The 57,671-nt window shown below is 59.4% G+C and carries 51 protein-coding genes and 1 pseudogene (1 of these 52 running past the window's edge); 36 read left to right on the top strand and 16 right to left on the bottom strand.

Translation table 11 applies throughout. The features are described from left to right. Both BN1128_RS03480 and BN1128_RS03485 read left to right on the top strand, forming a co-directional pair. The coding region (locus BN1128_RS03480) for a DNA polymerase III subunit gamma/tau C-terminal domain-containing protein (protein ID WP_042866339.1) at positions 1-977 on the top strand (977 nt) is incomplete at its 5' end. Between the two features lie 126 nt (positions 978-1,103). Then, complete coding sequence (locus BN1128_RS03485) at positions 1,104-1,433, top strand: YbaB/EbfC family nucleoid-associated protein (RefSeq protein WP_042037688.1); 330 nt, start codon at positions 1,104-1,106, stop codon at positions 1,431-1,433. Positions 1,434-1,740: 307 nt separating this feature from the next. Here the strand turns inward: BN1128_RS03485 and BN1128_RS03490 are convergent, their stop codons facing one another. Then, on the bottom strand, positions 1,741-3,063 hold the full coding sequence (locus BN1128_RS03490) for a YjiH family protein (RefSeq protein WP_042866340.1): 1,323 nt from the start codon (positions 3,061-3,063) through the stop codon (positions 1,741-1,743). 588 nt (positions 3,064-3,651) lie between these two features. On the opposite strand from BN1128_RS03490, the gene BN1128_RS03495 reads away from it, so the two are divergent. The 5 genes from BN1128_RS03495 (at position 3,652) to rplY (ending at position 10,723) form a co-directional block, all read left to right on the top strand. Beyond that, positions 3,652-4,722, top strand: a complete 1,071-nt coding sequence (locus tag BN1128_RS03495; protein ID WP_042866341.1) for a helix-turn-helix transcriptional regulator — start codon at positions 3,652-3,654, stop codon at positions 4,720-4,722. 85 nt (positions 4,723-4,807) lie between these two features. Further along, the gene (locus BN1128_RS03500; protein WP_042866342.1) at positions 4,808-5,230 is read left to right on the top strand and encodes a CBS domain-containing protein; all 423 of its coding nucleotides are present in this window, start codon (positions 4,808-4,810) and stop codon (positions 5,228-5,230) included. A gap of 215 nt (positions 5,231-5,445) precedes the next feature. After that, positions 5,446-9,375: an ATP-dependent RNA helicase HrpA gene (gene hrpA / locus BN1128_RS03505; protein WP_042866343.1), complete on the top strand. Its 3,930-nt coding sequence runs from the start codon at positions 5,446-5,448 to the stop codon at positions 9,373-9,375. Between the two features lie 96 nt (positions 9,376-9,471). Then, positions 9,472-10,329, top strand: a complete 858-nt coding sequence (locus BN1128_RS03510) for a hypothetical protein (protein ID WP_042866344.1) — start codon at positions 9,472-9,474, stop codon at positions 10,327-10,329. Positions 10,330-10,435: 106 nt separating this feature from the next. Continuing rightward, entirely contained in the window at positions 10,436-10,723 is a 288-nt protein-coding gene (gene rplY / locus BN1128_RS03515; RefSeq protein WP_042037696.1) for a 50S ribosomal protein L25, read from the top strand. 138 nt (positions 10,724-10,861) lie between these two features. Here the strand turns inward: rplY and BN1128_RS03520 are convergent, their stop codons facing one another. From BN1128_RS03520 to BN1128_RS03535, 4 genes and pseudogenes are all read right to left on the bottom strand, one after another. Next, the gene (locus BN1128_RS03520; protein WP_042866346.1) at positions 10,862-11,506 is read right to left on the bottom strand and encodes an MBL fold metallo-hydrolase; all 645 of its coding nucleotides are present in this window, start codon (positions 11,504-11,506) and stop codon (positions 10,862-10,864) included. Between the two features lie 28 nt (positions 11,507-11,534). Further along, on the bottom strand, positions 11,535-12,650 hold the full coding sequence (gene mnmH, locus BN1128_RS03525; RefSeq protein WP_042866347.1) for a tRNA 2-selenouridine(34) synthase MnmH: 1,116 nt from the start codon (positions 12,648-12,650) through the stop codon (positions 11,535-11,537). After that, positions 12,647-13,684 carry a selenide, water dikinase SelD gene (gene selD, locus BN1128_RS03530; protein WP_042866349.1) on the bottom strand — a complete coding sequence of 346 codons (1,038 nt, stop codon included), beginning with the start codon at positions 13,682-13,684 and terminating at the stop codon, positions 12,647-12,649. The genes mnmH and selD overlap by 4 nt, the downstream gene beginning before the upstream one ends. 399 nt (positions 13,685-14,083) lie before the next feature. Continuing rightward, a pseudogene (locus BN1128_RS03535) lies at positions 14,084-15,275 on the bottom strand (acyltransferase family protein). 265 nt (positions 15,276-15,540) lie between these two features. Between BN1128_RS03535 and BN1128_RS03540 the strand changes: the two are divergent. Continuing rightward, positions 15,541-16,185 carry a glutathione S-transferase family protein gene (locus BN1128_RS03540; protein ID WP_042866350.1) on the top strand — a complete coding sequence of 215 codons (645 nt, stop codon included), beginning with the start codon at positions 15,541-15,543 and terminating at the stop codon, positions 16,183-16,185. A 451-nt stretch (positions 16,186-16,636) separates the two neighbouring features. Here the strand turns inward: BN1128_RS03540 and BN1128_RS03545 are convergent, their stop codons facing one another. Next, a complete protein-coding gene (locus tag BN1128_RS03545) occupies positions 16,637-17,827 on the bottom strand; it encodes a class I SAM-dependent methyltransferase (protein WP_042866351.1) in 1,191 nt (396 codons plus the stop codon). Positions 17,828-17,941: 114 nt separating this feature from the next. After that, positions 17,942-19,372, bottom strand: a complete 1,431-nt coding sequence (locus BN1128_RS03550) for a methyl-accepting chemotaxis protein (protein ID WP_042866352.1) — start codon at positions 19,370-19,372, stop codon at positions 17,942-17,944. Between the two features lie 86 nt (positions 19,373-19,458). Between BN1128_RS03550 and yccX the strand changes: the two genes are divergently transcribed. Continuing rightward, positions 19,459-19,731 (top strand): acylphosphatase, encoded by a 273-nt coding sequence (yccX, locus tag BN1128_RS03555; protein ID WP_042866353.1) that lies wholly within the window; start codon positions 19,459-19,461, stop codon positions 19,729-19,731. Positions 19,732-19,800: 69 nt separating this feature from the next. On the opposite strand, the gene BN1128_RS03560 is transcribed toward yccX, so the two are convergent. After that, the gene (locus BN1128_RS03560) at positions 19,801-20,436 is read right to left on the bottom strand and encodes a glutathione S-transferase family protein (protein WP_042866354.1); all 636 of its coding nucleotides are present in this window, start codon (positions 20,434-20,436) and stop codon (positions 19,801-19,803) included. Positions 20,437-20,630: 194 nt separating this feature from the next. Then, positions 20,631-22,664 (bottom strand): methionine--tRNA ligase, encoded by a 2,034-nt coding sequence (metG, locus tag BN1128_RS03565; RefSeq protein WP_042866355.1) that lies wholly within the window; start codon positions 22,662-22,664, stop codon positions 20,631-20,633. A 186-nt stretch (positions 22,665-22,850) separates the two neighbouring features. On the opposite strand from metG, the gene apbC reads away from it, so the two are divergent. The 4 genes from apbC to BN1128_RS03585 all read left to right on the top strand — a co-directional run bounded on the left by apbC (position 22,851) and on the right by BN1128_RS03585 (position 27,248). Next, positions 22,851-23,933 carry an iron-sulfur cluster carrier protein ApbC gene (gene apbC / locus BN1128_RS03570; RefSeq protein WP_042866356.1) on the top strand — a complete coding sequence of 361 codons (1,083 nt, stop codon included), beginning with the start codon at positions 22,851-22,853 and terminating at the stop codon, positions 23,931-23,933. 109 nt (positions 23,934-24,042) lie between these two features. Further along, positions 24,043-24,687 (top strand): uridine kinase, encoded by a 645-nt coding sequence (gene udk, locus BN1128_RS03575; protein WP_042866357.1) that lies wholly within the window; start codon positions 24,043-24,045, stop codon positions 24,685-24,687. A gap of 63 nt (positions 24,688-24,750) precedes the next feature. Further along, positions 24,751-25,332 carry a dCTP deaminase gene (gene dcd / locus BN1128_RS03580; protein ID WP_042866359.1) on the top strand — a complete coding sequence of 194 codons (582 nt, stop codon included), beginning with the start codon at positions 24,751-24,753 and terminating at the stop codon, positions 25,330-25,332. Between the two features lie 443 nt (positions 25,333-25,775). Continuing rightward, a complete protein-coding gene (locus tag BN1128_RS03585; protein ID WP_042866360.1) occupies positions 25,776-27,248 on the top strand; it encodes an inorganic phosphate transporter in 1,473 nt (490 codons plus the stop codon). Positions 27,249-28,073: 825 nt separating this feature from the next. On the opposite strand, the gene rne is transcribed toward BN1128_RS03585, so the two are convergent. Next, entirely contained in the window at positions 28,074-31,223 is a 3,150-nt protein-coding gene (gene rne, locus BN1128_RS03590; RefSeq protein WP_042866364.1) for a ribonuclease E, read from the bottom strand. A 413-nt stretch (positions 31,224-31,636) separates the two neighbouring features. On the opposite strand from rne, the gene rluC reads away from it, so the two are divergent. Next, on the top strand, positions 31,637-32,581 hold the full coding sequence (gene rluC, locus BN1128_RS03595; RefSeq protein ID WP_209428540.1) for a 23S rRNA pseudouridine(955/2504/2580) synthase RluC: 945 nt from the start codon (positions 31,637-31,639) through the stop codon (positions 32,579-32,581). After that, positions 32,581-33,228, top strand: coding sequence for an HAD-IA family hydrolase (locus BN1128_RS03600; protein ID WP_042866367.1), 648 nt, complete (start codon positions 32,581-32,583; stop codon positions 33,226-33,228). The genes rluC and BN1128_RS03600 overlap by 1 nt, the downstream gene beginning before the upstream one ends. Before the next feature lie 87 nt (positions 33,229-33,315). Here the strand turns inward: BN1128_RS03600 and BN1128_RS03605 are convergent, their stop codons facing one another. Beyond that, positions 33,316-33,897 (bottom strand): Maf family protein, encoded by a 582-nt coding sequence (locus BN1128_RS03605; RefSeq protein WP_042866368.1) that lies wholly within the window; start codon positions 33,895-33,897, stop codon positions 33,316-33,318. A 360-nt stretch (positions 33,898-34,257) separates the two neighbouring features. Here BN1128_RS03605 and BN1128_RS03610 point away from each other — a divergent pair, with 360 nt between their 5' ends. Then, entirely contained in the window at positions 34,258-34,509 is a 252-nt protein-coding gene (locus BN1128_RS03610) for a hypothetical protein (protein ID WP_042866369.1), read from the top strand. A 99-nt stretch (positions 34,510-34,608) separates the two neighbouring features. Beyond that, a complete protein-coding gene (locus BN1128_RS03615; RefSeq protein WP_042866370.1) occupies positions 34,609-35,274 on the top strand; it encodes an START domain-containing protein in 666 nt (221 codons plus the stop codon). A gap of 79 nt (positions 35,275-35,353) precedes the next feature. On the opposite strand, the gene BN1128_RS03620 is transcribed toward BN1128_RS03615, so the two are convergent. Continuing rightward, positions 35,354-35,689: a hypothetical protein gene (locus BN1128_RS03620; RefSeq protein WP_042866371.1), complete on the bottom strand. Its 336-nt coding sequence runs from the start codon at positions 35,687-35,689 to the stop codon at positions 35,354-35,356. Positions 35,690-35,744: 55 nt separating this feature from the next. Between BN1128_RS03620 and BN1128_RS03625 the strand changes: the two genes are divergently transcribed. The 16 genes from BN1128_RS03625 to BN1128_RS03695 all read left to right on the top strand — a co-directional run bounded on the left by BN1128_RS03625 (position 35,745) and on the right by BN1128_RS03695 (position 49,063). Next, on the top strand, positions 35,745-36,143 hold the full coding sequence (locus BN1128_RS03625; RefSeq protein ID WP_042866372.1) for a hypothetical protein: 399 nt from the start codon (positions 35,745-35,747) through the stop codon (positions 36,141-36,143). Positions 36,144-36,881: 738 nt separating this feature from the next. Next, positions 36,882-37,403, top strand: coding sequence for a 23S rRNA accumulation protein YceD (gene yceD, locus BN1128_RS03630; RefSeq protein WP_042866373.1), 522 nt, complete (start codon positions 36,882-36,884; stop codon positions 37,401-37,403). A 19-nt stretch (positions 37,404-37,422) separates the two neighbouring features. Further along, entirely contained in the window at positions 37,423-37,590 is a 168-nt protein-coding gene (rpmF, locus tag BN1128_RS24415) for a 50S ribosomal protein L32 (RefSeq protein WP_005311492.1), read from the top strand. Between the two features lie 9 nt (positions 37,591-37,599). After that, positions 37,600-38,619, top strand: a complete 1,020-nt coding sequence (gene plsX / locus BN1128_RS03635; RefSeq protein WP_042866375.1) for a phosphate acyltransferase PlsX — start codon at positions 37,600-37,602, stop codon at positions 38,617-38,619. Between the two features lie 7 nt (positions 38,620-38,626). Further along, positions 38,627-39,586, top strand: coding sequence for a beta-ketoacyl-ACP synthase III (locus BN1128_RS03640; RefSeq protein WP_042866376.1), 960 nt, complete (start codon positions 38,627-38,629; stop codon positions 39,584-39,586). Positions 39,587-39,658: 72 nt separating this feature from the next. After that, a complete protein-coding gene (gene fabD / locus BN1128_RS03645) occupies positions 39,659-40,594 on the top strand; it encodes an ACP S-malonyltransferase (RefSeq protein WP_042866378.1) in 936 nt (311 codons plus the stop codon). A gap of 13 nt (positions 40,595-40,607) precedes the next feature. Next, positions 40,608-41,342 carry a 3-oxoacyl-ACP reductase FabG gene (gene fabG, locus BN1128_RS03650; RefSeq protein WP_042866380.1) on the top strand — a complete coding sequence of 245 codons (735 nt, stop codon included), beginning with the start codon at positions 40,608-40,610 and terminating at the stop codon, positions 41,340-41,342. 157 nt (positions 41,343-41,499) lie between these two features. Beyond that, positions 41,500-41,736: an acyl carrier protein gene (acpP, locus tag BN1128_RS03655; protein ID WP_005300909.1), complete on the top strand. Its 237-nt coding sequence runs from the start codon at positions 41,500-41,502 to the stop codon at positions 41,734-41,736. 81 nt (positions 41,737-41,817) lie between these two features. Then, complete coding sequence (fabF, locus tag BN1128_RS03660; RefSeq protein ID WP_042866382.1) at positions 41,818-43,059, top strand: beta-ketoacyl-ACP synthase II; 1,242 nt, start codon at positions 41,818-41,820, stop codon at positions 43,057-43,059. Positions 43,060-43,079: 20 nt separating this feature from the next. Beyond that, on the top strand, positions 43,080-43,934 hold the full coding sequence (gene pabC / locus BN1128_RS03665) for an aminodeoxychorismate lyase (protein WP_042866385.1): 855 nt from the start codon (positions 43,080-43,082) through the stop codon (positions 43,932-43,934). Continuing rightward, positions 43,924-44,925, top strand: coding sequence for an endolytic transglycosylase MltG (gene mltG, locus BN1128_RS03670; protein ID WP_042866388.1), 1,002 nt, complete (start codon positions 43,924-43,926; stop codon positions 44,923-44,925). Before pabC ends, mltG begins: the two co-directional genes overlap by 11 nt. After that, on the top strand, positions 44,925-45,566 hold the full coding sequence (tmk, locus tag BN1128_RS03675) for a dTMP kinase (RefSeq protein ID WP_042866390.1): 642 nt from the start codon (positions 44,925-44,927) through the stop codon (positions 45,564-45,566). Before mltG ends, tmk begins: the two co-directional genes overlap by 1 nt. Further along, positions 45,551-46,498 (top strand): DNA polymerase III subunit delta', encoded by a 948-nt coding sequence (gene holB / locus BN1128_RS03680; protein WP_042866391.1) that lies wholly within the window; start codon positions 45,551-45,553, stop codon positions 46,496-46,498. The genes tmk and holB overlap by 16 nt, the downstream gene beginning before the upstream one ends. A 25-nt stretch (positions 46,499-46,523) precedes the next feature. After that, positions 46,524-47,303 (top strand): TatD family hydrolase, encoded by a 780-nt coding sequence (locus tag BN1128_RS03685; protein ID WP_042866392.1) that lies wholly within the window; start codon positions 46,524-46,526, stop codon positions 47,301-47,303. Positions 47,304-47,679: 376 nt separating this feature from the next. Continuing rightward, on the top strand, positions 47,680-48,621 hold the full coding sequence (locus BN1128_RS03690; protein WP_244464555.1) for a site-specific integrase: 942 nt from the start codon (positions 47,680-47,682) through the stop codon (positions 48,619-48,621). A gap of 169 nt (positions 48,622-48,790) precedes the next feature. Next, positions 48,791-49,063 (top strand): RepB family protein, encoded by a 273-nt coding sequence (locus tag BN1128_RS03695; protein ID WP_042866394.1) that lies wholly within the window; start codon positions 48,791-48,793, stop codon positions 49,061-49,063. Between the two features lie 212 nt (positions 49,064-49,275). Here the strand turns inward: BN1128_RS03695 and rsmF are convergent, their stop codons facing one another. The 4 genes from rsmF to BN1128_RS03715 form a co-directional block, all read right to left on the bottom strand. Then, positions 49,276-50,706 carry a 16S rRNA (cytosine(1407)-C(5))-methyltransferase RsmF gene (gene rsmF / locus BN1128_RS03700; protein ID WP_042866492.1) on the bottom strand — a complete coding sequence of 477 codons (1,431 nt, stop codon included), beginning with the start codon at positions 50,704-50,706 and terminating at the stop codon, positions 49,276-49,278. A 130-nt stretch (positions 50,707-50,836) separates the two neighbouring features. Continuing rightward, a complete protein-coding gene (locus BN1128_RS03705; RefSeq protein WP_042866395.1) occupies positions 50,837-53,389 on the bottom strand; it encodes an MlaD family protein in 2,553 nt (850 codons plus the stop codon). A gap of 133 nt (positions 53,390-53,522) precedes the next feature. Beyond that, positions 53,523-54,131, bottom strand: a complete 609-nt coding sequence (locus BN1128_RS03710) for a paraquat-inducible protein A (RefSeq protein WP_042866396.1) — start codon at positions 54,129-54,131, stop codon at positions 53,523-53,525. After that, positions 54,109-54,741, bottom strand: a complete 633-nt coding sequence (locus tag BN1128_RS03715) for a paraquat-inducible protein A (protein ID WP_042866397.1) — start codon at positions 54,739-54,741, stop codon at positions 54,109-54,111. Before BN1128_RS03715 ends, BN1128_RS03710 begins: the two co-directional genes overlap by 23 nt. A 148-nt stretch (positions 54,742-54,889) precedes the next feature. Here BN1128_RS03715 and prpB point away from each other — a divergent pair, with 148 nt between their 5' ends. From prpB to BN1128_RS03730, 3 genes are all read left to right on the top strand, one after another. Further along, positions 54,890-55,777, top strand: a complete 888-nt coding sequence (prpB, locus tag BN1128_RS03720; RefSeq protein ID WP_042866398.1) for a methylisocitrate lyase — start codon at positions 54,890-54,892, stop codon at positions 55,775-55,777. Positions 55,778-55,788: 11 nt separating this feature from the next. Beyond that, positions 55,789-56,916, top strand: a complete 1,128-nt coding sequence (prpC, locus tag BN1128_RS03725) for a bifunctional 2-methylcitrate synthase/citrate synthase (RefSeq protein ID WP_042866399.1) — start codon at positions 55,789-55,791, stop codon at positions 56,914-56,916. A 137-nt stretch (positions 56,917-57,053) separates the two neighbouring features. Beyond that, a protein-coding gene (locus BN1128_RS03730) for a bifunctional 2-methylcitrate dehydratase/aconitate hydratase (RefSeq protein WP_042866400.1) crosses the window boundary here: on the top strand, positions 57,054-57,671 show its 5' portion. The gene runs 828 nt beyond the window's last position; only the first 618 of its 1,446 coding nucleotides appear in the window; the start codon lies at positions 57,054-57,056; the stop codon falls past the right edge of the window.

The following is a 57,671-nucleotide window of genomic DNA, read 5'->3' on the forward strand; positions in this document are numbered from 1 at the left end:
TGCGTGGTGAGCCTGGGGCCACCGCCGTTGCGTCTGCCCCCCCTCGCGTTGCGCCCACCCGGCCGGTGGCGGCCCCCGAGGCCAGCCTTATTGCGCCGCCAGTTGCTGCACCAGCCTCTACCGGTTGGCAAGCTGCCACCGTGGCGCCGACCCAGAGTTCAGCTGTAGCGGGTTATGAGGAGCTGCCGCCGCTCGATGCCTATGACGACAGTGGCAGCGATTACGAGGAGTACCTGAGCCAGGGTTTTAGCGATGCCGCTGCCAGTGCACCCATGCCACACCGGGCTCCGGCGGCCAGCGCCGGGCCTGCCTATGGTCAGGCTGCCCCGGTTCAGGTTCCCGCCAGGGCTAGTTCCAATCCGGACGATCTGCCGCCCTGGGATCTGGACGGTACGCCGGCCGCGAGGGCGCAGGTAGCGCCTGCCGTGTCAAGTGCCGCACCCGCGATGCCCCAGATTGCTGCTGCCAGCGAACCACAGCCGATGGCGGCCTCCGTGATGGAGACCATCGACTGGGATGAGCTGGAGAGCGACAGCCAACCCGAGGAGGGGGAAGAGGTCGCCAGACTGATCCCGTCCTCCTTGCTGGCCAACTGCGGCGATCCCTGGGCTGAGTTGATTGCCCGCACCGGGATCGGCGGCCGGTTGCGTCAGCTGGCGATCAACTCTGTCATGAGCCAGCAGGGAAACACTGTACTGCTGACCCTCAAGCCCGAGCAGCGCCACCTCATCAGCGATCGGGCCCGCGCCGATCTGGCCGAGATCATAAGCCCCGAGCTGGGCCAGGCTGTGCAGGTGGAGGTGACCCTGGGTCTGGTGCCCGATAAGGAGACGCCACTGGAGATAGAACACCGCCTCTACCTGGGAGTGCGCGAGCAGGTGAGCCGGGATCTGGAGCAGGATCCCAACGTGCAGTTTTTAGTTCAGCGATTCGGCGCCGTGCTCCACCACGAGAGCATAGAGCCGCTAAGCAATTGAATTCGATGTTTAACACCTATGCCGGGCCCGGTGCCCGGTTGAAAAGGGGTTTGCCTGTCCCCATCTAGGACAGAACAAGCCCACAGCCCGGCGCTGGATGCCGGATTTCAAGACGAGAGACGACATATGTTTGGTAAAGGTGGAATGGGGAACCTGATGAAGCAGGCCCAACAGATGCAAGAGCGCATGCAGAAGATGCAAGAGCAGCTTGCCCAGATGGAAGTGGTCGGCGAAGCCGGTGCTGGCATGGTCAAGGTCACCATGGCCGGTAGCCACAGCGTGCGTCGCATCGAGATCGACCCGAGCCTGATGGAAGATGACAAAGAGATGATCGAAGATTTGGTCGCTGCCGCCGTCAACGATGCCGTTCGTCGTGTGGAAGAGCAGAACAAGACCAAGATGGGCGAACTGACCGGCGGCATGCAACTGCCCCCGGGCATGAAGCTGCCCTTCTAAGGATGTAAATCCAATGCTTCGACAGGGGCGCGGGCTAAAGACCAGATCGGTCTGATGCTTCCGCGATGTGGCGCAGGGTGGGTGTTTCATACGTTCCCCATCTGGCATGGCAAACCCCATCAAGCATGACCAGAACGCAGTTGATGCAGGCACTCTGTATCAGCTGCGTTTTTTATGGTGTGCGTGCCAATTCAGCCCCTGTTGCGGCAGGAGCCATGGCTGCTGTGCAAAAAGTGAAGGCGCCCTAGGGCGCCTTCTTGGTTTGTGTACGTGTTTGCGCTTCCTCACTAGGGCGTTGCCCCTTCGCTTAACTCAGCCAGCCTGCCGCTATGGCCAGCTTGCCGCAGAGTGCAGCCAGCACTATGCCGAGCAGGGTGCGCAGGAACCAGATCACTACCAGCTGGCTCACGCTCACCGGGATCTTGGTGGCCAGGATGCAGGGAATGGAGGCGGAGAAAAAGAGGACCGAGCTGACCGAGACCACGGCGGTGACATAGCGCACCAGCAGATCCGCATCCTTGAGCAGGATGGCGGGCAGGAACATTTCCGCCAAGCCGGCCGAGAGCGATCTGGCGGTCTCCAGTGGCTCGCCCAGATCAAGCAACCAGGTCAGGGGCCACAGCAGCCAGCCCAGCAGATCGAACAAGGGGGTGTGCTGTGCCAGCAACAGGCCGAGCAGGCCGACCGACAATATGGTGGGCACCACGGCGGCCGCCATGCTGAGGCCATCTTTGAGGTTGTCCTGCAACTGGCGCAGCACTGGGTCCGCCTGACGGGATTGAGCCAGCCCGGATGCCAGTGCGGCTTGCCAGCGGCGCATGCCGGCTGGCAGTGGCTCATCGGTCTCCCCGTGATGGGCCATGTTGGAGATGGGGGGCACACGCGCCAGAATGGCGGTGATGACAAAGGTGATCACCAGGGTGGACCAGAAATAGAAGTTCCAGTGTTCCATCAGGTTGAGGGTCTTGGCCACAATGATCATGAAGGCGGCGGACACGGTGGAAAACCCGGTGGCTATGATGACGGCTTCCCGCACCGTGTATTTGCCCGCGAGGAAGACCCGGTTGGTGATGAGCAGCCCAACCGAATAGCTACCGACGAAGGAGGCCACCGCATCGATGGCGGAGTGTCCCGGTGTGCGCCATAGCGGGCGCATCACGGGCTGCATCAGTACTCCGATCAGTTCCAGCAGACCGAAGCCGAGCAGGAAGGTGAGGGCCATGGCACCTATGGGGACGATGAGGCCGACTGACATGGCCAGCTTGTCGAACAGAAAGGGCAGGCGATCCGGCGTCATCAGCCAGGCCGGTCCCAGTTCAGCAACATACATCAATGCCAGCCCAAGACCGAGCAGCTTGAACAGGCTCAGGAGCCGGTCTATGGGGCGCGCGCGCCAGCGGCCATCCAACAGCGGAGTCACGGCCCCATAAGCGATCAGCAGCAGGATCAATCCCACCGCCAATGGCCGCTGTGCCATCAGCAAGCCAGCCAGATGATCCACCAGTATGGTGCTGTGTCCCGCCAGCTCGAACGGGATGAAAAAGATGGCGATGCCAAGCAGGCTGGTCAGTAACAGCTTGATGCCGGCACCTGATTTTGTGGGGGCTATGAGTACATTATCCTGTTCCATATCGTCATTTCTCCTTGTGGTATGACACCAGCCCGACATCTGACTGGGCTATTTGTATATACATTGCTGTTGTCAGCTCACAAATTAAACACAAAATTAACCAATATGAAACATTGGTGCCTTGAGTCTGACATGAGAGGGCGAGCAGATGGCAACGTCGATGGCGAGCTGGGCGCATGGGAGGCAAAGGGCGTGGCATGGGTAGATGGGCACGGTTAGACAAGATGTGGCGCTATCGTGCGGGCATCACCAGACCAAGAATAACTAGGCCAGGAGAAGCAGGATGCGGGACTTTTATTGGAATCGGGCCAGTCGTCGGGGCCGAAGGGGGAAAAATGCGAGGTTTGTCGTGGGATACGGATCTCGCCATGGCGGGAACCCTGATGGCGATAAAAAGACCCATAGCGACAAAAATCATATAAAACATTAACTTGGATTTCAGATTTTCGCTTTCGCTCATCCTTATGTACTTTCATCATTACTATTTATGGATCAGTTATAAAACCTTTGTTCATTTGACTACTTTTCGGGTTTCTCATTGCAGAGTAAGATGCCACTTCAATAAAAATAAGAATTAGGAGTTCGGGTGTGAAGGTATTAACAAAAGAAAGGGTATCGCCCTATATAAGCCAGTTATATGAGTGCGGTATTAATGATTCTGACATTAAGTTGGTGGTGGATCAGTTCCGCTCCGATGTGTCGGGGAGTTCCTCGTTGTTCCTGTTGCGGGATGATGACAAGAGCGACGGGATAAAACTTTTCTCCAGCGGGCTGACTGAGGCCCAGCAGCAGTTCTATGTGCAGCATCATCGCCAGGATGTGTGGTTCAATCACTATCTGGACAAGGGCTGCCAGGGCATAGTCAATGCCACGACACTGTCCAATTCGACCGGGCTGCTGGCCAGTTTCGGTGCCCAGTTTGCGGCCGGGGGCGTCTGCCGGGTGAAGGGGCGGGGCCTTAGCAGCCTGTGCAGCTATCGCGGTGCCAGTCAAGATGACTTCAGCGCTCAGGATATCTCCTCGTTGGCAGAAGTTTATTCTGGTCTTGCGGCCTGGAGCCACCATTATTGGAACTTGCTGGCCCTGGAAACACAGAACTATCAGCTGCAGCAACTGGTTAAAAACCATAATAAGCCCAGTGCCATCGTCGATGACAAAGGCCATATCCATTATTCCAATGTGGCCTTCAATCGTATCTCCGACGAGAATGTGGAACTGCGGGCGATCAATGGTATTTTCTCGCTGCAAAATAAGGAGCAACAACGCCAGTTCAAGGAGATCCTGAATGGCTTTGCCTACTTGTTGCCGGGGGCGAGTGCTTATATGTCGATTCCCCGTCAGGCCAATTTAAGGCCATTGCTGATCCAGTGTACCCTGATGAGCGGTCTCAGCCGGTTCGAGCGCTATGTGGAGCTGGTGCTGCGGGATCCCGAGCACTCCTTCAATCCCGACATAGAAGCGCTGGCCAGCCTCTATCCGCTCACCATAGGCGAGAAGGAGCTGCTGGTGCTGATGAGCAAGGGTTACAGCAGCAACGACATCGCCGAGCTGCGCGGTGTCAAGGTGGAAACCGTCCGCTCGACCCTCAAGGGGGTCTTCAAGAAGACCGACTGCCATAGTCAGAACGAGCTGCTGCTGTTGCTGCAATCCATCTCCTGATCCGGTGCGAGCTATGCTTGGAGTGAGCCGGACATAGTGCCCGGCTTGCGCCTCCCGCCCGGGAGGCCGGTTGGGGGAACGCACAATGGAATCACTCAAGGCAAAGGATTACATGCAGACCCGGCCCATCACGTTCAGCGCTGACATGATGGTGCAGTCTGCGGTCGAAAAGTTTCTCAACAGCCACCAACTGGGTGGCCCCGTGGTGGATGCACTGGGTCATCTGATCGGCTGGGTTTCCGAACAGGACTGCATCTCCGTCATGCTCAAGGAGGCCTATCACTGCGAGCAGGTGGCCCAGGTCAAGGATGTGATGCGCAAGGAGGTGCTGGCGGTCGGACCCGACACCAGCATTCTGGAGCTGGCCGAGATGATGATGGGGCAAAAGCCCAAGATCTATCCTGTGGTGGAGGAGGGACACCTGCTCGGGGTGATCAGCCGTCACGATGTGATGCTGGCGATCCAAGCCCAGCTGGGCACCTGTTTCGTACACAAGGCCCGGGCCTGATCGGATTGAGCGCCATGCGTCATCGGGAGCAGGCCGGGTGCCTGCTCTTTTTATTCAGACGCGCCATTCAGAGACTTCTGCCCAGACGCCCGTTATTCCGGTTTTCATCGCCACCCCAATCGCTTTAAGGCTTGCACCTCTCTTCCTCGCTCTTTAGGATCTCCCGAAGCTTGTCGATATGGCCCCTCTGGGCACTCATTTAAGGAATTCGTACCTTGTCTCTCTCTATCGAGGCGCTGCGCCGCCGTCTTTCTGCTTGCATGAATCTTGATGCCCGTCGCCTTTCCAGTCGTCTGCACGGGGTCAAGAAGCTGCCTGAGGGCAAGCTGGTGGCCGTGCTTGAGACCCTGGCCGCGGATCTGGATGTCGCCCTGGCTCGCTACCAGTCCCGTCTGGCGGGTGTACCCAAGGTGACCTACCCGGCCAACCTGCCGGTCAGCCAGAAGCAGGCGGAGATCGCCAAGGCGATCAGCGAACATCAGGTGGTGATCATCGCCGGCGAAACCGGCTCGGGCAAGACCACCCAGATCCCCAAGATTTGTCTCTCGCTCGGGCGCGGGGTGAAAGGCTATATAGGCCACACCCAGCCGCGGCGCCTCGCGGCCCGCACAGTAGCGGCACGCATCGCCGAAGAGATGCAATCCGAACTGGGCAACTACGTGGGCTACAAGGTGCGCTTTACCGATCAGGTGAGCGAGCAGACCCACATCAAGCTGATGACAGACGGTATCCTGCTGGCAGAAATCCAGAACGACCGCATGCTCACCCAGTACGACACCATCATCATCGATGAGGCCCACGAGCGCAGCCTCAACATCGACTTCATCCTGGGCTATCTCAAGCAGCTGCTGCCACGGCGCCCGGATCTCAAGGTGATCATCACCTCGGCCACCATAGATCCCCAGCGTTTCTCCCGCCATTTCAACAAGGCGCCGGTGATCGAGGTCTCCGGTCGCACCTATCCTGTGGATGTGCGCTATCGCCCGCTTGTCAGCGACAAGAGTGAGGGGCTGGAGGAGCGCGACGAGCTGCAGGGGATCTTCGATGCGGTGGAGGAGCTGGCCCGCGAAGGGCTGGGGGACATCCTCATCTTCATGAACGGCGAGCGAGAAATTCGCGATACCACCGAGGCTCTGCGCAAGCTCAACCTGCGCGATACCGAGGTGCTGCCGCTCTATGCCCGCCTCTCCAACGCCGAGCAGAACAAGGTGTTCCAGCAACACGCCGGCCGGCGCATAGTGCTGGCCACCAACGTGGCGGAAACCTCGTTGACGGTGCCGGGCATCCGCTATGTGATAGACCCGGGTACCGCCCGCATCAGCCGCTACTCCTGGCGTACCAAGGTGCAGCGCCTGCCCATCGAGCCCGTCTCCCAGGCCAGTGCCAACCAGCGCAAGGGGCGTTGCGGCCGGGTCGCGGACGGTATCTGTATCCGTCTCTACTCGGAAGAGGATTTCAACAACCGTCCCGCCTTTACCGATCCGGAGATCCTGCGCACCAACCTGGCATCCGTCATCTTGCAGATGCTGGCGCTGGGGCTTGGCAACATGGAGGCCTTCCCCTTCGTCGAGCCGCCAGAATCACGCCACATCAAGGATGGCCTGAGCCTGCTCAAGGAGCTGGAGGCGGTACGCGAACTGCCTGCCCGTTACGCCGCTGCCCAGCAAGCCGGCCAGGAGCAGGATCTCGAACCCAAGTTGCAGCTGACCGACATAGGTCGCCAGCTGTCGCGCATTCCCCTTGATCCACGTCTGGCAAAGATGGTGATCACGGCGGCGCAAACCGGCTGCCTGAGCGAAGTCATGGTGATCACCGCTGGCCTCAGTATCCAGGATCCCCGCGAGCGGCCCATGGAGAAGAAGCAGGCCGCCGACGAGCAGCACAGACGTTTTGAAGACAAGGACTCTGACTTCCTCGCCTTCGTCAATCTGTGGAACTACCTGAAAGAGCAGCAGGATGCGCTCGGCAGCAACCCGTTCCGCCGCATGTGCCAGAAGGAGTTTCTCTCCTACCTGCGGGTGCGCGAGTGGCAGGATATCCACTTCCAGCTGCGCCAGACGGTGAAGGAGCTTGGCTTCAAGACCAACCATGAGCCGGCGGATTTCAAGACGGTACACTGCGCCCTGCTGACCGGCCTCTTGAGCCATATCGGCAACAAGGATCTGGAAAAGCCCGAGTTCCTTGGTGCTCGCAATGGCCGTTTCCACCTGTTCCCGGCCTCGGGCCTGTTCAAGAAGCCGCCCAAGTGGGTGATGGCCGCCGAACTGGTGGAGACCTCGCGTCTCTATGCGCGGGTCAATGCCAAGATTGAGCCGGAATGGGTGGAGCCGCTGGCGGCGCACCTCATTAAACTGCACCACAGCGACCCGCACTGGTCGAAGAAAAATGGTGCCGTCATGGCCAAGGAGAAGGTGACCCTCTACGGCCTGACCCTGGTCAACGAGCGCACCATCAACTTCAGCCGCCTCGATCCGGCGCTGTGTCGTGAGCTGTTTATTCGCCGCGCCCTGGTGGAGGGGGATTTCGAGACCCGTCACCGCTTCTTTGGCGAGAACCGCAAGCTGCTCGCCGAGGTGGAAGCGCTGGAGCACAAATCCCGCCGCCGCGACATTCTGGTGGATGACGAGGACTTGTTCCGCTTCTACGACGCCCGTTTGCCGGAGGAGATCATCTCCGCCCGCCACTTCGACAAGTGGTGGAAGGAGGCGCAAAAGCAGGATCCCGAACAGCTCAACTTCGAGAAAGAGATGCTGATGAAGGGGGATGCGGCCCACATCAGCGATCTCGACTACCCCAACTTCTGGCAGCAGGGGCGCCTCAAGCTCAAGTTGAGCTACCAATTCGAACCGGGGGAGGCGGCGGACGGCGTCACCCTGCATATTCCGTTGCCGCTGCTCAACCAGGTGGAGGTGAAGGGGTTCGAGTGGTTGATCCCCGGCTTGCGTCATGAACTGCTGGTGGCCCTCATCAAGTCGATGCCAAAGCCGATGCGCAAGAACTTCGTACCGGCCCCCAACTACGCAGATGCGCTGCTCGCCAGTCTCAACCCCGAGCAGGGGCCGCTGCTGGACGAGATGGAGCGCCAGCTGCGCCGTATGACTGGCGTCACTGTGCCCCGCGAGTCCTGGGATTGGGCATCTGTGCCCGATCACCTGAAACTCACCTTCCGGGTGGTGGACGACAAGCAGAAGAAAGTGGCGGAAGGGAAAGACCTGGAAGCGCTGAAGGAATCCCTGCGCGGCAAGGTGCAGGAGACGCTGTCGCAAGTGGCGGACGACGATATCGAGCAGTCCGGCCTCACCCTGTGGAGCTTTGGCGAGCTGCCTCAGGAGTACAGCCAGAAGCGCGGTGGCTTCGAGGTGAAAGCTTATCCGGCGCTGGTGGATGAGAAGGACTCTGTCTCCATCCAGCTGGTGGAGAGCCCGGTGGCCCAGCAGCAGCTGATGTGGGCGGGCCAGCGCCGGCTGGTGCTGCTCAACGTGCCATCCCCCATCAAGTACCTGCAGGAGAAGCTGCCGAACAAGGCGAAGCTGGGTCTTTACTTCAACCCGTTTGGCAAGGTGGCGGAGCTTATCGATGACTGCATCGCCTGCGGCTGCGACAAGCTTATCGAGCGCCACGGCGGCCTGGCCTGGGACGAGGCGGGGTTCGAGGCGCTCAAGGAGTTCGTGCGCGCCGAGCTCAACGATGCGGTGGTGGAGGTGGCCAGCCAGGTGGAAGCCGTGCTGACCCTGTCTCACGAGATCAAGAAGCAGCTCAAGGGCAAGATGCAGCTCGATACCGCCTTTGCCATGTCGGATATCCAGTTGCAGCTGGGCAACCTCATTCACAAGGGCTTCGTCACCGAGACCGGTTGGCAGCGGCTGCCGGACTTGCTGCGCTACCTGCGCGCCATCGAGCGCAGGATGGAGAAGCTGGCCATCGATCCCAACCGGGATCGGGTCTACATGCTCAAGGTGCAGAGCGTGGAGTCCGATTACAAGGCGCTGCTGGCCAAGATCCCCAAATCCCAGCTGATCCCTGCCGAGGTGGCCAATATCCGCTGGATGATCGAGGAGCTGAGGGTCTCCTTCTTCGCCCAGAATCTGGGGACCCCCTATCCGGTGTCAGATAAACGGGTGCTTAACGCCATCGCCCAGTGCTAAGCTGCTATCTGTCTGTTTTAACTGCATGATATAGCTTTATGAGGAGGCGCTGCCAGTCAGGTGGCCCCCTTCAAACCACAATTCAGGGAGGCAAGGATGCTGGGGATCTGGTTGAGTGTGGCGCAGGTGGTGATCAGCGGTTACCAGCCTATTGCAGAGCAAACCTGGGTGCAGTTGAACCCGGAATATTACCCGCTGCACCGCTCCCCGCCGGCCATGTTCGTGGCCTGGCGGGGTAATCAGTTTCCCCCCCTCGAACTCAAGCAGAAGAAGGGGCGTTGGCAGGTGCTGTTTCCGGCCCGGCTGGTGCCGCCCTTCGATCTGTTCGAAGGGGAGGCACAGCTCTCCAAGGCGTATCTGGCCAGGCTCAGGCGCATCGATGAGGCCGCCTATGGTCTGGCACCCGTTGCGCCCGTCACGTCGCCGCATTACGGCGAGCAGGAGGTGGCCGGTCTGGGGGTACCTTTCATGGCCGAATTCACTCCGCCGGTGATGCCGGGTCAGCCGCGCGCCACCAGCCTGGACAGCGAACGGCTGGCGGTGAGCCTGGTTCTGAATACGGCCTGGCGAGCGCCGGATACCCTGCTGGCCCGTGTTGCTAATGGTGAGACGCCACCGACGATGAACGCATCCCCCGGCGGTGAGACGCTGACGCTCACAGCGCCGGCGGCCGGCAATGGCAAGCGGGTCTGTCATCAGGTGGCATCCGGGGAGACACTGTGGCGCATCGCCGCCACCCTGGCCCAGAATGGCACTGTCACTGGGGCGGCGGGAGACACTTACAGCTATCTGCTGGCCATCGTCGATGACAATCGCCCGCTGATGGGCAACAGCATCCGGGTCAAGGCGGGGGATACCCTCTACTGTCCGGCGCCCCAGACGCTGGCACGCTTCGATGCCCTGAGTGCGGCAGAGCGGCAGCAGCGGTTTGCCCGGCTGGAGCAGGGGCGTTAAGGTCTCTTGTCACTGTACTGGGCCCGTGCTAGTATGCGCCCTCGTTTTGCGAGGTGCTGACCGGTCGCAGTCAGCACCATAAATTCATCTATATGAGATAACCACTATGTCTTTCGTATTCCAAGCTGAAGTCCGTTCTGACCTGGGGAAAGGTGCGAGCCGCCGCCTGCGTCACGCTGACCAAGTTCCTGCCATCATCTACGGTGCAGGTAAAGAAGCCCAGTCGATCACTGTTGACCACAAGAAATTCATCATTGCCCAAGAGAAGCCGGAATTCTACGAATCCGTGCTGACCCTGGTCATCAACGGTGAAGAAGTCAGCGTTAAAGTGAAGGCTATCCAGCGTCACCCGGTTAAGCCGAAGCTGGTTCACCTGGACTTCGTTCGCGTTTAATCGCGAGCCATCCAGTTGAAAAAAGCCACTCTCAGGAGTGGCTTTTTGCTGTCTGGCGTTTGATGCCACGGGCAGCAAGCCATGAAAAAGAGGGCAACCCCAGGGTCGCCCTCTCTGCGTTGAGGCGCTCTTTGCCTGTTACCAGATGGGCTGGGTCAGGTAAGGGTTGCTTGCCTTCTCGCGACCGAAGGTGGAGCTGGGGCCGTGGCCAGGAATGAAGACAATCTCGTCGCCCAGCGGCAGCAGGGTCTCGGTGATCGACTTGATAAGCGTCCCGTGATCGCCGCGCGGGAAGTCGGTGCGGCCGATGCTGCCGGCAAAGAGCACGTCGCCAACCCAGGCGAGTTTTTCGGCCTGGCTCAGCAGCACGATATGGCCAGGGGTGTGGCCGGGGCAGAAATGGACCTCCAGCTCGCACTGGCCAAGTTGCACCTTGTCGCCCTGCGCCAGCCACTGGTCGGGGGCGAAGGCGGGGGTATGGGCGAAGCCGAACATCTGGCTCTGTTGGGGCAGCATGTCGAGCCAGAAGGCGTCTTCCTTGTGGGGGCCGGTAATGGTCACGCCGGTTTTTTCCCGCAGCTCGGCCGCTGCGCCCACGTGATCCAGATGACCGTGGGTCAGCAGGATATGGGTCAGGGTCAGCCCGCGCTTGGCGATGGCGGCCAGCAGTTTGTCCGCTTCACCACCCGGGTCGATCAGCGCCGCCTGATGGGTCTCGTCACACCAGATGAGGGAGCAGTTCTGGGCGAACTGGGTGACCGGGATCACCTCGAATTTCAACATGTGGGGTCCTCTTGTAAAGGCGATGGGGTCAGCCCTGTTGCGCTCTGGCGTGCTGCTCGGCGAAGTAGTCGAGACAGGCCTGCTTGTCACCCCGGAACACGATGCGTTCCTGCTTGTTGCCAAGCTGATAGAGATACATGGGGTCGTAGTAGCGCGTCAGCAGCAAAGTGATCCAGGCTAGATGCGGCTCGGTCGCGCCACTGCTGGCCTGCTCGACGAGGGCTGTCTGCATCAGCGCATCCAGCTCGCGGTGAGCCTGATCCCCGAGGCGGCGCTTGAGGCGGGCCAGCGCATCGGTGAGATAGGCGGCAAACAGCGGCCAACCGGCTTCATTGCCATACATGGCCTGATAGCGCAGCCAGAGATCGTGCACGTAGTCCTCGCGGATCTGCTCGGCGCGATCGCACTGCGGCACATCCACCACCACCAGCGGTGCCTGACTCATGGCATCATGGAGGGAGATCGGCAGGCAGCAGCGGCCGATAAGCCGGCTCTCGTCTTCCACCACGAAGGCCTGTTCACCCCGATGGCGGCGCTTGAGCAACTCGATGGCCATGTTGTTTTCAAAGTTGATGTTGCTGGGCTGGCCGCCGGGCAGCTGGCCAAACGATGAGCCTCTGTGGCGGGCGTGCCCTTCCAGATCGAGTGCCTGGGCAACATGGCCCAGCATATGGGTCTTGCCGGAGCCGGTCATGCCGGTCAGCACAGTCCAGTGGCACTCGGCAGAGGCCTTGTCCTGAGTGTCGATCAAAAAGCGGCGCAGCTCCTTGTAGCCACCGGCGACCCGGGGGCGGGTGATCCCGGCATCAGCCAGCCACTGTTGAACGGTTTGCGAGCGCAGGCCGCCGCGAAAGCAGTAGAGCAGAGCATCGGGCTGCTGGCGCAGCTGCGCCAGCCAGCCTTCGAGGCGCTCGGCCCTTACCGCTCCCCCCACCAGCTTGTGACCAAGCTCAATGGCGGCGGCCTGACCCTGCTTCTTGAAGCAGGTCCCCACCTGGGCGCGTTCATCGTCTGTCATCAAGGGCAGATTGGTCGAGCAGGGGAAGGCCCCCTCCTTGAACTCGATGGGGGCGCGCACATCAATCAAGGGCACATCGCCTAAAAATATCTGGGCGTAGTCGGTGGCCAGTGGCAATTCACTCATTGGACAATCTCGATAAAGCGGGTGCCCTCGAGGGGCTTTATCTGGCCGACGGGCGAGAGCTCGAGGCCCGCTTCCCGCGCGATGGCGAGCAGCTCGGCTTCGCTCTCTTTACCCACGGCGACCAGCAGGCCGCCGCTGGTCTGCGGATCACACATGATGTTGCGGGTGCGATCATCCATGGCATCCAGCTTGTGGCCGTAGGAGTCGTGGTTGCGCAGGGTACCGCCCGGTACGCAGCCCTCAGAGAGGTAGTAATCCACCTCGTCCAGCAGCGGCAGTGCCTTGAAGTCGAGGGTAGCGCGCACCCCTGAGCCTTCGCACATCTCCAGCAGATGGCCCGCCAGACCAAATCCGGTCACGTCCGTCATGGCGTGTACGCCCGGCAGTTCGGCAAAACGCTGGCCAATCTTGTTGAGGGTGCACATGGCGTTGGGGGCCAGCTGTTCGTGTTCGGGCTTGAGCTTGCCCTTCTTCTGGGCAGTGGTGAGTATGCCGATGCCAAGGGGCTTGGTCAGATAGAGGATGTCGCCCACCTGGGCGGTGTCATTCTGCTTGATGGCATCGAGCGGCACTATGCCGGTCACCGCGAGGCCGAAGATGGGCTCGGGGGCGTCGATGCTGTGGCCGCCAGCCAAAGATATGCCCGCTTCATGGCACACCTGGCGGCCGCCGTCGATCACCTGCTGCGCAATCTCGGGAGCGAGCGTGTTGATGGGCCAGCCGAGGATGGCGATGGCGACGATGGGCTTGCCGCCCATGGCGTAGATGTCGCTGATGGCGTTGGTGGCGGCGATGCGGCCAAAGGTAAAGGGATCGTCGACGATGGGCATGAAGAAGTCGGTGGTGGAGACGATACCCTGACCGTTGCCGATATCGACCACGGCCGCGTCATCCTTGCTGCTGTTGCCCACCACCAACGTCGGGTCGTCAAAGCCCGGGATCTGGCTCTTGAGAATGGTGTCGAGCACCTTGGGAGAAATTTTGCAGCCGCAGCCAGCGCCGTGGCTGTATTGGGTCAGACGAATGGAAGACATACTTACCCCTTATGCAGAGGCTCTGTGGAGCCGTCTTGGTCAATGGGCGGTCATCCGCCGCCTTGTAGACAGGCAGACAAGATACCGCAAAAAATGGGTGGCCTCGGTGCCAACGGGGGCAGCGATTTCAGGCAGCCATGGGAAGGCCACCAAGCCGGACGGGGAGGAGGGGCGACATGGTGCGCCAGAGCAGCCCCGCCAAGGGCCACAGGACGGGCCATTATGCCACAAATGCCCTCTCTGGTTCGAACTGGAATTCACACAAAGCGCAGGGGATTGGCGGGAAAAATGAGAGAGGGGACAGCCTTCGCCATGCGCTGGCCGTGAGACATATCCCCCTGTGTTGTCCCGATGAGGCCGAGCCTGTCTCACTTCGGGGCCATGTTTGGGCGGCGGACCTTACCCGGCTTGCTCCATCACCGGCAGGCGAGCCTTGCCCCAGCGGCGCAGGCGCCGTTGCAGTGGTCGTTCCAGCAGGTTGTAACTTAAAGAAGATAGCCCGATCAGCACAGCCATCGTCAGTAAGGTGGCCACTACCCCCAGCAGCGGGTTGGTCTGGCCATACCACCAGTCGGTGAGCCCCGGCGCCAGATAGTGGGCAAGCTCACAACCTGTGAGCAGCACCAGCGCATGGAGCAGGTAGATGGAGTAGGAGAGATCCCCCAGCCAGTTGGTGAAGCGGTTGTCCAGCAGGCGCAGCAGCGGGCTCTGGCGCTCTCCTTGCGCGGCTGAAATCCAGATTAGCAGCACGTAGGAGCCGATCAGCAGCAGAGTCAGCTGCGGCGTCATGGTGAACTGCATCATCGCGAAGGGCAGCACAAAGGCAACCAGCAGCGGCAGATCATGTTTCATCATGGGCAAGGGGTGCGCGGCCTTGACCCTGGGCAGCAGCCAGAGGCCGAGTACGAATTCACTCACCCCGCGACCCACCGCCAGCGCGCCGCTGGTGACATCCAGGGTGCCGCGACTGTGCAGGATAAAGGCCAGCACCGTCAGCGCCAACAGGGGGGAGGGGGGCGAGATGGCTCCAGCGACTGCGGGTCACCGCGAGCGGAATGAGCAGCGGGAACAGCAGGTAGCTTATCCACTCCACGCTGAGCGACCAGGCTGCGAAGTTCCAGGTCAATCCGTGATCGGTCACCACCTGCAGCAGCAGGAAGGCGCTTGGCAGGGCCTCGGCCGGGGTGAAGGGTGAGCCGAAGGGCGGCATCCCTTCCCACTCCCACATCTTGAACAGGGGACCAGCATAGAAGCCTAACCCGTGGCGGGCCTTGTAAAGCTCCCAGCCAACCAGCAGCACCAGTGTCACGAAATAGAGGGGGTAGACGCGGGTCATCCGCAGCCAGAGGAAGCGGCCATAGCCCAGGGTGCGGGGCGTGCGGCTGAAGGCCTCACCGTAGACGTGGGCCAGCACCAGGCCGCTCAAAATAAAGAAGAGATCGACCCAGAGGTAGCCGTTCTCGATGAGTTGGGTGTGGCCGGCGATTGACTCCATCCACTGGGGAAAGAGCAGCAAGCGGGCATGGAACAGCACCACCATCAGGGCAGCTATGCCCCGCAGCGGCGTCAACAGCGGCAATGATTGATTCATATCGGGATCCCTTGCGATGTTCAGCTTGGCCTGACATCGATTTTGTTGTTGTGCTGGGGCATCAAGCCTGATGCTCCAGCAGCCTGGACTCATGCTGGCCACAGGCGGGATCACCCTATCTAAAAGAGAGTCATACGGGTGTGATTTTCGTCATAAATATGCGTTCCTTACGCAAAAACAGCCAGCTGTATGGGGGCAAGATCAGGGGCTGGCGTGGGGATCTAGACTAGGGATGTCGTCCATCTGAGCGTAAGGAGCACGCCCGATGAAACTCTATGCCCATCCCTTCTCATCCTACAGCCAGAAGGTGCTAATCGCCCTCTACGAGAATGCCACTCCGTTCGACTATCAAAATCTTGAAGACCCGGCGGCCAACGCCGAGCTTGCCGCACTCTGGCCGCTCAAGCGCTTCCCTGTGCTGCTGGATGACGGGCGCTGCATCCTCGAGAGCAGCACCATAGTCGCGCATCTGCAGGCGCACCATCCGGGCCCCATCAGCCTGATCCCGGCTGGTGATGCGGGTCTTGAGGTTCACATGCTGGATCGCGTCTTCGACAACTATGTCATGACGCCGATGCAAAAAGTGGTGCTGGATGCGCTGCGCCCGGTCGCTGAGCGCGACAGCTATGGCGTATTGGAGGCCCGCGAGCTGCTCGACCAGATCTACTCCTGGCTCGATCAGCGACTGGAAGGACGTCACTGGATTGCTGGTGCTGACTTCACTCTGGCCGATTGCGCAGCCGCCCCCTCGCTCTTCTATGCCGACTGGGCCCATGAGATACCGCACTCCCACGCCAGACTGAGGGCCTACCGTGCTCGCCTGCTGAGTCGGCCCTCGGTGGTGCGCGTGGTGGATGAGGCCAGGCCATTTCGGCACTACTTCCCGCTGGGGGCGCCGGCCCGTGACTGAGCCGGGCGCTTGAGCCCGACGACAGGCCTGTTGCCGACCCAGAGATGATGTTGCAAGTCGAAATGGGGGAATGGCCGGGTTCCGAAGAGAGGGAAAAACTGATTTATGCAGAGGAATGATTTCCGATGCATTTTGTGCCGATATTTCCCCGAGAAATTTCCAATGTTGGCGATTTTATTTTCACATTTTTGCATAAATAAAAGTTAGATCAGGTTCCCGTCGGTGGGCTGAGTGCCATTCCCTGGGTGGATGCTGTGGTTAAAAGACTGGAAACGCACGGTAGAGGGATGGCAGCGGCAAGCCGAGGAGAGGGAGTGAGCGGCGTTATATCTTTGGAGTACAGCGCAAAAAAGGCCCGCTAGCGATAGCGGGCCTTTTGATGACTGGCTTACCGGACCAAGCCCAGGTCTGGAACCGGGGGCAAGGGGCGGCCAACTCTGGTCGGCGGCTCTTAGCGGGCGCGCACCACCAGACCCTTGAGGTAGAAGCCTTCCGGATAGGCGGTGCCAATGGGGTGATCGGAGGCTTGTGACAACAGCTCCAGGATCTGGGCATCGCGACCGGCGTCGAGCGCCGCATCGGCGACTATCTTCTGGAACAGGCTCTGCTCCATCAGGCCGGAGCAGGAGTAGGTCAGCAGTACGCCACCCGGCGCCAGCAGCTGGAACGCCAGCATGTTGATGTCTTTGTAGCCGCGGCAGGCACCCAGCAGCTGGGCCTTGCTCTCGGCAAACTTGGGCGGATCCAGCACGATAACGTCGAACTTCTCACCCTTCTCGCGGTATTCGCGCAGCAGCTTGAACACATCGTGACGGATGAACTGGGTGTTGGAGATATCCAGCCCGTTCAGCTCGGCGTTCTGGCGGGCGATGTCCAGCGCAGTCTGGGAGAGATCCACGTTGACCACTTCCTTGGCGCCGCCCTTGAGGGCATAGATGCCAAAGCCACCGGTGTAGCTGAAGCAGTTGAGCACCCGCTTAGCCGAGGTGTACTTGGAGACAGCCTGACGGTTGTCGCGCTGATCCAGATAGAAGCCGGTCTTGTGGCCGTTGCGGATGTCCACCAGGATCTTGACACCGTTCTCTTCGATCACCACAGGCTCGGTCGGGGTCTCGCCATGGATGACGCCGGTACGCTCTTTCAGCCCTTCCTTCTTGCGCACTGCCACGTCGGAGCGTTCATAGATGCTGCACTCTGGGTAGAGGGTACGTAGCGCTTGCGTTATCAGATCGCGCTGGAACTCGGCACCGGCGGAGAGGATCTGGCACACCAGGAAATCGGCATAACGGTCTATGGTCAGACCCGGCAGGCCGTCGGATTCGGCGGCGCACAGGCGATAACCGGTGAGGCCCTGACGCTTGATCAGCGGATCGCGGGACTCCTGGGCATATTTGAGGCGACGCAGGAAGAAATCAAGATCGACTGTCTCCTCTTTATCGAAGGTCCAGACCCGGGCACGGATCTGGGAGCTGCCTGACCAGGCACCACGGGCGAGCCACCGGCCATCGTTGGCGTAGATCTCGACGGTATCGCCGTCAACGGGGTTGCCTTCAACCCGCTCAATCCCTTTGGAGAAGATCCAGGGGTGACGGCGCAGCAGGGATTTTTCGCGGCCTTTGACGAGATAGATGAAAACGCTCATGGGTGTTTGCCGATGGTAAAAAGAAAAGGGGCCACATTCTATGTGGCCCGCTGGTAAAACTCAAACAACCTTGGCAAGAGAGCCCGGCTTGTCTGATCTGGCATCCGCTTCAGATCAGATCTTGAGCCCCTTCAATGCCTGGGCCAGCTCGGTTGCCGTGCCTTTGAGACCGGCAGTGCCGGCCACAGAAGCGCTGGCGGATTCCTCTACCTGACCCGCTTCGTGGCGCACCTGGTCCAGGTTGCGGGTGATCTCCTCGGCGACCGAGCTCTGCTCCTCGCTGGAGGTGGCTATCTGGGTGCTCATCTCCAGCACGGCATCGCTGTGGTTGCTGAGCTTGTCGATGTCGAGCCCCACCTCGCTGATCAGCGCCTGGCTGCTGGCGGCGCGCCCGACTGTCTTCTCCATGATGTCATTGAGGGCTCCTGTGCCGGCCTGCAGCTCTTCGATCATCTGCTGGATCTCCACAGTGGCCTGCTGGGTGCGACTGGCGAGGGTGCGCACCTCATCCGCCACCACCGCAAAGCCGCGTCCCTGCTCACCCGCGCGGGCCGCCTCGATGGCGGCGTTGAGGGCCAGCAGATTGGTCTGCTGGGAGATGGCATTGATGACGTTGACCACCTCGTTGATGCGATTGGCGTTATGGGTCAGCCGCTCTACCGCGCCTGAGGCATTGCCTATTTCGTCGGCCAGGGTGCGGATGGCGGCTATGGTGCGCGATACCCGGGCGGCGCCGTTGGCCGCCTCTTCGCTGGATTGGCGAGTCTGTTGCAGAGTGTCGTTGGCATTGCGCGCCACTTCCCGGATGGCGGCCGACATCTGCTCCATGGCGGCGGCCAGGGAGTCCATGTGCTGGCGCTGGGAGCGGGCCATGGTTTCCCCTTCGCTGGCGTGGTCACGAAATTCGTCGGCGGCCATGGTCAGCGCCTCGGCAGACTCTTCCACCAGCTGCACTATCTTGTGCTGGCGGTCGGTGAATCTGTCTATGCTGCCCGCCAGGATGGAGAACTCGTCCCGCACCGGGAAGAAGTTGAGACGGAAGGTGAGGTCTCCGTCTGCCACGGTTTGCAGCGCCTTGTTGGTGGAGTAGAGGGCACCGGAGACAAAGGTCATCAGGTAGTGGGTGATGAGGGCCAGCAAGGCCGCCAGCACGGCAATGATGGTGAGGGTGGTGCCCTGGCCGTCCCACATGGAGTAGCGGCCGGCATCCAGGCTGCCGGTCACGAAACCGGTCTGGCCTGCGCTGGCACTGAAGCGGTAGTGGTCGCCCTGTTGGGTCAGGCCGGCACTGCCGGTCGGGCTCAGGGTGAGATCCGCAGGCAGAGTGAGGGTCGGTTGCTGGCTCACCAGCTGGGCGCTGGTCTCGACCCTCAGTTGCAACTGACTCAGCCGCATTTGTATTTGCTGACTATGGCTGTCAGCCAGCAGATACCAGGTGAGAAAGGCGATAAACAGCAGAGGGCACCAGAAGGTAATGAGAAATTTTTCACTGATCGTGAGATGAATGAGATAGCGGTCAACCCACCGGAATTTTACTTCTTTCATAATGGTATTGCGTCCTGCAAGGGGGAAGAGAGTGTCGCGCTCATTATCGCCTTGGAGAGAAATTTCTTAAGGGAAAGGTGTGAGAAATGGGAGAGCAATCGTTTATCGTGCGCGTCTGGGGTCAGGTGCAAGGGGTGGGATTTCGCTACTTTACCCGTGAGCGGGCGTTGCAACTGGGGCTGCGCGGCTACGCCTACAACCTGGAGGACGGGTCGGTTGAGATCCTGATCTGCGGGCCTGAGCAGGGGGTGCAGATGATGCTGGGCTGGCTGGAGCGAGGCCCGCGTACCGCCGAGGTGACCCGGATGGAGTATGAAGAGGTACCGCCACCACAGAAGGGGGGATTTCACACCAATTGAGCGGAGGGAAACCGCCATGCCACGCATAAAAACGGGAGCCATCGGGGCTCCCGTTTGCCTATGTTGGCGTCAGCCGGCCTGGACGGCGTCGGCGATGGCCTGGGTTTTGGCCAGCACGGCCTGCAGGGCGGGGCGTTTGGCCAGACGATCCCGATAGGCGGCCAGCTTGGATGGAATGGTCTGCTCGAAGCGGGTGGCCCACATCAGGGTATGGGCCAGCAGCAGGTCCGCTATGGTGATCTGCTCCCCCAGCAGGTAGCCCTGCTCGGGCACCCAGGACTCGGCGATGGCCGCCGCCTTGTCGAACTCCCACTTGGCGGTGGGAAAGATGGCTGGCAGGCGCTGGGGCTCCGGCAGTGCAAACTTGTGCTTGCCTATGGTCCACAAGGGTTGCTCCAGCTCGCAGGTGATGAAGCTGACCCACCTGGCGTGCAGCGCGGATGCCTGCGTCCCTCTGGCTGGCAGCCAATCCGGGCCATAGACTTCGGCCAGGTACTGCATGATGGCGGCGGATTCGGTCAGCACGAAGTCCCCGTCTTTGAGCACCGGCATCTTGCCGCTCGGGTTCAGGGCCAGAAACCAGTCGCTGCGATTCTCGCCCTTGGCGAAGTCGAGAAACTGAAACTGCCACGCCACGCCCAGCTCTTCCAGTAACCAGGATATGCGCAGGGCTCGACTGACTGGGGTTCCGTATAAGGTGATCATGCTTGCTCCTTGCCTGATGGAGGTGGGCCCATGTGCGACCCGAGGTGAACAGGCAGTCTAGGCAAATTGCGCGGTGGCAACAAGCCCATATGGGAGTGCTGACGATGGGGTGCAGCTGCCATGCCCTGGGAAAAGGGGGATAAAAAAGAGAGGCCGGATGGCCTCTCTTTTCATGGGGGTTGCAGCCAGCGCGCTTACTTGACGCGCATGCCTGGCTGGGCGCCTTCCTGCGGCTCCAGGATCCAGAGATCCTTGCCGCCCGGGCCTGCGGCCAGCACCATGCCTTCGGACATGCCAAAGCGCATCTTGCGCGGCGCCAGGTTGGCCACCATCACGGTCAGCTTGCCTTCCAGATCTTCGGGGTTGTAGGCGGACTTGATGCCGGCGAATACCTGACGGGTTTCACCGCCCAGATCCAGTTGCAGCTTGAGCAGCTTGTCCGCTTCCGGTACCGCTTCCGCCTTTTTGATCAGCGCCACGCGCAGGTCAAGCTTGGCGAAATCCTCATAGGAGATGGTTTCACTGATGGGGTCGTCTGCCAGCGGGCCTGTCACTTTCGGTGCCTGCTCCTTGGCAAGATCCTCCTTGGAGGCCTCGATCATGGCTTCAATCTTGGCGGGTTCGATGCGGGAGAAGAGCGCCTTGAAGGGGGTCAGCTGATGGTTGGTCAGCGGCAGGGCGACGCCATCCCAGGTGAGGGTCTCACCCAGGAAGAGTTCGGCGCGCTCGGCCAGGAGCGGCATGACCGGCTTGAGGTAGGCCATCAGCACGCGGAACAGGTTGATGCCCACGGAGCAGACCGCCCGCAGCTCGGCGTCTGCGCCTTCCTGCTTGGCCAGCACCCAGGGCGCCTTCTCGTCCACATAGCGGTTGGCCTTGTCGGCCAGTGCCATGATCTCGCGGATGGCGCGGCTGAACTCGCGTGCTTCATAGGCCTCGCTGATGGAGGCGCTGGCGTTGGCGAACTCGGCATAGAGCTCGGGCTCGGCGCAGGTAGCGGCCAGCTTGCCGTCGAAACGCTTGGCGATGAAGCCGGCGTTGCGGGAGGCGAGGTTGACCAGCTTGTTGACCACGTCGGCGTTGACCCGCGCCACGAAGTCATCCAGGTTGAGATCCAGATCGTCGATGCGGCTGTTGAGCTTGGCGGCGTAGTAGTAGCGCAGGCACTCAGGATCCAGGTGGTTCAGGTAGGTGGAGGCCTTGATGAAGGTGCCCTTGGACTTGGACATCTTGGCGCCGTTGACGGTCACATAGCCGTGTACGTTGACCTTGGTCGGCTTGCGGAAACCCGCGCCTTCCAGCATGGATGGCCAGAACAGGCAGTGGAAATAGGCGATGTCCTTGCCGATGAAGTGATAGAGCTCTGCCTCGGAGTCCGCTTTCCAGTAGCTGTCAAAATCGATGTCGCCGCGCTTGTTGCACAGGTTCTTGAACGACGCCATGTAGCCGATGGGGGCATCCAGCCAGACGTAGAAGTACTTGCCGGGTGCGCCAGGGATCTCGAAACCGAAATAGGGAGCGTCACGGGTGATGTCCCACTGCTGCAGGCCGCTCTCGAACCACTCCTGCATCTTGTTGGCCATCTCTTCCTGAATGGCGCCGGAGCCGCGTACCCAGCCGGCCAGCCAGGTTTCAAACTGCGGCAGGTCGAAGAAGAAGTGCTCGGAGTCTTTCATCACCGGGGTGGCGCCCGAGACGGCGGATTTCGGATCGATAAGCTCGGTCGGGCTGTAGGTGGCGCCGCAGCTGTCGCAGTTGTCGCCGTATTGCTCCGGAGACTTGCACTTGGGGCAAGTGCCCTTGACGAAGCGGTCCGGCAGGAACATGGATTTTTCCGGATCGAACAGCTGAGTGATGGTGCGACCCTTGATGAAGTCACCGGCTTTCAGACGACCGTAGATCAGCTCCGCCAGCTCGCGGTTCTCGTCGCTGTGGGTGGAGTGATAGTTGTCAAAGCTGATGTTGAACCCGGCGAAGTCGGTCTGGTGCTCTTTGGAGACGGCCGCAATCATCTCTTCCGGGGTGATCCCCAGCTGTTGCGCTTTGAGCATGATCGGGGTGCCGTGGGCATCATCGGCACAGATGAAGTGCACCTGATGGCCGCGCATTCGCTGATAACGAACCCAGATATCGGCCTGGATGTGTTCCAGCATGTGGCCAAGATGGATGGAGCCATTGGCATAGGGGAGGGCGCAGGTTACCAGCATTGTACGAGGATCAGTTGCCATATAGTCGTTCTTGATGTGCTTGTTGGGATGATACAGTGCCGTGCATGTTACCCGAATTGGGGGTAGCCTGCCTAGGGTTGTGGCGCTGTCCGCCCTGGTGCTCGCGCTGGTTGGCAAGCAGGCAAGCCACTGATTTGTGTGCGGTAACCGTTCACCTCAAGATAATGACAAGATAATGAGGAGTTAATGGTGATTGATTCAGTAAAACAGATCCTGGCCGAATTTAAGCCGACAGGGTGGGGCAAGGATCTGGTTGCGGCCGGGTTTGTGCGCAGCGCAGCGCAGCAGGGGCAAAGCCTGACCATCAGGCTGGTGTTGCCCTTTGCTGGGCGTTCCCTGTTTGAGCAGATCAAGCAGGAGTTCGACGCCCGGTTGCGCAGCGCCACCGGCGCTACTCGCATCGACTGGGTGTGTGACATCGAGGTGGCCAGCCTGCCGCGGGCGCAAGGGCTGGCGGCGGTGCAGGGTATTCGCAACATCCTGGTGGTCGCCTCTGGCAAGGGCGGGGTGGGCAAGTCCACCACGGCCGTCAACCTGGCGCTGGCGCTGCAAACGGAGGGGGCGCGAGTCGCCATTCTGGATGCGGACATCTATGGTCCCTCCATTCCGACCATGATGGGCACGGTCAAGGAGCGCCCCGTCAGCCATGACGGCAAGCTGATGGAGCCTGTGATGGCCTGCGGCCTCAAGAGCAACAGTATCGGTTATCTGGTGGACGAGCAGGATGCCACCATCTGGCGCGGCCCCATGGCGAGCAAGGCGCTGGCCCAGATCCTGCACGAGACCCGCTGGGGCGAGGTGGATTATCTGGTGGTGGACATGCCGCCAGGCACGGGTGACATCCAGCTCACCCTGGCCCAGCAGGTGCCCACCTCTGCGGCGGTGATCGTGACCACGCCGCAGGACGTGGCGCTGACGGATGCTCGCAAGGGGGTTGCCATGTTCAACAAGGTCAATGTGCCCGTGCTCGGCATCATAGAAAACATGAGTTATCACGTCTGCAGTGCCTGCGGTCATCACGAGCCCCTGTTCGGTACCGGCGGCGGCCAGAAGATGGCAGAGCAGTATCATGTGGCACTGCTTGGTCAGCTGCCGCTGCACATAGATATCCGTCAGCACATGGATGATGGCTGCCCGACCGTGTTCGGTGCACCGGAAGGAAGCCTGGCTCAGGCCTATATGAAACTGGCTCGTCGAGTGGGTGCCGAGCTCTATTTCAGCGGTAAACCGATTGCGACCCCCCTTTATACGATGGCGGTGGATGAATAATCGGCTGTCGTGTGGTTGAGGTGGATTTGAGGGTGGGCATGGCTCACCCTTTTTTATATAATGGATCGGTTTAAACAATCCCCACTGCTCTTCTCTTTAGGTATTTTCAATGTCTGATACTCAACATTCGTGTGTGATCATCGGTATTGCTGGCGCATCCGCGTCCGGCAAGAGCCTTATAGCCCAAACCATTTATGAAGAGCTGGTGGCCGAACTGGGCGCGGGTCAGATTGGTGTGATCACCGAAGATTGCTACTACCGTGATCAGACCCACCTGACCATGGAAGAGCGGGTCAAGACCAACTATGACCACCCCAATGCCCTGGATCACGATCTGCTGGTACAGCACCTGAGCCAGCTGGTGAAAGGCGACGCGGTCAATATTCCCCAGTACTCCTACACAGAGCACACCCGCATGAGCGAGGTGACCCCCTTCGCCCCGCGCCGGGTGATCATTCTGGAAGGGATCCTGCTGCTGACCGACAGCCGCTTGCGGGATCTGATGGATGCCTCCATCTTCATGGATACCCCGCTGGATATCTGCCTGCTGCGCCGTCTGGTGCGTGATGTGCAAGAGCGCGGTCGTACCATGGATTCCGTGCTCAAGCAGTATCAGAAGACGGTACGTCCCATGTTCCTGCAGTTTATCGAGCCTTCCAAGCAGTACGCGGACGTGATCGTGCCCCGCGGTGGCAAGAACCGCATCGCCATCGACATGCTCAAGGCGCGCATTCGCCACATGTTGATTGGTTAAGATGAAACAAGCCGGGTGATGCCCGGCTTTTTTAAATGAACATTTTGTCAGGAGAGTCGCCCAATGCGTCTTTGTGATACCGATATTGAACGTCATCTGGATGAAGGCAAGATCGTCATTGAGCCAAGACCCGGTGTTGAGCGGATCAGCGGCGTCAGCGTCGATGTGCTGCTGGGCAACGAGTTTAGAGTGTTTCGCGATCACACGGCCCCCTATATCGACCTGAGCGGCCCGAGCAGCGAGATGGCCGACGCCATCGATCGGGTGATGAGCGACGAGATCCACATCGCGGATGGGGAAGCCTTCTATCTGCACCCGGGCCAACTGGCGCTGGCGGTGACCTACGAATCCGTAACCCTGCCTGCCGATATCGTCGGCTGGCTGGATGGCCGCTCCTCTCTGGCTCGTCTCGGGCTGATGGTGCACGTGACCGCACACAGGATCGATCCGGGCTGGTCCGGTCGCATCGTGCTGGAGTTCTACAACGGCGGCAAGTTGCCGCTGGCGCTGCGTCCCAAGATGAAGATAGGCGCACTCAACTTCGAGATGCTCTCCGGCCCAGCTGCCCGCCCTTACAACAAGCGGGAAAATGCCAAGTACAAGAGCCAGCAGGGCGCCGTTGCCAGCCGTATGAATCAGGATTGATATCGGCGTGCGTGATCCGGTCGACAGCGGATCCGGTTGCAATATGTTAAACAAGAGGGCGCCACTGGCGCCCCTTGTTATCGGGTTTGGCACGGATTTAGGCGACAAGGCAAGATGGGGCGGGTGTGAATGGGCAGGGGAGTGGCTTGTTTTCGATTGTCCTTTGTACAGATGTCGCGATTCTGTCGGTCGAAATTTGACGGTAAAGCCGAGCTAAATCCGGTGTCGCCGTGCGGGATTGCGATGAATTGTCCCCGTTTGGGGACTGTTTTTGTCAGCCTGGGTCTGTTTAATTAATCATCGACAAGCCGCATGACTGCTGGCTCTAAGCTATTTTTTGAGAGAATGCTCTTTTTTTTTCTTACTGAAATATTTCAACAACGGGTATGGCGCAACCAGCCTTCTGGCATAATCCGCCGCAACTCATAAACAGGTTCGTTTTTATGTTTGAAATGTTTAGTGGTTTGGGTTTGTTATGGTCAATCGGTTTGGTATTGGCCGTTTTTTTTGTGTTGGCCTATGAATTCATCAATGGCTTTCACGATACCGCCAACGCGGTAGCAACGGTTATCTACACCAAGGCGATGCCGGCTCACCTGGCGGTAGTCGCATCCGGGATCTTCAACTTTTTTGGCGTCATGTTCGGCGGTCTGGGCGTAGCCTATGCCATTGTCCATTTGCTGCCGATTGATTTGCTGTTGGGCATGGATTCCACCCAGGGTTTGATCATGGTGTTCTCCCTGCTGTTTTCCGCCATTGTCTGGAATCTGGGGACCTGGTTCCTGGGCATTCCGGCCTCCAGTTCTCACACGTTGATCGGTTCCATCCTGGGGGTAGGCGGTGCCTATGCCTGGCTCAACCATCAGCCGCTGACTCAGGGTATCAACGTCGCCAAAGCGATCGACATCATGCTTTCCCTGATCATCTCCCCGACCGTTGGTTTTGTCGTGGCAGCCCTGTTGCTGTTTGCCATGAAGCGAGTCTGGTTGGGCAGCAAGATCCACAAGACCCCGGAAGAGCGCCTGCTGGTGGACGGCAAGAAGCATCCGCCGTTCTGGGCTCGCCTTACTCTGGTTGCCTCCGCCATGGGGGTGAGCTTCGTGCACGGCTCCAACGATGGCCAGAAGGGCATAGGTCTGGTGATGCTGGTGCTGATCTGCATGGCGCCGGCCTATTTCGCGCTGGACATGAACAGCCGCTCCTACGATCTGGATCGCACCCAGGATGCCAACCAGCGCATCATGGAAATCTATCAGCGCAACCATGAGCAGGTTGCTCATGTGGTGGACTTCAAGGTGCCTGCTCAGGCCCAGGAAGAGCTGATGACCCATTGTGCGGCGAATGGCGCACTGCAAGCCATGGCAACACTGGACAATCGTCTCGGCCAGGTACGGACCTATGAAGAGCTGGATCTGACCGACCGTCGTGAAGTGCGTCGTCTGCTGCTGTGTATCGATGACACCGCGCGCAAGGTCTCCAAGCTGCCGTTGCCGGCCAAGGAGCTGACCGATCTGGCCAAATGGCGCAAGGATCTGACGGCGACCGCCGAATATGCACCGACCTGGGTTATCGTCTCCATCGCGCTGGCGCTGGGTTGCGGTACCATGGTGGGCTGGCGTCGCATCGTCTACACGGTCGGCGAGAAGATTGGCTCCACTGGCATGACTTACAGCCAGGGCATTGCCGCCCAGATCACGGCGGCTGCCTCCATCGGTGTTGCCAGTTTGACCGGTATGCCCGTCTCCACCACCCATATCCTCTCCTCTGCGGTAGCGGGGACCATGGTGGCGAACAAGTCAGGCCTGCAGAGCCAGACCATCAAGACCATACTGATGGCCTGGGTGCTGACCCTGCCGCTCACCATGCTGCTCTCTGGTGGCCTGTTCCTCATCAGCCACCACCTGTTTGGCGGCTGATAACAGCGCAACCTCAGACATTGACCAAGGGCCTACGGGCCCTTTTTTCATGTCAGCAGATCTCGCACAGCCCCGTTCTTTGGCTTGGAGAATACAAAGCATCTGCCCGGGCGGATGGGCAGGAAGAGAGTCGATGACTTGCTTCTGATGTTTTTTACTCTTCATATGCCATCAAACTTATAATGTTAAACACATAGCAACACAGGTTGAGCCATCCTGAACGTCCCAAGCTACTCAACAACTGTCTACAGCAATAAAGACGCCAAACCCGGACGCGCCCATGCTGTGCTGTTTGTCATCTGTTGATAGGCATAAGGTCTTACTCCGTGTTTGATAGGGATTGAAGCAGGGAGCCAGGAGGGCGAGAAGGCGGCAACCTGTCATTCTTGCCTTTGCTTGGCTCTGTACGCGGGAGCGCTGTCACCTGGGGCAAGCAGAGGTGATGGAGCGACCAGGATATCTCTCCAGGCCAAGGTGCTATTCATCACAGTGGCATGGACAACAAGTCTGAGGGGTACACAGGGTAACTCATTAGCAGCAGGGTGGATAAAGGATGAGATCTTTGCTTCGGTTGCCAGTGGCTTGGATGTGACAGAGAGAGGGGTACAGTTCATTGGGCCGTACAGAGGGCGACTCTCTTCTTGCATTGGCGGACGTGTGAGGAGAAGGAGCGGCTCTGGTGTGACAGAGGGCTTGGCGCGACAAGATAAAAGCTATGGGTGAAGGCTGGGGTCAGTGACCTGGTTAAACACCAGAGTCCAAACGGAAGATAAAAAAGAGCCACACAGTGTGTGGCTCTTTTCCATCAGGCTAGCTGGCTGGCAATCAAGGACGACCAGCAGGGCTGGTTGCCACGTTGACAGCAGCCGTGCTGCCACCATGACGGCCAGAGCTTGTCACGTCATTGCGCACCAGCGGTGCCTGCTCGACAGGTGCCTGCTCAGGCAGGGCTGGGGCCGCCGCCGGCGTTGCCATCGGGGCAGAAGCCTTGCGGGCACCAGCCAGCAAACCGGAGCCTTTCTTGGCCTGGTTGACCACGGGCGCAGCAACGGCAGCGGGTGCTACCGGCTCTGCCTTGGCAACAACCACGGCTGCGACTGGCTCGGCGGCAACGGCAGCAACAGGTTCAGCAACCTGGGGCGCAGGTTCAGCTTCCACGACAACGGGTGCAACAACCTCAACCTCGGCAGCTGCCTCCATGACAGGGGCCACAGTCGCAACGACATCGTCAGCAGGTGCGACAACGACACTCGCTTCGGCCACCACGTCTGCAACAACCGGCTCGGCAGCCACAACAGGGGCAGCTTCAACCTGGGCTTCGGTCACGACAGGGGCGGCAATCGCCACGGCTTCGGCTTGCTCACGTGCTTCCTCGGCAACAGCTTCCACCACCACATGCTCGGTCAGTGCAGCAGAGGCTTGTACGGCGGCGGCAATGGCTTCGGCGCTCGGGATTGTGATGACGGGCACAGCCGGCTCTTCCACTTTCACCTGAGCCGCATCAGCCTGGGCTGCCGTGGTCAGGATAGTGGTGTCTGCTTGCTGCTCTTCATCATCGCGCTGGCTACGGGCATCTTCGTTGATGCGCTTGCGGCGTTGGCCCTCGATACGCTGAGTGCGCGGGGTGCGACGGGAGCGACGCTGGCCGTCGGCCTGTTCGTCACTCTGTTCAACAGTGTCAGCGGCATCGGCCACGGCAGCAACCGGTTCATCAGTCGGCTGGGCAGCAGGGTTGCTGGCCGGTACATCGGCACGGATCTGCTTGCGCAGTTGACGACGTTCGCGGCGCTCGGCGACTTTCTGCTCTTTTTCCTGCTGGGGCTCGGCACTGACGACGGCAGTTTCAACGGTTTCTACCGCTTCAACGACCAGCTCGGCACGGGGCTCACGCGGTGCACGGGGCTCACGAGCCGGACGCGGGGCGCGCGGTTCGCGTTCCTGACGCGGTTCGCGGGGCTCACGTTCCAGGCGCTGTTCAGTGCGCACTTCACCGCGGGCTTCACGTTCCTGACGGGGCTCACGCTCTTGACGCGGTTCGCGTTCTTTACGCGGACGACGATTGCGGTTCTCACCACCCTCGCGATTGGCCGCGCCTTCGCGCTTCTCGCCGGCTTCCGCCGTGTTGCGGTTGCTGCGGTTGTCGTCGCGACGGGGACGCTGGCCACGGCCACGGTTTTCATCACGCTGGTGACGATGACCTTCATCCTTGCGCGCTTCCCGCGGCGCAGCCGGTTTCTCGGCAGGGGCCTTGACGTCGCTTGGAGCGGCATCGCCGGCAAACAGACCCGAGATGGCCTTGAACAGCTTGCCAAACAGACCCGCTTCGGCGGCAACCTGTGGCTGTGCTGCGACGGGCGCAGGAGCAGCAGGGGCGGCCGGTTGAGGAGCCTGGACGAAGCCTTGCAGCAGCGGTTGCTCGCGTTCGATCACCTGAGTCTGCTTCGGCTGGTAGACCGGCTTGGCAATCTCGGTTTTCAGCTCGTAGCTGGCCGCTTCCGGGATCTCGTTCTGACGAATGCGGGTCACTTCGTAGTGCGGGGTTTCCAGATGCTGGTTCGGAATGATGTACAGACGTACTTCATTACGCTGTTCCAGACTGGCGATGGAGGCGCGCTTCTCGTTGAGCAGATAGGCGGCAACATCGACCGGCACCTGAGCATGAACCTGCTCTGTGTTGTCCTTCATGGCCTCTTCTTCGATGAGACGCAGGATGGACAAGGCCAGTGATTCGTTGTCACGGATGACCCCTTGACCCTGGCAACGGGGGCAGATGTGGCTGCTTGACTCGTTGAGGGAGGGGCGCAGACGCTGGCGGGACATCTCCAGCAGACCGAAACGGGAGATCCGGCCCAGCTGGATGCGGGCGCGGTCCTGATGTACCGCTTCACGCAGACGGTTTTCCACTTCGCGTTGATGGCGAACCGGCGTCATGTCGATGAAGTCGATGACGATCAGACCCCCCAGGTCGCGCAGACGCAATTGACGGGCAATCTCATCGGCCGCTTCCAGGTTGGTTTGCAGCGCCGTCTCTTCGATATCGCCGCCCTTGGTGGCGCGGGAGGAGTTGATATCGATGGAGGTCAGTGCTTCGGTCGGGTCTATGACTATGCTGCCGCCGGAGGGCAGACGCACTTCGCGCTGGAAGGCCGACTCGATTTGGCTCTCAATCTGGAAGTGGTTGAACAGGGCAACTTCACCCTTGTACAGCTTCACGCGGTTGAGGAAATCGGGACGAACCAGCTCGATGTGAGCACGGGCACGTTCAAAGATGACCGGGTCGTCGATCAGGATCTCGCCGACATCGCGACGCAGGTAGTCACGAATGGCGCGCACGATCACGTTGCTTTCCTGGTGGATAAGCACGGGAGCGGTACGGTCCTGTGACGCTTTGTGGATGGAATCCCAGTGGTTGAGCAGAACGTTGAGATCCCATTCCAGCTCTTCCGGGGATTTGCCCACACCGGCGGTACGCACGATGAGGCCCATGCCGTCCGGCACTGTCAGGCCGCTCAGGGCTTCTTTCAGTTCTGTCCGTTCATCGCCCTCAATGCGGCGGGAGATACCGCCTGCACGGGGGTTGTTCGGCATCAGCACCAGGTAGCTACCGGCCAGGCTGATAAAGGTGGTGAGGGCTGCACCCTTGGTGCCACGCTCTTCTTTATCGATCTGGACGATCACTTCCTGGCCTTCGCGGACCACTTCTTTGATGTTGGGACGACCCTGATAGGAGTAACCGGAGGGGAAGTAATTGCGGGCGATTTCCTTTAACGGCAGGAAACCGTGACGCTCGGCGCCATAGTCGACAAAAGCAGCTTCGAGACTGGGTTCTACGCGGGTGATTTTACCCTTGTAGATGTTCGCTTTTTTCTGCTCGTGTCCCGGACTTTCAATATCCAAATCGTAGAGCTGTTGTCCGTCAACCAGCGCTACGCGCAACTCCTCTTCCTGAGTCGCGTTGATTAGCATTCTTTTCATTGAGTTCTCGTTATTTTGTCATTTTGATTTCCTCCACAGGATCCTGCCGGCGCCGGCCTCGGGTCTTCAGCATACTTGGGCAACCTCCCGGCTGGGGTATGCATGAGGCGCAAACTAAGGGCGCTCTGGTTCGGCCTTCTCGAGAAGGCATGAATTAAGGATGCCGGTGTGGAGACAAATAATCGGTTCTGTTTGTGTTCTCCATGCGCTGTACCTCGCACCCGGGAACCGTCATGTTCTTATATACACGGTGTTTCGGGATTGGGTGGCATAAATTTTGGCCACTTAGTACAAGGCTTGAACACAATGACAAAACCTTGTTTATTATCCCATTTAAACCACTTTTATAGCAAGGCGCCATTTTTCAACAAAGCATGCAGCCAAGGGCCGCCGGCGGTGTTAAAATCCGCGCCATGACACAGATACAACAACAAGTGCGGCTGCTCACCATCGAAGCTGAGCATGAAGGGCAGCGCATCGACAATTTTCTCAAGACTCAGCTAAAGGGCGTCCCCAAGAGCCTGATCTATCGCATCCTTCGAAAAGGGGAAGTGCGCGTCAACAAAAAGCGCATCAAACCGGAATACAAACTCTGCCCAGGCGACGAGGTGCGGGTTCCTCCCGTGCGGGTTGCCGAGAAAAACGAACTGCCCTCGGCCAACCTCGGCAGTATCCAGCGTCTGGAGAGCCAGATCCTGTTTGAAGACGACGCCATGATAGTGCTCAACAAACCGTCCGGCATGGCCGTGCACGGTGGCAGCGGCTTGAGCTTCGGCGTCATCGAGGGGCTGCGCGCCCTGCGCCCGGATGCCCGCTTCCTGGAGCTGGTACACAGGCTCGATCGCGACACCTCAGGCGTGCTGCTGGTTGCCAAGAAGCGCAGCGCCCTGCGCAGCCTGCACGAGCAACTGCGGATCAAGACCATGCGCAAACAGTATCTGGCGCTGGTGCGCGGTCAATGGCAGCCCCACGTAAAGGTGGTCAATGCGCCGCTGCGCAAGAACGATCTGCAATCTGGTGAACGTGTGGTGCGGGTCAGCAGTGACGGCAAGCCATCCGAAACCCGTTTCCGCATCGCTCGTCAATTTGCCGAGGCCACCCTGGTCGAGTGCAGCCCGATCACCGGCCGTACCCACCAGATCCGGGTGCATACCCAGCATGCCGGTCATCCCATCGCCTGTGATGACAAGTATGGGGAAGCGGCCTTTGACGAGAAAATGCGCAGCCAAGGGCTGAAACGGCTGTTTTTGCATGCCTGGAAGCTGAGCTTTACCCATCCGGTCGATGGCCGCGAGATGCAGGTGGAAGCCCCGCTCGCGCCTGAACTCGACAAGTTCCTGAACAAGCTGGCTCGCTGATGAAAGAGGTCCGACTCGCCATTTTCGACTGGGACGGTACTCTGATGGACTCGGTGGGCCGGATTGTCGCCTGCGTCGCGGGGGCTGCTCGCGATTGCGGCGAGCCTGTGCCCACTGCGATAGAGACACATCAGATCATAGGGCTCAGCCTGGAGGTCGGCATTCCACAGTTGTTTGCGCTGGCGCCGGGTGGCGAGCGGGCCAACGCCCTGATTGCTCGTTATCGTCACCATTATGTGCATGACGACACGCCCAGCCCGCTGTTTGTCGGGGCGAGCGAGCTGCTGCACCATTGGCATGGGCAGGGGATTGTACTGGCGGTGGCCACCGGAAAGTCTCGCCGTGGCCTGGATCGGGTGCTGGATGATACCGGATTGCGGCCACTGTTTGCCGCTACCCGTGGCGCGGACGAGGCCAACTCCAAACCAGATCCCCTGATGCTGACGCAAATTCTGGATCAGCTAGGTTTCGCTGCGCACCAGGCGGTGATGATTGGCGACTCCATCCACGACATGGCGATGGCAGAAGCGCTCGCCATGCCGCGGATCGGCGTAAGCTGGGGTGTGCACGACAAGAAGCGCTTGCAGACACATGATCCGCTTGCGGTCGTCGATAGCATGGACGAGTTGAAGCTGCTGCTGGGTTAGTCTTGCCATATGCCAGTTGAATAGATGATGAAACGGGAGCCTTGGCTCCCGTTTTTCGTTTGGCTCGTCGTGGATAGACCATTCCCGTCAGGGCAGGGCGAGGCCGTGGCGCGCCAGCAGCTCGATCAGACCGATCAGCGGCAGGCCGATCAGAGCGTTGGGATCGCGCCCCTCCAGCCCCTTGAACAGCACTATCCCCATGCCTTCACATTTGAAACTGCCCGCGCAATCAAGGGGCAATTCAGCCTCGACATAGCGGCGAAGGGCGGCCTCATCCAGGGTGCGAAAGTGCACGGTGAAAGGCTCCACCAGCTGCTCGGTCCTGCCGCTGGCGGCATCCAGCACGCACAGGCCGGTATAGAAGGTGACGCTGCGGCCTTGCGCGGTCATCAGTTGTGCCACCGCTTTCTCCACTGTGCCCGGCTTGCCCAGGATCTGGCCGTCGCAGACACACACCTGATCGGACCCGATGATCAGTCCCTGATCAAACTGGTCGGCAATGGCGCTTGCCTTGGCAAGCGCCAGCCGCGCCACCAGCGCCTCGGCCGATTCGTCGGGCAGGGGAGATTCATCCACCTCGGGGGCCGCGCATTCAAAAGGAAGTGCGAGCTTTTCCATCAGGGCTTTGCGATAGCGGGAGGTGGAGGCGAGGATCAGCGGGGTTGGCATTGTGATGTCCTGGTTCGATGCAGTCAGGCGCAGATGGTATCGCTGCGCCGTGAGCCGGGCAAATACCTGATGGGATTTTCGTGTCGGATATTATCTGCTGGTATCACCGGGTTTATTCCGTGTGGCCGCAGTGCGAAGGGCGTGAGATTGCCCCGCTTTCCAGATTGGAAAGTGTCGCTATTGGCTCATTCATCAGCCTCTTTCCTATCGTGGCAGGCTTATCTGACCGTCATGCCCTGGGTGGGCGACAGTCCCCTGCTGCTGGAGTTGTCATGCGTCCCTACCTTGTCTGCTGTTTCTTGATGATCATCCTCTACCAGGTGGGCATAGATCTCTATCTGGTCGCGCTCCTTCATCTTTGTGCTGGCCTCGCTGCCTGCCGGCAATGCCGACTCGATCACGGCAGCTCCCTCCTATTACGCCAGCTATGCCAGCGTGCATCACGACAACCTGATCTCCTTGCCACTGCAGCTGGAAGAAACATTGTATCGCCAGCTCGATATTGCCTTTATCCTGCTCTGGCACAAGCGCAACAACTACAACACCAAGGTGCTCTGGTTGCGAGACGAGATAAAGCAGCTCTACCACGAATACATGGGGGAGCCCGGCTAGCCATCATCTGCCCGGGACATGTCGGCCCGCCAGCAGACAAACCGCCCTGCCAGTCGAAAAGCGGCTATAAGCATAAGCAGGATCAGGCGAGGGCATCAGATGACGAGACATGGAATATGGCTGCTGTGGCTGCTCTGTTTGCCGGCATGGGGACAAGGGTGGCAACTGCAGACGGGGGAGGCTGGCATCTTGTTATGGACCCGCGCCCACCCACCGGGGGCATTTCTTGCTCTGCGCCTGGAAATGAACGTAGCTGCGCCCCCATCCGCCTTGCTGGCCGTGCTGCGCGATACCGCCCGTCATCAGGAGTGGCTGCCCCAGAGCCTGGAGGTGCGCGTGTTGGCAAAGCCGGCGCCCGATGAAGATCTGGTGTATACCCGCTTGTCAGCCCCCTGGCCGGTGCAGGAGCGAGAGCTGATCACCCACTCTCGCCTGCGGCGCAACGCCGATTGCAGCCTGCAACTGACGGTATGGTCGGCGCCAGATGCACTGCCACCCCATCCGGGGCGAGTGCGGATCCAGGCCAGTGAAGGGCGCTGGGAGGCATTACCACAACTGAACGGCACCACCCTGGTGCGTCTTGAAACCTACACCAACCCGGGCGACAGTCTGCCGAGCTGGCTCATCAATCCGATTGCCACTCAGGCGGCGCTGGACAGCTTTCGAGCCATTCGCCGGCTGATGGAGGCCATGCAACCCCAACCTTGCACTTGTGCGCGGCAACATCCGGCTGGCAAGTGGCATTTATGCCAGGTCATTCCTTGACGGCAGGCCTTGTTCAGACTTGCGTCTTGATGTGTATTCTTCTGGTTTAAGCCGGATGCGGCATTAAATATGCTACTTATCAATAGAATTGCCTGTGTCTTTTCACTGCAAGACCATCAGGGTAAATAGTGAGTCGCTCATATCCATTTTCATGAGAAATAGTATATAGCGCCAATCCCATGATATTTATCATGCTTCTTCCATTTCCCATCTTTATCTGCATTGTGGCAGACAAGTTTTTGTCAGCTGTTTTACCGAGAGTGGTCATATCACACATAAATAAATGAACCTGGTTAATTTCCAGTTCAGGTTTTAACGCCTCTTTTACCTTATCGTCGTTTCTGGTACCAATATCTTCATCCGTTAGAACCGAATGGAGGGCCAATGGTAAGGGGGTTAATATAGCCTCCCTCAAGAAACGGGATCTTTTTTGCCGTGATAGTCACCATCTGACCATATAAGGATATATCATGAAAAAATCACCTGTTTTTGCAGCCCTGCTGTGCTTGTCACTGGGTGCTATGGGTATCGCGGCGGCTGATGAGGCGCAGCCTGCGGCCGCTCCGGCGGCGATGGACGTGCTCAGTGCCGCGGCTGCGCAGACGCCCAGAGACTTTGTAAGTCTGACGCTGATGAATCAGAGTTCCCGTGCCAGCGCTTATATTGAAATCATAGGGGAGGGCATTTATGACACCAGGGATGTGCCGGCGGGAGGTTCCACCTTTATATCCTATCCTCGGGGGACTTATATCAGTACCCTGCGTGCCACCGACGGGGCAACAGGTTATGCCCATTGCGCCCCCGTTCTGCTGGATGCGAGTAAAACATCATTCATGAACCTCGAGACCCACTCTTGTTATACCCAGTGATGGATGTGGATGATGTGTCATGCGCCAGCACTGCTGACGAGTTAATCTATGGTGGGAAGTTTCGATAATTACTTGGTGTCAGACATGACATGCAATCAGAACAATGTATATAAAAAGTTTCCCACCTCAGTCATACAAGGGCGTTACTTCTATTTCACCTTCACCCAATATTGACTGTGTCCTTGCTGACCGTGATAAAACCCTTTTTTCAGCAAGGCTCAATATCGTTAATCGATGGCTGGATATAAGAACCTGCTGGTAACTACAGGGGGGCGTGAATGAAAGACGGTCATGACTTGGCATGAAAGAGCTGCCTCCCATGCATCTGTGAACCGGTATCCTCTCCCTGTCACATCAGTGCCTCGGTCGACTGCAGTGGTGTTGGACTAAGGTGGCAGACTTGGCTTTCACGCTGACCGCTGCCGCCAGATAGCAGGCATTGCCCGCGGATTGCCGCGGCGGATGAAAGGGGGCGGGACCCTGTGGCGGTCATTTGACGACAAAACTTCGGATCTGCACACCTGAAGGGACAGCAGATACAAGGTCAGCGAGACCGCAGCACACCCGATATGTGCCGAATGCCGGCAGGATCCTGTGTAGGATCCTCAGGTTTATGGCATAATCAGCCACCGATGAGAACAAGTCCCGGCATCTCAGGGACTTGTATGGTTAAAATCATCGGCGGTAAGGACTTTTTCCTTTGACTATCAGTTGTTGGACCTATAATATTCGCGCCCTATGCAAAAGGTGAAGTTGCCCGTTAAGGTTGATCCAGTCCGTAATGCCTTGAAGCTGCTCGACTATGTCGGGATAGTGGAAAAGTCGCAGATGCCCAGGCTGGAAGCATCAACCGCAGGCTTGCAGAGTGATGTCGACGTATCACTGCACTTTGGCAAAGATGTCCAGAAGTTGACCGTTATGAAAGGCACTGCCCATGCCAAGGTTGACCTGGTTTGCCAGCGTTGTGGAGATACATTCGAACACCTTTGTGAAGCTGATTTTATCTACACTCCGCTGTTTGAAAAAACAAACGAGGAAGAACTGCCGGAAGCTTATGAGCCCATTGAGTTGGACGAAAACGGCGAGATAGATCTTCATCAAATCCTGGAGGATGAACTCATCCTCTCGTTGCCTCAGGTGGCGATGCATCCGATGGATGCTTGCCCGCGCGGTAACATGGAGATGACTTGGGGTGATATCGAACCTGCTGATGAGCGGCCGAATCCCTTTGCAGTTCTTGAAGAGCTTAAACGTAAGTGAATCTAGGAGTTAGCCTACAATGGCCGTACAACAGAACCGTAAAACCCGTGCCAAGCGTGGCATGCGTCGTTCACACGATGCGCTGACCAGTGCAGCTCTGACTGTTGATCAGACCAGTGGTGAAATTCATCGTCGTCACCACGTGACTGCCGATGGTTTCTACCGCGGTAAAAAGGTAATCGCTTAAGGATTGCCTTTGTCTACGCAAACTGTCGCGCTAGACATAATGGGGGGAGATATTGGCCCCTCGGAAACAGTGCCTGCCGCCGTGCAGGCACTGTCTCTTTTGCCCCAGTTAAAACTGATCCTGGTCGGTGATCAGCACCAGACTACCTCCTTGTTGCAGCAACATGGCTTGCTGACTCATCCTCGCGTTCGTTTCGTACATGCATCCCAGGTGGTTGGCATGGGCGACAAGCCGATCGTGGCGCTGCGTACCCTGAAAGACTCCTCCATGCGGGTTGTGCTCAATCTGGTGAAAGCCGGTGAGGCCGATGCCTGCGTCAGTGCCGGCAATACCGGTGCGTTGATGGCCATGGCCAAGTGTGTGCTCAAGTCCCTGCCCGGCGTCGACAGACCCGCGCTCATCAAGGCGCTGCCGACCTTGAGTGGCAAGCGTACCGTGATGCTGGATCTGGGGGCTAACGTGAGCTGCGATGCCGACACCCTGCTGCAATTTGCGGTGATGGGCTCAGTGGTGGCCGAGAAGGTGGAAGGCATCGCCTTTCCCCGGGTCGCCTTGCTCAACGTGGGGGAGGAGGAGATCAAGGGCAACGATCTGGTGCGTCACAGCGCAGAGCTGCTGCGTCAGTGCAGTGCCCTCAATTTTGTCGGTTTCGTCGAGGGGGATCGCATCTTCAGCGGTGAGTGCGACGTGATTGTCTGCGACGGCTTTGTCGGCAACGTTGCCCTCAAGACGGCGGAAGGTGTGGTACGGATGATGGCCCAGCTGGCCGGATATCCCCGCAAGAAACGCAGTTTTCTTGGTCGTATCGCCGGATTTATGTTCAAACGACGTTTTTCTTACCTGAACCCCGACCAGTATAACGGCGCAAGTCTGTTAGGATTGCGCGGCATTGTGGTAAAAAGCCATGGGCGGGCCGAACGGCGCGCTCTGTGTAATGCGATCCTGCTGGCCGCACAAGAGGCCAAGCATCAACTTCCATTGCAAATAGCAGATCGCCTTGAATCTGTCTTTTCCGACAGGGATCTATAAGAACTCTATGCATAGCAAAATTCTGGGTACTGGCAGTTATCTGCCGAGTTCAGTGCGTACCAACGCCGATCTCGAGCAAATGGTTGAAACCAGTGATGAGTGGATCGTGGAACGTACCGGGATCCGTGAACGCCGTATTGCCGGTGCCGACGAAACCGTCGCCACCTTGTCTCACCAGGCCGCCCTGCGCGCCCTGGATGCTGCGGGTCTGACCGCAGCCGATCTCGACATGATAGTGCTGGCCACCACCAGCGCCGAGAACGCCTTCCCGGCCGCCGCCTGCGAGCTGCAGGGGCTGCTCGGCGTGCCCGGTATCCCCGCATTTGATGTGGCGGCCGCCTGTGCCGGTTTCACCTACGCACTCTCCATCGCCGATCAGTTCGTCAAATCCGGCGCCGCCCGCCATGTGCTGGTCGTCGGTGCCGATGTGCTGTCCCGCATGTGCGATCCGCAAGATCGCGGCACCATCATCATTTTCGGGGATGGGGCGGGTGCCGTGGTGATCGGTGCCAGCGAGACGCCAGGGATACTGTCGACCCACCTCCATGCCGATGGCCGTTATGGCGATCTGCTCAAGCTGCCGCAACCCCGTCGGGGCATGCCAGGCGCCGAACTCGAAGCCTACATGTATATGAAGGGCAACGATGTGTTCAAGGTGGCGGTAACCCGTCTGAGCGAGCTGGTGACCGAAACCCTGGCCGCTGCCGGTGTCGAGCCGAGCGAGCTCGACTGGCTGGTGCCGCACCAGGCCAATTTCCGCATCATCAGTGCGACCGCCAAGAAGCTCGGCATGAGCCTCGACAAGGTGGTACTGACCCTCGACAAGCACGGCAACACCTCTGCCGCCTCCGTGCCCATCGCCTTCGATGAAGGGGTGCGCGACGGCCGGATCAAACCGGGTCAGCTGGTGCTGCTGGAGGCTTTCGGCGGTGGTTTTGCCTGGGGCTCGGCGCTGGTTCGCCTCTGATCTTCAGCGGGAGGGGGCCCTGCACCATCCCGCGACCGATTTCGTTTTCGTCTTACCTTAAAGGAATCAATGATGACCCAATTTGCCATTGCCTTCCCGGGACAAGGCTCCCAAACCGTCGGCATGCTGGCCGAGCTGGCCGAGCAACACGCCGTGATCAAGGAAACCTTCGCCGAGGCGAGCCAGGTGCTGGGTTATGACCTGTTCGCTCTGGTCATGGATGGTCCGGTTGAAGATCTGAACAAGACCTGGCGTACCCAGCCAGCGCTGCTGACCGCCTCCGTCGCGCTGTGGCGTCTGTGGCAACAGCAGGGTGGGGCAACCCCCGCCGTCATGGCCGGTCACAGCCTGGGGGAATATTCCGCCCTGGTGTGCAGCGGTGCCTTGGCCTTTGGCGACGCGGTCAAACTGGTTGAACTGCGTGGTCTGGCCATGCAGGAAGCGGTACCGGAAGGGACAGGCGCCATGGCCGCCATCATAGGTCTGGACAACGAGGCCATCGCCGCCAACTGCGAAAAAGCGGCGCAAGGTCAGGTAGTGTCTCCGGTCAACTTCAACTCCCCGGGCCAGGTGGTGATCGCCGGTCACAAGGAAGCGGTTGAGCGCGCCAATGTCTTGATGAAAGAGTCTGGCGCCAAGCGTGCGCTGCCGCTGCCGGTCTCCGTACCCTCCCACTGTGCCCTGATGAAACCGGCGGCAGAAAAACTGGCGGCTGCGCTGGACGGGATCGAGATCAAGGTTCCAACCATCGCAGTCATCAATAATGTCGACGTGTCCTGTGAACAGGATCCGGCCGCCATCAAGCAGGCCCTGGTGCGTCAGCTGTTCAGTCCGGTCCGTTGGTCCGAGACGGTGGAGCGGATGGCCAATGAGGGTGTCACCCTCGAGATCGAGATGGGGCCGGGCAAGGTATTGACCGGGCTGGCCAAGCGCATCGACAAGCGCGTGGAAGGCATTCATGCCAACGATGCCGCCTCTTTCGAGCTGGCGCTGGCCCAGTCCAAGTAAACAGGAGCAGATCATGAGTTTTACCGATAAGGTTGTGTTGGTGACCGGTGCCAGTCGTGGCATCGGCCGGGCGATTGCCGAAACATTTGCGGCCCGTGGCGCGAAAGTCGTCGGCACTGCGACCAGCGAAAGCGGCGCAGCGGCGATCAGTGCCTATCTGGGTGAGCAGGGTTGCGGCATGGCACTGAACGTGACCAGTCCGGAATCCATCGAAACTGTCTTTGCGGCCATCAAGGCTCGTTTTGGCGACATCGACATCCTGATCAACAATGCCGGCATCACCCGCGACAACCTGTTGATGCGCATGAAAGATGATGAGTGGAATGAAATCATCGACACCAATCTCACCTCACTGTACCGTCTGAGCAAGCCGGTATTGCGTGCCATGATGAAGAAGCGTCATGGCCGCATCATCAGCATTGGCTCCGTGGTCGGTACCATGGGCAATGCGGGCCAGGTCAACTATGCCGCCGCCAAGGCGGGCCTGGTTGGCTTTACCAAATCGTTGGCACGGGAAGTGGCATCCCGTGGTATCACAGTGAATGCGGTTGCGCCCGGTTTCATCGAGACCGACATGACCCGTGCCCTGAATGACGATCAACGTGCCGGCATCATGAATCAGGTGCCTGCTGCCCGTTTGGGCGATCCAAAAGAAATTGCCGCAGCTGTGGTATTCTTGGCATCTGATGACGCCGCCTATATCACTGGCGAAACCCTGCATGTTAATGGCGGGATGTACATGGTGTAATCAATTTGTCGTGAGATCTGTTCAAATTTGCGATAGTACGCCGAAGTTTGGCGAATTTCGTGGTTTGACCAGCGGCAAGCTACTTGCAAACTCACGTCAATTGAATAAACTACCCCAACCAGACGCAATAGCGTATTTTTAAAGGAAAATTCAGGTCATGAGCAACATCGAAGAACGCGTAAAGAAAATCATCATCGAACAACTGGGTGTTAAAGAGGAAGACGTTAAAAACGCTGCCTCCTTCGTCGACGACCTGGGCGCTGACTCTTTGGATACCGTTGAACTGGTAATGGCGCTGGAAGAAGAATTCGATACCGAAATTCCTGATGAAGAAGCCGAGAAGATCACCACTGTTCAAGCGGCTATCGATTACATCACCGCTAATCAGGAATAAGTTCCTGTTCTGAAAGAAGCGGCCCAAGGGCCGCTTCTTTTATGTTTACCCCTTTCAAAATAGCTCTCGGAGACTAGCTCAGTGTCAAAACGCAGAGTCGTGGTGACCGGCCTGGGGATGCTTTCCCCGGTGGGCAACACTGCCGAATCCAGCTGGCAAGCCCTGCTCAACGGGCAGAGCGGCATTTCTCCCATCGAACACTTTGATGCCAGCGAGTTTGCGACCCGTTTCGCAGGCCAGGTCAAAGAGTTTGATCCCGAACAGTACGGCATCAACCGCAAAGAAGCCCGCAAGATGGATCCCTTCATCCAGTACGGCGTAGCGGCGGGGATCCAGGCACTGGATGACTCGGGTCTGGTGATCAACGAAGAGAACGCAGAACGGGTTGGCGTGGCCATAGGTTCCGGCATCGGCGGTCTGGGTCTGATTGAACAGAACCACAGCAGCCTGATCAACGGTGGCCCGCGCAAGCTGAGCCCCTTCTTCGTACCGTCCACCATCATCAATATGGTGTCCGGTCATCTTTCCATCATGAAGGGACTGCAAGGCCCCAACATAGCCGTGACCACAGCCTGTACCACGGGTACCCATGCCATCGGCATGGCCGGCCGCATGATCGCCTATGGCGATGCGGACGTGATGGTGGCCGGTGGTACCGAGAAAGCCTCCACCCCGATGGGGATGGGTGGTTTCGCGGCTGCCAAGGCGCTCTCTACCCGCAACGACGAGCCGCAAAAGGCAAGCCGTCCGTGGGACAAGGATCGCGATGGTTTCGTGCTGGGTGATGGCGCCGGTGTGCTGGTACTGGAAGAGTACGAACACGCCAGGGCCCGCGGCGCCAAGATCTATGCCGAGCTGGTTGGCTTTGGCATGAGTGGCGACGCCTATCACATGACGGCACCGCCCGCTGATGGCAACGGTGGCGCTCGCGCCATGAAGAACGCCATCAAGGATGCCGGCATTGCCCCCGAGCAGATTGGTTACATCAATGCTCACGGTACCTCCACCCCACTGGGGGATGTGGCCGAGTTGCGCGGCATGAAGCAGGTGTTTGGCGAACATGCCAGCGCCCTGATGATCAGCTCCACCAAGTCCATGACCGGCCATCTGCTGGGTGCGGCGGGCGCGATCGAAGCCATCATCACAGTGCTGGCGCTGCGTGATCAGGTGGCACCGCCCACCATCAATCTGGACAACCCGGATGAAGAGTGTGATCTGGATCTGGTGCCTCACGTGGCCAAGGCTGGCCACTTTGAGTATGCCCTCTCCAATTCCTTCGGTTTTGGTGGCACCAATGGCTCACTGATCTTCAAACGCGTATAATTCGCCCCAGGGCGGACAGTATGGGCCCGATACGTCAGTATCGGGCCTTTTTTATCGGAGGGATCCTTTTGCTTATCAATGGAATGCAGACAGATGCTGTGTCTGCCAGGGATCGTGGGCTGGCCTATGGGGATGGTCATTTCACCACCATGCTGATCAAGCATGGTCAGGTTGTCTGGTGGCCGGCCCATCTGGCGCGCCTGCAGCAGGCCAGTGCCAGACTCGGGTTTGCCGAGACGGACTGGTCAACCCTGACCCGCGAGGTGGCGCAGCTTGCCGCCGGCCAGACGCTGGCTGTCGCCAAGGTGATGCTGACCCGTGGCACAGGTGGCCGAGGCTATGACGGCAGCGACTGCCAAACGCCGACCCGCATCGTCTCCCTTGCTGATTACCCGAGCCACTATCAGAGTTGGCAGCAAAACGGCATTCCACTGCTGGTTTGTCAGCAACGGCTCGGTGACGCTCCCATGCTGGCCGGACTCAAGACCCTGAACCGGCTGGAGCAGGTGTTGCTGAAAAGCGAACTTGCAGCGAGTTCGGGAGTCGAAGGTATAGTCTTGAACAGTCGCGGATTTCTGGTAGAAGGTGTCAGTGCCAATCTGTTTTGGCGCCGTGGCAAGACGGTGTTTACACCGGATCTTTCCCACTGTGGTATTGATGGCATCATGCGGCGCCATGTGATGGCGATGCTAAAACAGATGAGTATTGAACTGCGTGTCGTGGAGGCTCCGTTAGAGTCACTGTGGCAGGCCGAAGAGGTATGGCTGACCAATACCCTGATGGGCATAGTGCCGGTGACCGGCATTGGGGATACTCAGTATCCGAGCCCGGTATTGATCCGCCGTTTACAGGAGCGTTTGGTCATTGAAGTTTAATCGGCTTTACACCCTGCTCGCGGGCGCGGCGCTGACAGTCGCCGTGGCCGGGGGCTATGTACATTACAAGTGGCAGCAGGTGGAGACGCTCACCAACAAGGGGCCGACTCGCCTCTTTACCGTCGAGAAAGGGGCCCATGCGGCGCGCCTGATCGCCGAGCTGGGGGAAGGGGAAACCAGTCCCTGGGCCGTGCGACTCTGGCTGCGAGGCCATCCCGAGCTGGTTGCCATCAAATCCGGTACCTACGAGATCAAGGAAGGGGCGCCACTTAAAGATACCCTCTCTCTGTTTGCATCTGGCAAGGAGTTTCACTTCAGCCTCACCTTCGTCGAGGGCTCCCGTTTTGAGGATTGGCTGAAGCTGCTCTCCGGCGCGCCCTATCTGGAGCGGCTGACCGTGGAGCAATCTGAAGCTGACCTGGCTCACGAGCTTGGCATCGACAATGGCAAGCTGGAGGGCTGGTTCCTGCCGGAAACCTACGCCTATACCACCCATGCCAGTGACATCTCGATCCTGCGTCGTGCCTATCAGGATATGAGGGCTTTCTTGCAACAGAGCTGGGACAAGCGCCAGGCCAATCTGCCCTATAAGACCCCTTATGAGGCGCTGATCATGGCCTCCATCATCGAAAAAGAGACGGGCCAGCCAGACGAGCGGGCGCAGATCGCCTCCGTGTTCGTCAACCGCTTGCGTCTTGGCATGAAGCTGCAGACAGATCCCACCGTCATCTACGGGGTCAAGGATCGTTACGATGGCAATATCCGCCGCAGCGATCTGACGGACGTGAATCCGTACAACACCTATGTGATCGATGGCCTGCCGCCTACGCCCATCGCCATGCCCGGCAAGGCTTCCATCGAAGCGGCCCTCAACCCCAAGTCGACCGACTATCTCTATTTCGTCGCCAAGGGGGGCGGTGCCCACTATTTCTCCAAGACCCTCGATGAACACAATCGGGCGGTTCGCGAATACATATTGAAGAAACCCTAATGTCTAAATTTATTGTGATTGAAGGACTGGAGGGGGCAGGGAAGAGCTCCGCGGTGCGTTATGTCACCGATTATCTGCAACGCCACGGTATCGACAAGATTGAGTGCACCCGTGAGCCCGGGGGAACCCCGCTGGCCGAGCGAATGCGCGCCATCGTCAAAGAGGTGCACGACGAGCGCCTCATCATAGAAGCCGAGTTGCTGCTCATGTACGCCTCCCGGGTGCAACTGGTCGAGACCCGGATCAAGCCGGCACTGGCTGAGGGTCGCTGGGTGGTGGGGGATCGCCATGATCTCTCCTCCCAAGCCTATCAGGGCGGCGGTCGCGGTATCGATGCCAACCTCATCGGTGCCATCAAGCAGGCGGTGCTCGGTGACTTCAAGCCGGATCTCACCCTCTATCTCGATATCGATCCTGCCCTTGGTTTGCAGCGGGCCCGTCATCGTGGTGAGCTGGACAGGATCGAACTGGAGCAGCTCAGCTTCTTCGAGCGCACTCGCAGCCGTTATCTCGAACTGGCTGCCAAGGATGATTTCATCCGGGTGATCGATGCCGGACAAACCCCGGGTCAGGTCAAAGCCGCCATCGAGGCCGCACTGGACCACTACCTGTCGAACGAGCGCGTATGTATCCCTGGCTGATCCCGGATTGGCATGCCCTGAGCCAGACGTCCCAGGCCGGTCGGCTTGGCCATGCCTGGCTGCTGCTCGGGGACCCCGGTCTTGGCAAGGAGCAGCTTGCAGAACGATTGGCGCGCTTGCACCTCTGCCAGCAACCGAATCGGGGAGAACCCTGCGGCCAGTGCCACTCCTGCCAGCTGTTTGACAAGGGACATCACCCGGATCTTGGTACCGTTACAGTCGACAGTAAGACCATAGGGGTCGAGGCCATTCGCGAGATCTGTGCTCGCTTGCAGAACTCGGCCCAGCTCGGCCGGGGCAAAGTGGTGATCATCCCGGATGCGGAGCGCATGACGGAATCCGCCGCCAACGCCTTGCTGAAAACATTGGAAGAGCCGGCCGGCGACAGTCTCTTGCTGCTGATTGCCTCCCAGGTTTCCCGTCTGTTGCCCACTATCCTGAGCCGCTGTCACAAGCACGTCTGCCAGTTGCCGACGGAAGGGGAGACAGTGCGCTGGCTGGCCGAGCAGGGTCACCAGGCCACATTGGCCCAGGTGCGGATCTGCCAGGGGGCTCCACTGCGGGTGTTGCGTTACATCGACGAGCAGCAGGATGGCAAACGCCGGGAGTTGCTGGAGAGTTTCGTTTCCCTGTCACTGACCCCGACTCGGGCCACCCATGTTTGCAGCCAGCTGGCGGATGAAACTCAGGTCAGACTGCACTGGTTGCAGCTGTTCTTGTGCGATGCACTCAAGACTCAGGCCGGCTGCGGTCATCATCAGCTGGCGATGCCGGATCTGGCGGCCCTCAGCCAGCAGCTGGCCGAGGGCAACTCCAGCGAAAAGTTGCTGGAGGCGGAGCAGCAGCTCGTGGCGCTCAAGGCCGCCTGCCAACCTGGCCAGCTCTCCAATCCCACCATTCATCTGATGAACTGGCTCAGCCGCTGGTTATAAATCTGACAAGACGCAAAGGTTCTTTATGTTACTCGTTGATTCCCATTGCCACCTCGATCGCCTCAGCTATGGCAGCAAGCAGACCGACATGGCCGACGTGCTGGCCAAGGCTGCGCAGCAGGAGGTGGGATACTTTCTGTGTGTGAGCGTCACCCAGGCACAGTTTCCGACCATGTTGGCGGCGATCGCCCCTTATCCCCAGGTGTTTGCTTCCTGCGGCGTGCATCCGCTCAATCAGGAACCCGGTGTCGATGCCGAGCTGTTGCTGACGCAGGCCAGCGATGAAAGAGTGGTGGCCATAGGGGAAACCGGGCTCGACTACTTCTACTCGCCGGAAAACAAGGAGGTACAGCAAGCCTCCTTCCGCGAACACATCCGGGTCGCCCGTGCCTTGAACAAGCCGCTGATAATACACACCCGTGATGCCCAGCAAGATACCCTGCAGATCATGCGTGAAGAGGGCGCCGACCAGGTGGGTGGTGTGTTGCACTGTTTCACCGAATCCCTGGAAATGGCCCAGGCCGCGATGGAGATGGGCTTTTATATTTCCATTTCCGGCATAGCGACCTTCAAGAATGCGTCCGCGCTGCAAGCCGTGGTCAAGGCGCTGCCGCTGGCGCGCTTGCTGGTCGAAACGGACTCTCCCTATCTTGCCCCCGTTCCTCATCGGGGGAGGGAGAACGAACCCGCCTTCGTACGCGATATTGCCCAGTTCGTTGCTGACCTTCGCCAGATCTCGCTGGCCGAGTTGGCGGAAGCGACCAGCCGCAACTTCTTCGAACTGTTCAAGTTGGCAAAAAAATAGAAGACGAGGCCCCGGATAACGGGGCCTCTTTATTTCAAATCACCCGCATACTTTTCCCTCGTCAGTATTGTCTATGCAACCCGTTATCTCTCACTGTTATTGAATGTCAGCATAATGACATCGCGGATAAACCGGCGTACTAAAGATGCTGTTGCTGCAGGTGAGCATCGAGGTTCAAAAGGTTTAATCAAGGTCTCTATAAATATCGATAATATTCATTATCGATACTTGATGTATATGAAGGATCCTGTAAGATCCTCTCAAACTTTATATTGAATCATAGACTTACGTGGCTTATCCGACCCTTTCCCCCTCAGCTCATCAGTCATTGCAGACTGTGTTCGATCCTCAGCTCAATAGTCGGGCGAGACGCTTCTTGCGCAGTGCCAAGGCGGATTCCACCCTCAATGCCTATCAGGCTGATACCCGTATCTTCGTATTCTGGTGCCAGCTCCACGGGCTTGACCCGCTGCAAACCACTCATCACGACATCATGAATTTTCTGGCGGATCAGGCCGATGGCATATTGGCGGACTGGGTGTGGCTGGATAAAGAGGAAGGGAAAGGGGAACTACGCAATGGTGAACCACGCAAACCTGCGACCCTGGTCAGGCGACTGGCCGGGATCCGCTACGCCTTCAAGCAGAAGGGCGTTCATCCCATGCCGACCGAGCATGCCGAAATCAAGGAGATGATGCGTGGCATTGTGCGTCTTGGTGATAGCCGCAAGCGCAAGACGGGGGCGCTAACCCTGCAACCGCTGGCCAGGGTACTCGATGAAATCGACACCTCCAACCTGGCCGGTTTGCGCGATCACACCCTGCTGCTGTTGATGTTCAGTGGTGCCTTGCGCCGCTCGGAGGCGGCCAGAATCGAGGTCAGCGACCTCGATTTTGTGGGGCAGGGGATCCGGCTTCGACTCAAGCCGAGCAAGCATCAGCTCCATGAAACCGAGATAGCCATCATACCCGGCAAGCAATATTGTCCCGTCTCGGCGCTGCACACCTGGCTTAAAAAAAGCCGGATCGGCGAGGGGGCGCTGTTTCGTCGCATGAACCGCTGGGGTCAGCTTATGTCGGAACCCCTCGGTCCCCAGGGGATAAACCTGATGATCAAACGGCGTACCGGCCAGGCCATCGACGATCTCTATGTCAGTGGCCACAGCCTGCGACGGGGATTCATCACCTCGGCCGTCACCGCCGGCAAACCCATGAACAAGATCATCGAGGTGACTCGCCACAAGGACATGCGTACCCTACAGGAGTATTTCGACGACGCCCACAAGTTCTCCGATCACGCCCTGGATGGCTTGTTGTGACATTCCGCGTCACTGCATTTTTTATGTTAAATTGCATCTTGTTGATCTGATGATATATTTATCGCGCTTTGCCAAGGTGCCCGATGGAAGGGGAAAGTCCTCTTGTTCAGGCAACAATGCGCCACAGGTAAGAGATAACAAACGTTAAAGCAAAACATTGCAAGGTCATATGAGCCAGGAAATAAACGTGAATGAGCCCCAAGCGGCTGCTCCACACAACAATGCCGAACGACAACGCCAGCATGTGAAACGCAAACAGGAAACCCATAGCCGGTTGCAGTGCTGGATAAGCAATCGCCACGCCGAGAGGTTACAGGAATTGGGGATGCACCTTGAAGACAGCCAAGCTTCGCTCATCGAACAAGCGATCGATCTGCTCTATCAACATGAGCTGTCATCCCAACCCCTGGTTGAGCAAGAGATGGCAGATGTGCTTGAGTGAAAGGCAGAATACAGAACGTCCGGACATAAAAAAAGCCAGGTACGAATTCCTTGTACCTGGCATAGGGGAATTGGCTCCTTGCAGAGCCGTGCGCTAACTGGTGTTCGGATAGCCTTAAGCTTAGACAAGGCTCAAGGCTTTTCAAGATCCGCACAAAAGTTCAACCCGAGTGTGGGTTTTTAAGACTCGATCAGACGCGAGTCATCACGCACTCAGGCGCCGAACAGATTGTTGTCGCGCACCAGTTCGCGGGGTAGGGCATTCTTGACCCGGCTGCCGACCCACTTCCCCATGCCCAGGGTGTGCCCCTGATAACGAACGATCACCTCGCCCGAGCCAGCCTCCTGCACTGGCCAGACATCCCGCCCCATCATGAACTCCCGCGCATTGGCGCTGTCGAGTTCGATAACTCCCAAAGTGGCCTTGTCGCCATAGGCCAGCGCCCACTCATGAGTCAGGCGATAACCCTTCTTGAAGGTCTCCGCCAGCTTGATGCCGATGCGATCGAAACGCAGCTTGCCCTGCACCTGCCCAAATAGGTGAGGGAAGAGCCAGATCTCGTCATTGCGACCAAACAGCTGCCCCAGGGAGGCCACACCAAAATTGGCTTCAATCTCGCGCAACATGGGCTCGGCCTCTTTGGCCGGCAGTGGCGAGAAGGGGAACTTGCCGAGTTTGCCCGGCTTGCACATGGTGTTGGGCACAGAGTGATGCTTGCGCAATCTGGCGACGAAAAAACCCTCACTGTCGAAGATCTGGGGCCAAACGTGCAGATACCCTTCAGGCGTACAGGCCTGCTCCGCATGGGGGAACAGGTCGGCCAGCGAGTCAACGCTCAGGGCATCGCCGAACTTGTCCAGCAGGGACTGACAGACCGCCTGGTTCTCCTGCTGGCTCAAGGTGCAAGTGGAGTAGACCAGCACACCGCCGGGTTTGAGGGCATGAAACGCGCTCTCCAGCAACCCTTGTTGCACGGCTGCAATCTCGTCGATGCTCTCGATGCTCCAGTTGCGCAGGGCATCTTCATCCTTGCGTACCGTCCCTTCGCCGGAGCAGGGGGCATCGAGCAAGATGGCGTCGAAGGTCTCCGGCAACCACTGGCCAAACACCTTGGCATCGAAGTGGGTCATGCCCACATTGGTGACACCGCAGCGCTGAATGTTGGCACTCAGCACCTTGAGCCGGCTGCTGGAATATTCATTGGCAACCAGCATGCCCTGGTTGTTCATCAAGGCCGCGATCTGGGTGGTCTTGGAACCAGGGGCTGCCGCCGCATCCAGCAGCATGCCATCTCGCTTGACCTGATCGCTGGCAAATAGCGCCGTCACCGGCAACATGGAGCTCGCTTCCTGAATATAAAAGAGGCCGCTCAGGTGCTCTGCGGTATTGCCAAGGGGCACGGACTCATCGGCCCGGGTCAACCAGAAACCGGTCTCGCACCAAGGCACGGGCTCGAGCTGCCAGCCCAGCGGTTGCATCTGTTCGATAAAAGTGGGCACCGAGATCTTCAGGGTGTTGACCCGTATGCTGCGGCGCAGCGGACGCCGACAACTGGCTACGAATTCATCCATGGAGAGATGTGCCGGCATGATGGCCGCAATATGGTGCAAGAAGTGATCGGGAAGGTAGGTATTGTCGTGCACTGTGCCGTCTCGCTGACCCAAAAAGAGGGGCGACATCTTATCACAGGGGTAGGAATATTCTTAACGGGCAAGAGAGCAAGGGGGAAATGAACAAGCCCGGCACTGGCCGGGCTTGAAACAAGTGAGAAGGTCAGGGCTGGATGCGGGGACTCCACTCCTGCCACTCCTTCTCCGCCTTGCCATACAGCGGGTAGCTGTGACCGGCCTTGACGGTCGACCCCATCTCCCGCTCCGGGGTATTGAAGGCGATGCCACCCGCCAGCAGGCTCTGCATGGTTTCCACCTCTATGGTGCCCCCGGTCAGGCCTATGTCGGCCTTGACGCCGGAGACGTTCCAGAAGCGGGTATTGGCCCGCACCAGATGGGCATATTCCTTGTCGACATTCACCTCGATCAGCACCTCGCTGCCATCGCGCGCCAGCGCGACACCGGTGACGCTGCCCACCATGAGTTTACGAAACAGCAAGGGGCTGCCGACACTAAGGCCATTGACTGAGGGGCTCTTGAGGGTCAAGGCCAGGCCAACCGGGCCACTCTGACTCAAGGGGAAGCGATCCGTGCCGGCTCCCTGACCTGGCTGAGCTTCCACGAAGGCCCCCTTGATCAGGGTGTCGAGGTGGGCGACGCCGCCCAGCCCCAGCTTGGCTTGCACCAGGGTGAAGCGGGCGCCGGATTGCAGGAAACGCTCGGCATACTGCCCATCCAGCTCGGCCTTGAAGATCACCTGACCCAGCGATGGTTCCAGCTCGATCTGCTCAATCTTGCCGATGTCGACTCCGCGATAGCGGATCGGGCTGCCGAGACCCAGACCCGGGTTGCTCTCGGCTACCAGGGAGAGGCTGCGCACTTTCGCCTTGGCTTGCTCCTTGCTGTCAAACAGTTGGTGACTGCTGCGGCCGGTGCCGAGCCGATCGAACTCGATGGCGCCGCGCAGCAGGGTGGCCAGATTGCCCACCTTCACCTGTACACCATCGACCCGCACCCGGGTATCCAGCGCCGGTTTTTTCCAAAATTGCGGCAGCTGTGAGAGCAGGGGGGCATAGACGCCGTCGATTTCGAGCTCGATCTCGACCCCTTCCTTGCCAGCGCGCAACTGCTTGACCTTGCCAGCCTCGAGCCCCAGATAGAGCACGGGGGAGCCGATGCCGATGCCATCTGCCTGTTCAGCCTTCAATAACCAGCGCTGGGGCTTGGCGTCCCGGGTGCCGAGCAGGGCCAGCTCCTGACTCGGGTAGAGACGGTTGATCCGCTCACCGCTCGCCGCCTGCACCAGCTTGATGCCCCCTCCGATCCAGGCGCTGGCCGGACTGGTCTCCACCTTGATACCGCTGAGATCGGCATCGATCTGCAGCGGCGCCGCCCGATAGAAGCGAGCCCGAGCAAGCAGATGCTGATACTGGCTGTTGACCACCAGGGCGACGCTGGCATTGCCCTTGGCATCCAGGGTCAGCTGGTTGATCTGGCCGACTTGCAGCCCCTTGTACCAGAGCGGCGCCCCTTCATTTAGCCCCGTCAGATCGTCGGCCTGCAGAGTGACCCGGGTGCCACTGAGTTGATCCTTGCTGCTCAAGGTCATGGCCCTGACCCTGTCACCTTCCACGTAGTCGAGGCGAATGGCCGGGCCGGCCAGCAGGCGATCAGCATGCTTGAGGCCGGCCGCACTGAGGGAGACTGTCTCCCAGACGAGGTGGCTGTTGCCGGTGATCCGAAATGCCTGTTCAGGGTTGATCAGCGCCGTCACCACCCGCCCCTTGTCGGTCAGGCGGATAGGGTCAATGCGGCCGATTTCGATCCCTTCATAGAGGATGGGCATCCCCTCCTTGATGGGCAGATCGCCCGCCAGGATGTCGATCCGCTCGCCGCGGGCCGCCTCGGCCAGTCCCCTGTAGAGGACAAAGGTCTGGCCTTTCTCCGGCTCGGGGGAGGCCTTGGGGGAGTCAAACGCTATGCCGCCGCTCAGTATGGAGGTGAGGCTGCCGGCTTCCACATTGACCCCGGCCAGACTGAAGGAGCCCTTGATGCCACTGATGTTCCAGAAGCGAGTGTCGGCCTTGATGAGGTGTTCGAAACGCGGCTCGATCACCAGATCCAGGATCACGTTCTGGTTGTCCTGACCGAGACGGGTGTTGATGACACTGCCCACCTCGATGCCGCGGAAATAGAGCTTGGCGCCGATTCCGATAGACCCCAGCGAATCGGCGGTCAGGTGTAGCATGCGCCCCTGTGCCTGATAGCCGGGGGGAGGGCCGTCCAGCGCATCGAACTCCTCTTCCAGCGGGTTGTTGTCCCGACCGGGCTGCAGGTTGATGTAGTTACCAGAGACCAGGGTATCCAGGCCGGAGATCTCGGTGAGCGATGCCTTGGGGCTCACCAGCCAGAAGTCGGACCCCTTGCGGATCAGCGGCCGGGCGCGACTGTCTATCTTGGCCAGCACGGCTATCTTGCGACCGTCCGCAGCCAGCTCCAGCTCCTGCACCACGCCGATGGCCACGCCCTGATAGCGCAGCTGGGTCTTGCCCGGCAAGATGCCGTTGCCCTGGGCAAAGTTGATGCGAATAAGTTGGCCACTGCTCGCAAACTGCTGGTAGATGAAACCACCCGCCAGCAAGAGGGCGATAACGGGCAACAACCAGACTGGCGACAACCAGCGACGCTTCTCAATGACGGGTTCAGCCCCGATCATACCGACTCCTTAATTGGCTGAGATAAACAGCAGTTCAGATATATCATCACCTGCACTTTGCCTTGCGGCAGTGCAGGCGGTTATTCACCATTCGGGCATCCACAGACAGACGGGATGCGTGTTCAACAGGCCATCAACGGGCCGCTTTGTCCCAGAGCAAGCGGGTATCCAGCATGCGGGCCGACATCATGGTCAGTACCACCACACCGGCAAACGCCGTGGCGCCGGGCCCCGCTCGCACACTGAGCAGCACGCCGCGATCCACCAGGGCCACCATCAGCGAGATGACGAACAAGTCCAGCATGGACCAGCGGCCGATGAAGTCGATGATGCGATACATGATGAGCTGGCGCTTGCGGCGCACCGGCTTGGTCCGCTGCAACTGCCAGCAGATCCAGCCCAGCCCCAAAATCTTGCCCACCGGCACTATGATGCTGGCGGTCAGCACTATGGTGGCGATCCCCGACATCTTGCTGCGATAGAGCATCATGATACCGCTGAAGATGGTGTCGGACTGCAATAATCCCTTGTTGTAGAAGTGGGTGATGGGCAGCAGATTGGCAGGCAGCAACATGAAGGTAGCCAGTGCCAGCAACCCCCAGGACCAGGCCAGCGAATGGGGGATGCGCACCTGCAACCGGCTGTGGCAACGGGGGCAGACGCTGCCCGCCCGATAGCGCACCAGCAAGCCGCAGGTGTGGCAGTGGCACAGCCCCAGCTCACGGGCGCTGGTCTGGGACATGATCAGGCTCCTCCAGCGGTACGCGCTCCCAGTAGGGAGCGGGATCGAACAGGATCAGCAGCGTCATGTTGAGCAGCATCAGGATCCCCAGGCTCAGCAAGCCGCCGCCAAGGCGCACATCGGCGATGTCGATCAGTTTGAACAGGGCGACCAGCAGGCTGACGATATAGACCTCCAGCATGGCCCAGTGACGAAATACCTCCACGGCTCTCAAGGTCGCCGCCAGTATGTGCCAGCGCTTGGCAAGGCCGGAAGCCAGCGCAAAGATCCCCAGCAGCAAGCCCACAGGCGCCAGCACGGCGCACCAGAACACCAGTCCCGCCACCCAGTATTCGTGCTCGACCATCAGCACCAGTATGCCCTTGAGCAGGTTCGCATCCGAGTTCACCCCGGCCAGACGCAGGTAGATGAGTGGTTCGAAGAAGACGGAGGGCAGCAACAGGAACCCCGTGATGGTCAGTGCCATCAACTGGGAGGGACGAAAGGCGTAGCGTCCATACAGATGCTGGTGACAGCGGGGACAGTGAGCGTGGCGGCGCAGAGGCAATAACTTGCGTTCGATCAGCAAGTCGCAAGCCGGGCAGACGATCACGGGATTGGGATCCGACATTACGATTCAACCTGTTGAAGGAATTGGTGAAATTTACCCTAAAACCCGCGTCCTGTCTTGCCTGGCGCCGTTCTGCCACGAAAGTATGATTGACGTTAACGTAAACGTGATATTAGATAGTCGAACCAGACAAATGAAAGGAGTCATGATGTCCAGCCTTACCCCCTCGGCAGGTCTGCGGTTTCGCACCGCCCTTGCCAACGAACGGCCACTGCAGATCGTCGGCACCATCAATGCCTACATGGCCCTGATGGCCGAGCGTAGCGGCTTTGCGGCCCTCTACCTCTCCGGCGCCGGGGTGGCCAATGCCTCCCATGGCCTGCCGGATCTCGGCATGACCTCCCTCAACGATGTGCTGATCGATGCAGAAAGGATCACCGCGGCGACCAAGGTGCCGCTGCTGGTCGACATCGACACCGGCTGGGGCGGCGCCTTCAATATCGCCCGCACCATTCGCGCCTTCGAACGCGCCGGTGTCGCCGCCGTGCACATGGAAGATCAGGTGGCCCAGAAACGCTGTGGCCACAGGCCCAACAAGGCGGTGGTCTCGCAGGAGGAGATGTGCGATCGCATCAAGGCGGCGGTGGATGCCCGCGAGAATGGGGAGTTCGTCATCATGGCGCGCACCGATGCGCTGGCGGTAGAGGGGATAGGCCCGGCGCTGGAGCGTGCCGCAGCCTACGTGGCAGCAGGGGCCGACATGATCTTCGCCGAGGCGGTGACCGAGCTCGGTCAATATGATCGCTTCAAGCAAGCTGCCGGGGTGCCCATCCTCGCCAACATGACCGAGTTCGGCCAGACAGCGCTGTTTGACAAGGCCGATCTCGCCGAGCACGGCGTCGACATGGTGCTCTACCCGTTAAGCGCCAGCCGGGCGGCCAATCAGGCCGCGCTCAACGTCTACCAGCACATTCGCCAGGATGGCCACCAGAGAGCCGTCGTGGACACCATGCAGACCCGGGAAGCCTTGTATGACTTCCTCGGCTATCACCATTACGAGCAGACACTGGATCGTCTGTTCACATCCAGGGATTAGGAGACAAGGTTATGGGACAACAGAAGCCATTGGGCGGCGCCGGCCTGCGGGGTCAGAGCGCAGGGGAGACCAGCATCTGTACCGTGGGCAAGAGCGGCACCGGGCTCACCTATCGCGGCTATGACATCCAGGAGCTGGCAGACGGCGCCCAGTTCGAGGAGGTCGCCTATCTGCTGCTCAAGGGCGAATTGCCCAGTGAACAGCAACTGCTGGACTACAAGCGCGAGCTGCGTCGCCTGCGCAGCTTGCCCAAGGCCCTGCTGGAGGTGCTTGAACTCATCCCCGCCAATGCCCATCCCATGGATGTGCTGCGCACCGGCTGCTCCATGCTCGGCGATCTGGAGCCGGAAGAGGGCTTCGAGCACGAACATGAAGTGGCCGATCGCCTGCTGGCCGCCTTCCCCGGCATACTGATTTATTGGTACAAGTTCAGTCATGAAGGGGTACGCATCGCACTCGATACCGACGAAGAGTGCATCGGTGGTCACTTCTTGGCGCTCTTGCACCAGAAGGCCCCGAGCGAGCTGGAACGCCGGGTCATGCATGTCTCCCTCATTCTCTATGCCGAGCATGAGTTCAACGCCTCCACCTTCGCGGCCAGGGTCTGTGCCTCGACCCTGTCTGATCTCTTCTCTTGCGTGACCGCCGCCATCGGTACCCTGCGCGGGCCTTTGCACGGCGGCGCCAACGAGGCCGCCATGGCGATGATCGAACCTTGGCAGGATGAGGTTCAGGCCAGGAGCGAACTGCTGGCAAAACTCGCAGCCAAGGAGAAGATCATGGGCTTTGGCCACGCCGTCTATCGCACCTCGGATCCGCGCAACGTCATCATCAAGGCTTGGTCGGCCAAGCTGGCCGAGGCGGTGGGAGATTCACGTCTTTATCGCGTTTCCTGCGAGGCGGAGAAGGTGATGTGGGAGGAGAAAGCGCTCTTCCCCAACGCCGACTTCTTCCATGCCAGCGCCTATCACTACATGGGGATCCCGACCAAGCTGTTCACCCCCATTTTCGTCTGCTCGCGGGTCACCGGCTGGTGCGCCCACGTGATGGAGCAGCGCGAGCACAACAGGATCATTCGCCCGAGCGCCGATTACGTCGGCCCGGCCCCCCGTCATTTCGTCTCTTTGCAACAACGATAAGATGCAGCGCCCTGCCATCGTCGACATCCACCATGGCGCGGCGCCTGCGCAAGCAGACCTGTGTGGCCATGTGTCGGCGATGGCGGCCCAGTCGCTCGTCACCTCCTTCTATTCACAACAACGATAAGGAAATCACGATGTCCGCCAACGTCGACGTCAACCACAGACCCGAACCCGATCAGGTGCTGGTCGATATTGCCGATTATGTCTGCAGCCACCCCATCACCAGCCAGGCCGCCCTCGATACCGCCCGCTACTGCCTGATGGATACCCTGGGCTGTGGCCTCTTGGCCCTGCGCTTTCCCGAGTGCACCAAGCACCTGGGCCCCATAGTCGCGGGCACCACTGTACCCCATGGTGCCCGGGTGCCCGGCACCCAGCTCTGCCTCGATCCGGTCAAGGCGGCCTGGGACATAGGCGCCATCATCCGCTGGCTCGATTACAACGACACCTGGCTTGCCGCCGAATGGGGCCATCCTTCCGACAACCTGGGGGGCATTCTGGCCACAGCCGACTGGCTGTCGCGCACTCGCGTCGCCGAGGGCAAGGCGCCGCTCACCATGGCCGATGTGCTGACGGCCATGGTCAAGGCTCATGAAATTCAGGGAGTGCTGGCGCTGGAGAACTCCTTCAACCGGGTCGGTCTCGATCACGTGGTGCTGGTGAAGGTCGCCAGCACCGCAGTGGTGACCCATATGCTGGGGGGCAATCGCGATCAGGTGATCGATGCGGTCTCCCAGGCCTGGGTCGATGGC

Origin of the sequence: Aeromonas piscicola, from assembly GCF_000820005.1 — a bacterium.
Lineage (GTDB): Bacteria > Pseudomonadota > Gammaproteobacteria > Enterobacterales > Aeromonadaceae > Aeromonas > Aeromonas piscicola.

Bases quoted from the DNA above. Each gene is read 5' to 3' on its own strand.
- rpmF (WP_005311492.1), top strand. From the start codon at position 37,423: ATGGCCGTACAACAGAACCGTAAAACCCGTGCCAAGCGTGGCATGCGT.
- pabC (WP_042866385.1), top strand. From the start codon at position 43,080: ATGGGCCCGATACGTCAGTATCGGGCCTTTTTTATCGGAGGGATCCTT.
- BN1128_RS03625 (WP_042866372.1), top strand. From the start codon at position 35,745: ATGAAAAAATCACCTGTTTTTGCAGCCCTGCTGTGCTTGTCACTGGGT.
- BN1128_RS03550 (WP_042866352.1), bottom strand. From the start codon at position 19,372: ATGAAAGAAGTAAAATTCCGGTGGGTTGACCGCTATCTCATTCATCTC.
- fabD (WP_042866378.1), top strand. From the start codon at position 39,659: ATGACCCAATTTGCCATTGCCTTCCCGGGACAAGGCTCCCAAACCGTC.
- BN1128_RS03640 (WP_042866376.1), top strand. From the start codon at position 38,627: ATGCATAGCAAAATTCTGGGTACTGGCAGTTATCTGCCGAGTTCAGTG.
- rluC (WP_209428540.1), top strand. From the start codon at position 31,637: ATGACACAGATACAACAACAAGTGCGGCTGCTCACCATCGAAGCTGAG.
- BN1128_RS03615 (WP_042866370.1), top strand. From the start codon at position 34,609: ATGACGAGACATGGAATATGGCTGCTGTGGCTGCTCTGTTTGCCGGCA.
- yceD (WP_042866373.1), top strand. From the start codon at position 36,882: ATGCAAAAGGTGAAGTTGCCCGTTAAGGTTGATCCAGTCCGTAATGCC.
- BN1128_RS03500 (WP_042866342.1), top strand. From the start codon at position 4,808: ATGGAATCACTCAAGGCAAAGGATTACATGCAGACCCGGCCCATCACG.
- BN1128_RS03540 (WP_042866350.1), top strand. From the start codon at position 15,541: ATGAAACTCTATGCCCATCCCTTCTCATCCTACAGCCAGAAGGTGCTA.
- BN1128_RS03695 (WP_042866394.1), top strand. From the start codon at position 48,791: ATGAGCCAGGAAATAAACGTGAATGAGCCCCAAGCGGCTGCTCCACAC.
- BN1128_RS03600 (WP_042866367.1), top strand. From the start codon at position 32,581: ATGAAAGAGGTCCGACTCGCCATTTTCGACTGGGACGGTACTCTGATG.
- BN1128_RS03510 (WP_042866344.1), top strand. From the start codon at position 9,472: ATGCTGGGGATCTGGTTGAGTGTGGCGCAGGTGGTGATCAGCGGTTAC.
- selD (WP_042866349.1), bottom strand. From the start codon at position 13,684: ATGTCTTCCATTCGTCTGACCCAATACAGCCACGGCGCTGGCTGCGGC.
- holB (WP_042866391.1), top strand. From the start codon at position 45,551: ATGTATCCCTGGCTGATCCCGGATTGGCATGCCCTGAGCCAGACGTCC.
- BN1128_RS03710 (WP_042866396.1), bottom strand. From the start codon at position 54,131: ATGTCCCAGACCAGCGCCCGTGAGCTGGGGCTGTGCCACTGCCACACC.
- BN1128_RS03705 (WP_042866395.1), bottom strand. From the start codon at position 53,389: ATGATCGGGGCTGAACCCGTCATTGAGAAGCGTCGCTGGTTGTCGCCA.
- BN1128_RS03685 (WP_042866392.1), top strand. From the start codon at position 46,524: ATGTTACTCGTTGATTCCCATTGCCACCTCGATCGCCTCAGCTATGGC.
- yccX (WP_042866353.1), top strand. From the start codon at position 19,459: ATGGGAGAGCAATCGTTTATCGTGCGCGTCTGGGGTCAGGTGCAAGGG.
- metG (WP_042866355.1), bottom strand. From the start codon at position 22,664: ATGGCAACTGATCCTCGTACAATGCTGGTAACCTGCGCCCTCCCCTAT.
- BN1128_RS03585 (WP_042866360.1), top strand. From the start codon at position 25,776: ATGTTTGAAATGTTTAGTGGTTTGGGTTTGTTATGGTCAATCGGTTTG.
- tmk (WP_042866390.1), top strand. From the start codon at position 44,925: ATGTCTAAATTTATTGTGATTGAAGGACTGGAGGGGGCAGGGAAGAGC.
- prpC (WP_042866399.1), top strand. From the start codon at position 55,789: ATGGGACAACAGAAGCCATTGGGCGGCGCCGGCCTGCGGGGTCAGAGC.
- BN1128_RS03520 (WP_042866346.1), bottom strand. From the start codon at position 11,506: ATGTTGAAATTCGAGGTGATCCCGGTCACCCAGTTCGCCCAGAACTGC.
- BN1128_RS03560 (WP_042866354.1), bottom strand. From the start codon at position 20,436: ATGATCACCTTATACGGAACCCCAGTCAGTCGAGCCCTGCGCATATCC.
- fabG (WP_042866380.1), top strand. From the start codon at position 40,608: ATGAGTTTTACCGATAAGGTTGTGTTGGTGACCGGTGCCAGTCGTGGC.
- BN1128_RS03490 (WP_042866340.1), bottom strand. From the start codon at position 3,063: ATGGAACAGGATAATGTACTCATAGCCCCCACAAAATCAGGTGCCGGC.
- acpP (WP_005300909.1), top strand. From the start codon at position 41,500: ATGAGCAACATCGAAGAACGCGTAAAGAAAATCATCATCGAACAACTG.
- apbC (WP_042866356.1), top strand. From the start codon at position 22,851: ATGGTGATTGATTCAGTAAAACAGATCCTGGCCGAATTTAAGCCGACA.
- BN1128_RS03715 (WP_042866397.1), bottom strand. From the start codon at position 54,741: ATGTCGGATCCCAATCCCGTGATCGTCTGCCCGGCTTGCGACTTGCTG.
- BN1128_RS03485 (WP_042037688.1), top strand. From the start codon at position 1,104: ATGTTTGGTAAAGGTGGAATGGGGAACCTGATGAAGCAGGCCCAACAG.
- rplY (WP_042037696.1), top strand. From the start codon at position 10,436: ATGTCTTTCGTATTCCAAGCTGAAGTCCGTTCTGACCTGGGGAAAGGT.
- BN1128_RS03545 (WP_042866351.1), bottom strand. From the start codon at position 17,827: ATGAGCGTTTTCATCTATCTCGTCAAAGGCCGCGAAAAATCCCTGCTG.
- mnmH (WP_042866347.1), bottom strand. From the start codon at position 12,650: ATGAGTGAATTGCCACTGGCCACCGACTACGCCCAGATATTTTTAGGC.
- BN1128_RS03605 (WP_042866368.1), bottom strand. From the start codon at position 33,897: ATGCCAACCCCGCTGATCCTCGCCTCCACCTCCCGCTATCGCAAAGCC.
- rne (WP_042866364.1), bottom strand. From the start codon at position 31,223: ATGAAAAGAATGCTAATCAACGCGACTCAGGAAGAGGAGTTGCGCGTA.
- udk (WP_042866357.1), top strand. From the start codon at position 24,043: ATGTCTGATACTCAACATTCGTGTGTGATCATCGGTATTGCTGGCGCA.
- prpB (WP_042866398.1), top strand. From the start codon at position 54,890: ATGTCCAGCCTTACCCCCTCGGCAGGTCTGCGGTTTCGCACCGCCCTT.
- dcd (WP_042866359.1), top strand. From the start codon at position 24,751: ATGCGTCTTTGTGATACCGATATTGAACGTCATCTGGATGAAGGCAAG.